Here is a 57671-nt window from a genome sequence, read left to right as displayed (position 1 = left end):
TCTGCGTTCACCGCGCTTATATCCGACAGTTTGAGTGATATATCTGCGCTCGCAACACTTATATCCGACAGTTTGAGTGATATATCCGCGCTCACAACACATATATCGGCAAATCAGGACTTTACGCTCACACCATCAAGTGTCGTTCCAAACAAAAAAAATAAACTTCCATGGTTGAATGGTTTGATTCCGCATAATACTAACAAAAATAACTATTTTGTCATCAATAATGAAGTGGGAGAGTATATTGATTCAAAAGGAGGGCTTTTAATGGGGAATATATTACTGGACATTGAGAACCTCCGCACATCGTTTCGGATTAAAGGTGAATACTATGCAGCGGTTGATGATGTCACTTTGCAAATCCATGAGAATGAAGTGCTCGCCATCGTAGGGGAATCGGGTTGTGGAAAAAGTGCGCTTGCTTTATCTATTATGGGATTACATGAAGAAGGGTTCACTGAATTAGAAGGACAAGTCTATTTTCAAAGGGAAAACCTACTGGAATTGTCACGTAGAAGATTGAACAAAATACGCGGATCTGACATCGGGATGATATTCCAAGATCCGATGACCGCGCTAAACCCACTTTCTACGATTGGTTCACAAATTGAAGAATCGATGAAATATCATATGAAAATTTCAGCAACAGATAGAAAAGAACGGACACTGATGTTGCTGCAACGAGTTGGGATTAAAAATGAAGCGCGCATTTATTCGCAGTATCCTCACGAATTATCTGGTGGCATGAGGCAACGAGTTGTTATTGCGATTGCGCTTGCTTGTGATCCGGTTCTTCTTATTGCAGATGAACCGACGACTGCATTGGATGTAACGATTCAAGCGCAAATTATGGGCTTGCTGAAAAAGTTACAATCTGAAATGCTGACCGGTATTCTTCTGATTACACATGACCTCGGTGTTGTAGCAGAGATGGCGGACCGTGTTGCGGTTATGTATGCCGGGGAAATCGTTGAACTAGCCGAGGTGAATAAAATATTTGCTAATCCAACGCATCCCTATACTCGTTCACTTTTTAATTCCATTCCAGCAAATATGCCGGACAAGGGGAGACTTCACGTGATTGAGGGAACAGTACCTCCGATTCAGGAACTGGATCGTAATGGATGTCGTTTTGCACCGAGGATTCCGTGGATTTCAGCGAATCAACATGAACAAACACCGACTTTACATGAAGTGGCGCCGAATCATTTTGTTAGGTGTACATGCTATAAACACTTTCATTTCAAGAAGAATGAATAGGAGGACCACAATGCCTTTACTTAATGTGACTAATCTTAAAGTACATTTTCCAATTCATGGGGGATTTTTACAAGGTGTTGTGAACGATGTTCGTGCAATCGATGGCGTGAGCTTCGAGATTCAGCGAGGCGAGACGTATGGACTTGTTGGCGAGTCTGGCTGTGGTAAAACGACGACGGGACGAGCCATTATTGGATTAAATAAAAAAACGTCTGGTGAAATTTTATTTGAAGGTAAAAATCTAGCGAAACTTCGTGGAAAATCAAAACGGCAACAGATGCGGGATATACAAATGATTTTCCAAGATCCTTATTCATCATTAAATGTACGAAAAAGAGTGCTTGATATCGTTGCGGAACCACTGCGAAATTTTGAGCGTATGTCGCCGGGTGAAGAAAAAGCGAGGGTACAAGCTTTAATTGAGCGAGTAGGCCTAAACCCGGAAGCAATTTATCGTTATCCACATCAATTTTCTGGTGGACAGCGTCAGCGGATTGGCATTGCACGAGCACTAACGTTAAAACCGAAGTTAATTATTGCGGACGAGCCTGTTTCAGCACTTGATGTATCTGTACAAGCCCAAGTGTTAAATTTCATGCAAGATATTCAAAAGGAATATAATCTTTCGTATTTATTTATTAGTCATGACCTCGGTGTTATTAAGCATTTATGTGATCGAATTGGCATTATGTATCGTGGGCGATTAGTGGAAGAAGGGTTGGCTGATGATATTTACAGTCGTCCGCAGCATCTTTATACGAAGCGACTCATTTCTGCGATACCTGAAATTAATCCGAAGAAAAGACTTGAAAAAGCGAATTTACGTCAAGCAGTTGAAGAAGAATATCAAAACAATTATGAGCAGTACTTTGATGAAAATGGAAGACTATTTGATTTAAAGAAAGTCTCTGACACGCATTCTGTTGCGCTGCAGTAAATTCAGAAAGTGAGGGGGAGGGAAGTTTGTTACTTTTCATAGTACGGCGCGTTTTAGTTATGATTCCACAATTACTTCTTTTGAGTATCGTCATTTTTTTTCTTGCGAAAGCGATGCCGGGTGATGCGGTGACTGGTGCTTTTATGGGGAATCCAGATGCAACGCCCGAGCAAGCTGAAAAAATTCGAGAAAGTTACGGCTTAAATGATCCATTGTTTGTTCAATACGGGCGTTGGATAATAGGTTTTGTTCAAGGCGATATGGGGATGTCTTTTATTCATCAACAACCCGTGACATCCATTTTAGCTGGAAAGTTAAGTAACACTTTATTATTAGGATTATTTACGTTCATTGTGAGTTATTTAATAGCGCTGCCGCTTGGTATTATTGCGGGGCGATGGACTGAGTCATGGGCGGATAAGTCGATAGTTGGCTATAATTATTTGGCGATTGCGACTCCAGGTTTTATTTTTGCGATCATCATGTTGTTTGTTTTTAGTTTTGTTCTAGGTTGGTTTCCGAGCGGTGGAAGTATAGATATAAGTGTGGAGACTGGCACATGGGAATACGTGGTGAGCAAGGCGCGACATCTTGTATTGCCTACTTTGTCAGGTGCAGTTTTAGCGACTGCTGGTACGATTCAGTATTTACGCAACGAAATTATTGATGTGAAGGGAAAAGATTTTGTAAAGACGGCACGAGCTAAAGGTGTGCCAGAAGGTAAAGTGTACACACGGCATATATTGAGAAATTCTTTGTTACCGATTGCTGCGTTTTTAGGGCTTGAAATTACAGGGTTAATTGGAGGTTCAATTTTTATTGAAACGATTTTTAGTTATCCAGGGCTAGGTCAGCTTTTTATGCAATCAATTTCGAGTAGGGATTTTACTGTTGTTTCGGCGCTTGTTATGATTTCGGGTGCTGCAGTTATTGTGGGTACGATGTTGTCGGATATTATTTTAAGTATGATTGATCCCCGCATTCGAATTGACTAATAGATGTGAATGGAGGTGAATGGGGTGAACAAGCCTGATGATGTGAATCAAATTGAAATGGAGGTGTCGCTTTCTAAAACGATTTGGCGTGAGATACAGCATGATAAATTGGCGAAGCTTGCGCTTATTATATTTACTTCCATATTAGTATTCGCTTATTTTATACCAGCTTTTCTTGATCAATCACAAATTATCCGTATTAATTTCTCGAAAATTTATAGCGCACCTTCCTTTGAACATTGGCTTGGTACTGATTACGGTGGACGTGATGTGTTTGGGCAACTGATAATAGGCGCGAGAAATTCAATTACCATTGGTATTATGATTACGATTTTTGCAGGCTTTTTAGGTTTAATGATTGGTTTGATTGCTGGTTATTTTGGTGGTCGGATAGATTTTGTAATTATGCGCTGTCTTGACTTTTTTATGATTCTTCCTGTAACGATGATGATTATTGTTTTTGTAGTTGTTGTTCCAAAGTTTAATGTGTGGTCGTTTATAGGCATTATGAGTATTCTTCTTTGGTTTGGGAAAGCAAGGTTAATTCGCTCGAGAACGCTGGCAGAGAGGGAACTTGATTATGTAAATGCTTCTAAGACATTAGGTACGCCTCATTGGAAAATCATGCTTTTTGAAGTTTTTCCAAATTTAAGCTCTCTCGTTATTGTCAATATGACACTTACGCTTGCCAGTAATATTGGTATAGAAACGGGTTTGACATACTTAGGATTTGGATTGCCGGAAAGCACGCCGTCACTTGGGACATTAATTAGTTATGCGAAAAACCCTGATGTAATTCAAAATAAGTGGTGGGTATGGTTACCTGCATCACTGCTCATATTAATCTTAATGCTTTGTATAAATTTCATCGGACAAGCGATAAAACGCGCATCTGATGCGAGGCAAAGATTAGTTTGATGTAAGGGAGGTAACCTAATTGGCAAAGAAGCGAATTTTGCTTCTCGCTAGCCTATTGCTATTGAGTTGTGTTTTACTGGCTGTCTCTATGGAGAAAGTTAAAAATGGCGGCGAGTCTGTAGCTGTTTTCAAGCTTGATGTGCAGAATAAAGATGAAATACTTGAAAATGGTGAACTCGTTTATGGACTTGTTTCTAAAGGTCCGTTTGAAGGGACGCTAAACAAAGTTTTTTATTCAGGTGCACCAGATGCTGAAGTCATGGGCTTTTTTGATGAAAGTCTGTTAGCTATTGATGGGAATTACCTCATTACTAATGACGGTGCTGCAAATTATAAAATGTCAGAGGACAATAAGACTATTACGCTTACAATTAAGGACGATGTGAAGTGGCATGATGGGGAACGGGTAAAAGCGTCTGATCTTCTTTACGCTTATGAGTTGCTTGGTCATCCTGATTACGAAGGGACACGTTATACGTTCACCATTTCAAATGTAGCGGGCATGGTTGATTACAACGAAGGTAAAGCAGAAACAATTTCGGGAATTACGGTTTCTGAAGATGATCGAACAATCGAGATTACGTATGTTGAGGCAACCCCTTCTTACATGTCAGGTATTTGGACTGCGCCTGTGCCTAGACATCATGTGGGTGATGTAACGACAGGCGAAGTGACTATTAAAGATATTTTAGTATCAGATAAAATTCGTACAAAACCAATTGGCTTCGGTCCTTATAAAGTGGCGAAAATCGTACCTGGTGAATCGGTCAAGTATGAAAGGTATAACGAATATTGGCGAGGGAAGCCGAATCTCCAAACGGTGATTTTGAAAGTCATTACACCTGAATCAATTTTAGGTGCGCTGAAAAAAGGTGAAATTGATATCGCGTCCATACCACCCGATCAGTATGAGAATGCCAAGGAGATAGGCAATATAGAATTACTAGCTAAAGTAGATCCAGCTTACACATATATTGGCTTTAAACTCGGCAAATGGGATGAAACGAAGAAAGAAAATGTCATGGATCCAGAAGCTAAATTGGCGAATAAACTGGTACGCCAAGCGATGTGGCATGCAATGGATAATATTGCAGTTGGTAGAGATGTTTATCACGGTTTACGATTCCCAGCAACGACTCTAATACCGCCAACTTTTGAACAATTTCATGATACATCGAATAAAGGACGTTCTTATGATCCGGAAAAAGCGAAAGCACTTCTAGATGAAGCCGGGTATATTGATATTAATAACGACGGATTTCGTGAAGATCCAGATGGCAATGAGTTTGTGTTGAACTTTGCTTCAATGGAAAGCGATGAAACATCTGAACCAATTGCTAGGTATTATATGCAAAATTGGGGCGACGTTGGGCTGAACGTTCAATTTTTAGATGGCCGCTTACATGAGTTTAATTCATTTTACAAAATGATTGAGTCAGATAGCTCCAGGGTCGATGTATATCAAGCAGCTTGGAGTACTGGGAGTGATCCTGATCCAGGGGGACTTTACGGTCGAACTGCGTTGTACAATTATTCTCGTTATGTGAGCGCTAAAAATGATGAGCTTCTTGCAGCGGGGACATCTGAAAAGGCGTTTGATTCTGCTTATCGAAAGCAGATTTATAATGAATGGCAGGCGCTTATGGTTGAAGATGTTCCGATTGCACCAACTGTTTATCGTTACGGAATAACGGCTGTGCATAAACGTGTGACAAATTACTCGATTGATCCTTCGTCTGAATTGTCGTTATATGAAGTGGGTGTTACGAAAAAGTAATCATCAAACCGTTGTCCTTAATTGGGTGACGGTTTTTGTGATTGATGTATATGTGCATGGTTGAAGTTCATAAGTATGGTAGATTAGAGATAATAAATAAGTTGAAATAAAGAATTTTACTAAGTGTTGATTTCCGTTTCGGATAGGGCTTCGGTACTTTCGAAGTAACGCTTAGGCGGATGCTTTTCACTCAAATTAAAAGCTAACATATATAGTAGATTACTTTTTATGAAAAGGGAGACGTTTGTTTTGAAAATTAGACCACAACGATTGCAAATAGGGGATACGATTGGGATTATTGCACCATCTAGTCCTCCAAATCAGGAGAGTTTAACGAAATCTCTTGCGTTTCTTGAAGGGCTTGGCTTGAAGTGGAAGTTTGGTAAGTATGTGCAAACGAAAGATGGTTATTTGGCAGGTACGGATGCTGAACGGTTACAGGATTTACATGATATGTTCGCAGATCCAGAAGTGAAGGGCATTATTTGTGCAGGCGGCGGATATGGGTCTGCGCGGTTTACGGATCAGATTGATTTGCAATTAATGAAGGAGCGTCCGAAAATATTTTGGGGCTTTAGCGATATTACATTTTTGCACACGGCAATTGGCCTTTATTCGAATATAGTTACATTTCATGGGCCGATGCTGGCGTCTTGTGTAGGTAAAGAGACGTTTCATGAGCTTTCTTCGAAGATGTTCCAGCAGTTGTTCGAGCCGATGGAACTTCATTATACAGATGCAATATCACCGCTTGAAACAATTGCAGGCGGTGTTGGACAAGGAGAGCTTGTTGGTGGAAATTTATCACTTCTAGTGAGTGGTATTGGTACGAAGTTTGAAATTGATACGAAGGGTAAGTTGTTATTAATAGAAGATGTTGGTGAAGAGCCATATCGTGTGGATAGCATGTTGAACCAACTTCGGATGGCGGGGAAATTTAAAGATGTAGCGGGTATAGTTGTGGGTGATTTTGCGAAGGCGGAGCCGAAGAAACCAGATGAATCTTTAACATTGAATGAGGTACTACATCATTACTTAGGAAATCTCGGTAAACCTGTCGTGAAAGGTTTTAAAATCGGTCATTGTGAACCACATTTTGCTGTGCCGCTTGGCGTTGGAGCGAAACTTGACGGGGATAATCGTACGCTTACGATTTTACCAGGAGTTGAATAAGAGGAGGAAAGTTGTTGACGTTGATTCGTTCAATTGAAACGATGACTGTTGCTATTCCGCTATTAAAGCCATTTAAGACGGCGCTTAGGACGGTTCATACCGCAAATGTCGTCTATATAGGGATTACTTGTGAAGATGGGTGTGTTGGGCGCGGAGAGGCTGTACCGACACATGTTATTACGGGAGATTCGACAGGGAGCATTCTTTATGCGATAAAAGGAGTCATTGCCCCCCAACTCATCGGACTGGACATTAGAAATCGTGAAAGGTTATTTAAGAAATTAAATGAATCAATTGCGGGCAATACAAGTGCGAAAGCAGCAATTGATATGGCAATTTACGATTTGATAGGGCAACGAGCAGAACTACCAATTTTTGAGTTTCTTGGTGGTTATCGAAGTGAACTGGAGACTGACTTCACAGTAAGTGTGAATGAACCAAGTGAAATGGCATCCGACGCAGCGACATATCTTGTAAATGGATTTAACGTGCTTAAAGTGAAGGTTGGCATTGGTTCGATTGATGAAGACATAGCCCGTATCAAGGCTATTAGAAAAAGGATTGGTATGGAGCCGAAAATTCGATTGGATGCGAATCAAGGTTGGAAAGCGAAAGAAGCTGTTCGTGCAATTGGACTTATGGAAGACGCGGGGTTAGGGATTGAATTGATTGAACAACCGGTCCGGGCAGCTGATATTAACGGCTTAAAATATGTAACAGACAATACACTTACACCGATTATGGCGGATGAAAGTGTTTTTTCTGCTAGGGATGCTTTGTTAATTTTACAAAACCGATCCGCTGATTTAATTAATATTAAATTGATGAAATCAGGTGGAATTCATGAGGCGTTGAAAATTAATACGCTCGCACAATCATACGGCGTAGAATGTATGGTGGGCAGCATGATTGAGACAAAGCTTGGCATTACGGCAGCTGCTCATTTTGCTGCGAGTCAGCCGAATGTAACGCGATTTGATTTCGATGCACCGCTTATGCTTCAGGAAGATATTGTTTCAGGCGGCATTGTTTACGACGGAAGATTGATTTATCTTCCTGGAAAACCAGGGTTGGGGTTGGATTGTGAACAAAAGTGGGTGAGCAAATGACGTGGTATTGTGCGGTGTCAGTTGCTACGGTTTGGACTTCGCCAGATAGTGTACGCGATATCGACCGGGGAGCGGCAATAAATCCTGTTCGATTGATGAAGTGGCTTGAACAATTATCATATGAATCACGATTGGATCTTTGTGATAGCAATCGTATTCAAACGCAACTTTTATATGGTGAGCCGGTTATCGTGGAAGAAGTTATAGGTGTTTGGGCGAAAGTAATCGCGGTCTGGCAGTCGAGTAGAAAGGATGAACGAGGTTATCCAGGCTGGGTGCCACTTGTTCAGTTGAAGAAGGCGGAGCCAATAAGTGCCGAAGGATTTGCTAAAGTAATAGCGACTAAAGCGCAGTTGTGGAAGTTGGATGGTACGCCTTCAATTGTCATTCCTTTTAATTCAATTTTACCGTATACAGAAGAATCAGGTGAGTGCTTGAAAGTTTGTACGCCTGATGGGGGTGCGCTCATTTTAAAAAATGACGTGTCGTGTGCGCCGTCCATTTTCCAATTCGATAAAAGGCCGATGTCGGATGTAGTGGAAAAGGGACTTAGTTTTCTTAATCTCCCATATTTATGGGCCGGCATGTCTTCTTACGGCTTTGATTGTTCGGGTTTTACGTACAATATGCTGAAGGCTTGCGGCTATTTCATTCCGCGTGACGCAAGTGACCAGGCGCTTGGTGGGAAGGGAATTGCTGTTGGTGACATGGAATCTTGGGCAAAAGGTGATTTGTTGTTTTTTGCCTATGAAGAAGGATGTGGTTTAATCCATCATGTTGGGTTTTATTTTGGAAATGGAATGATGCTTCATTCGCCGTATACGGGCCGATCTGTTGAGCTGTTAAAATTAAAAGGATCGAAATATGAACGTGAACTTTATGGAGTTAGACGTTACGGCGAGGTAGAAAAGTGAGGCATCATATTTTAATTAAATTAAAGATGCTGTGACTGTTATCATGCCCTCAAAATAGGTATACTTGTCCTAACGTTTTATTTTGAAAAGGGGCTTTTTAGATGATAGAAGCAGTACCAATGAGTAAATCACGCACAATCCAGTCAAAACTGGTATTACCGCCAGATACAAATCATTTACAAACTATTTTCGGGGGGAAAGTGCTCGCTTATATAGATGAGATTGCAGCAATTGCAGCGATGAAGCATAGTAATAAAGCTGTCGTGACGGCGTCAATTGACTCAGTAGATTTTCTTTCACCAGCCTTTTTGGGTGATGTACTTGAATTGGAAGCGGTCGTCAGTTCAACTGGACGTACGTCGATGGAAATATATATTGTTGTACATTCAACAGATTTACTAACAGGTAAAACAAGGTTGACGACAAAATCGTTCGTGACGATGGTGGCGATGAATGATGTGAATAAACCGACGGCTGTTCCAGCTGTTTATCCAGAAACTGATGCGGAAAAGTGTATTTTCGAGTCAGGTCCGGCACGTTTAGCACATCGCAAACAACGAAATGATATGAAAATCTAAAGTCTGGGAAGTCCGCATTTAATTGTGGACTTTTTTATTGAAAAAAGTGAATTCTTTTGTTCAATCATAAACCCCCTGCAGCAACCATATATAAATAGAAACATGAAAGTCCAGAGGGATGGGTTTCTATGACGCATGCATGGTTAATTGGATTTTTAGCAACTTTTGTTGGTTTAAGTATCGGTGGGATTATCGCTTACTTTATAAACGGTTTTAGTAGAAGTATAGGGACAATCTATGCAGTCTGTACTGGCTTAATTTTAGGCTTAATTAGTTTCGAAATAGCACCCGAGGCCATCGAAATGGGTAACTGGACCATTTTTTTTATTGGATTTATTTTAGGAGTCGTACTCTTTAAGTTTATACATGCGGGAATTCATCATAATACTATGGATGAAAAAAAACCACAGAAATCCGTATTCTTTTTGGCCATTATTCTTTCGTTTCACAATTTCCCTATGGGTGTGGTCATTGGTACGATGGAGCAATCGGATGTGGGGGGATCGTTATTAAAAGCAATTATTCTACATAATATCCCTGAAGGCATGATACTTTTTGCACCACTTTTTTTTGTAGGTTCCAGTATTATTACGATGCTACTTATTTCATTTATTGTCTCTGCTCCCGTAGCGATTGGTGCACTTATCGGCGAGGCGATTCATTTGAACAATGATTTTATCTGGTCATTTTTAATGAGTTTGATTGTCGGGACGATTTATATGGTAACGATTAAAGAAATTTTACCAGAATCAATTCGGCATTCTTCAAACATTTATAGTGTTGTCGTTGCAGTGATAACTTTTTTGTTGTTGGGAGGTTATATGATTTATATATGATTAGCTGGAGAACTACCATTGATTTAATTAGAATCAACCCTGTTTTATATCGCGTTATTTATATCGATTAAGATTTGTCGGACTTTTTGAAAGGAAAAGAAACGCGGATTAGACGAAATGATAGTGTTACACATGGAACATTGTTAAAAATTGCGATATGCGGGAGATTATTGAGGTTTGATTGAAACAATATATTGTTAATGCTTTAGTAAAAAATTATTCATTGATCTAAATGCTTTTTCCGCAGAAATTTTAATATAATCTTTGGAGAATGGGTCACTAAATCCGTGTTGTCCATTAAGTTTACATATTTCAATATTATTTGGCGCAAGCTCTGAGATTAATTTATCAACATTAAAAGACTTTTCTTGTTGTGGGAATATTAAAAGTGATGGACATTGAGGTTCAATTTTTGTATAGTCCCTAATCCTTGAGCCATAAAAGCCTACTATTCCATTCACCATTTTTTCTTCACTGCAAAGCCAAGCAACTGTAGCACCTACACTAAATCCGACTATAAATACTTTGTTGTAGCGCTTTTTTAAGTCTACTACCAAGTCCAACACTTTTTTGGCAGCATTTATGAAGCCGATATTCTCCACAAAATTATGATAAGCAACGTCATCCAGGTTGTAAGGATATGGCGTTTTTTGAGTGATTAGATTTGGACAAAAAACATCAAAACTTAAATCCGATAATGCATTACAAACCCCAGTTATATGCTGGTTGATACCGTAAATTTCATGAACAACAATAATTACTTTATCATTGTTGTTTTTTAAATAAATCATGTAAATCGACCTCCGTTACTCCACTTAGAATAATTGCTATTGGAAGGGAAGTCCATAATTAAATGCAATAAACGAAGGATTGTAGATATTCTACAGTCTTTTTTTGATTAAAATAAGTTTTTTGTGTAATCACTTTACATCCAACTCGTATATAGTGTACTATGTAACTAATACGCCAGTACGGAGGGGGAACACCATTGAAACAGTGGAATGGTTTATTGAAAAAAGAGTGGTCACTTATGCGGGAGTGGATATACGGGACAGTAATTATGACGATTGTTCTAATAGGTGCCGCAACACTCGTATTGTCTTTGTTAGCTGGAAATACGATTAATCCTTTACCTATAGCTGGAGTCGCAATTGTCCTATATATAATCATAAGTTTGTTTTTACCTGTCGCATTATTACTAAATAGTTTGTGGAAAGAATGGAAGCGTTCGGATGTATGGCTTCATTCAACAAGTTCTGCTTATAAACTGTTTGGTGCAAAGGCAGTTTTTGCTGCGGTTCTGGGTGCGGTGATTATGTTTGTACCAACTATGCTATTTTTAATTTATGTAGGGATTATGGGTTCACCTTTTGTTGAGTTAACATCTATAGATCTAACAACTTTTATAGTAATTCTTAGTTCCTCATTTTACACAGTTTCAATCATGATTATGAGCGTAGGTTTATTTTTAGGGGTGTTTAATCAATTAATCAAACCTTTCGTAAAAGGTTTTGCAATGCCAATTACAATCCTATTTTTTGGTTTGATGTCATGGGTGTACCAGCTAGTAGAGGAGTTACCTTTCTATCAGAAGATAGTTTCATTCGGTCCAATAGGAGATTTATCAAAAGAAGCGTTTTATATTGAAAGAGAAGGTTTCTTTTTAGGACCAACTGAACCTGTCGTTTATATAGGAGATATCTTTATAAGTTTGTTATTTATAGGCGTTTTGTTTGTAGTGTCTTCTGCTTTGTTCGAGAAGAAAGTGAGGTTATGACATGAACTCGATTCATAAAAAAGGAAGTTGGAAAGGTTTATTCCTAAAAGAATGGATGATTTCTAAAGCTGAAGTAATCACTTTGCTTATTCTAAACCTGGTGATCGGGTTGGGGTTACCTACAATTATTAACAAGATCTTTTATATTCCAGCAGATGTTTCTGACGGAATGCATGCTCTTGTGGGACTTTGGTTGATTGCACATATGTTTATCGGCTTAAAGTTATTGTTTACAAGTCTTAGATATGAAATGAGACATCCAACTATTTGGTTGCATTCACCGAAACCAATATTTCAACTAGTAGGTGTCAAAGCGATGTTTGCGGCATTTATTACAAGCGTGTTATTAATAGTCGGGAGCATCATGTTGGCCATGTCTTTAACCCTTAATAATGTGAAATCAATGCCTTTATTAACAGATGATGTGCTCGTTCCTTTAAGTATTTTGGTTGCGACATTTTTACTTTCAATCTACATCATGGGAATTGGCTTTATCTTCTGGTCAATCTATCAAGTGTTGCGTTCTCGGATTGGAAGCGTCTCTGTAGTTATTGTCATTATGATTTTCTTTGGATGTACGTACTTGTTGGAGAAAATAAGCTTTCCTAGCATTTTCGATACAATTAAAACATTTGGTCCCGTACGATTTACAGACACTAAATTTTATGATGAAACAAATCATAATTTGATTTCAATAATTGTTCCAGACGGTGTTGTTTTTTCGGTTGGTGGTCTTTTATTATACGGCGGAATTACAGCAATCTTATTCATAGTAGGTTCTACGTTATTTGAGAAGAAAGTGAGGTTTTAGCGATGGGCATTGATTTTTTACCAGATAAGCCAATTTACCAGCAGCTCATCGAAAGAATTACAGGGAATATTATACGCGGCACGTTAAGTCCAGGTGAGAAGCTACCGTCTGTCCGAGATTATGCCGTTGAAGCAGGTGTCAATGCAAATACGATGCAGCGCGTCTATAAGGAGCTGGAGCAGATGGAGATTACGGAGACGAAAAGGGGGCAGGGATCTTTCGTGACTGAAGATATTAGAAAGATTTCTAAACTTCGGAATGAAATGAAAGAGCAGCTTGTTACGTCTTTTATTCAAAATGTGGAGGCACTTGGCTTTACGACTTCTGAAATGGTGGATTATTTACAGGGACGGGGTGGAGCAAATGATTGAGCTGAAAAATATATCAAAAAAGTATGGTGGACGACGAGCACTTGATGATTTGACGTTGACAATACCGCAGGGGAAGATTATTGGTTTGGTCGGGGAAAATGGTAGTGGGAAGACGACACTCTTGAAATTAATTGCGGGATTACTTACACCTGATAAGGGAACTGCGACATTTAGTGGGCGTCCAATTACGCGTAGAGTGGCGACGGATATTGCGTACATGCCAGATGCCGATTTGTTCTATCCGTATTTCACTGTGGAGCAGTTATTTAATTTCTATGATTCACAGTTTGAGGACTTTGATTTGATTAAGGCGAAGGAAATTGCGCAATTTTTGAACATTTCACTTGATGAAAAAATAAAAAACTTGTCTAAAGGGAATCGTGGACGGGTAAAGATTGCTGTGACACTTGGACGCGAGGCGCATTATTATTTGTTGGATGAACCGTTCTCAGGATTGGATCCAATGGTAAGAGATGATATCGCAAAAGGGTTAATCCGGTATACAGATACGGAAAGGCAAACGGTTTTGATGTCAACGCACGAATTAAAAGAAGTGGAACCTTTGCTAGATGAAATCGTAGTACTAAGAGGTGGACGAATTATTGCGCAAGAAGCGGTAGATGTGATTCGTGATATGCACGGGAAAGATGCGACGAGTTGGATGGTGTCGTTGTTTAGAGAGGAGCAGTAATATGGATATTAAACCAGTAGTGGAATTAAAGAATTTATCGAAAACGATTGGACGTAAAAAGATTATTGATAACTTGAATTTATCATTGTATCCGGGACAGATTACCGGATTTCTAGGGCCAAATGGGGCTGGGAAAACAACAACAATTCGCATGATGGTTGGGCTTATGACGCCTACAAGTGGCGATGTATTGATTGAAGGCAAGTCGCTTTCTGATGATTTTGAGGGGGGACTTTCTAAAGTCGGAGTCATCGTGGAAAATCCCGAAATGTATAAGTATATGTCAGGGTATAAAAATCTTGTCCATTTTGCGCGGATGCATGAAGGTGTGACGAAAGAACGTATTGATGAAGTGATTGCACAAGTAGGAATGGGAAATCGAATTAAAGAAAAGGTCTCGACTTATTCACTCGGAATGCGTCAACGCCTTGGTCTCGCACAAGCTTTATTGCATCGTCCAAAGTTTTTAATTCTTGATGAACCGACGAATGGATTGGACCCAGCAGGTATCAGGGAGTTTCGTATGTATTTACGGAGTATTGCCGAAAAAGAAGGCGTTTCTGTATTCGTTTCAAGTCATATGTTGTCGGAGATAGAGCTTATGTGTGACCGGATTGCAATCATTCAAAATGGGAAATTAATTGATTTAGAAGATACGAAAATAGTAAAAGAATCTCATTATTATATTGAAGCGGCGCCGGCTGATTTGGCTGAACAGCTAGTTATTGCAAATGGATTTGCTGTGGAGGCTCATGATGAAGGTTTTATTATTAAAGCGGAAAAAGAGCAGATACCTGCATTGATTGAACAGTTTGCGGCGCAGCAGCTTCAAGTTTTCGCTGTTCAACCACATCGTAAAACTCTTGAAGATCAATTCCTAGAAATGACAGGAGGTGGCCAAATTGCTGAAGCTCATACAAAATGAATGGATGAAATTGTGGAGTAAAAAAGGAACTTGGGCCATGGTTATCTTGCTAGCAGTTTTGATTATTGGGTTGTCAGGACTTAGTCGATACATGGATGTTCAGAATGATAATACAGCTTGGACAACAACGTTGGAAGAAGAGAAGACCCAGATAGAAGCTGAACTTAGTACGCCTGATTTAACTGAAGATAAAAAAGTTGATTTGATTCAGAGGCAGGAAGATATTCAGCAAGAAATTTTAATTAGCATCGAACAGAGCATACCGGTAAGCCGTGAGAAAGTGATAGTAGACACATACGGTATGATGTCGCTTGTGTTGCTGCTAACGATTATAGCGTCGGCGGGAATTGTTGCATCAGAGTTTTCACAAGGAACGATCAAAATGCTATTATCCCGTCCGGTTAAACGTTGGAAAATACTCACTTCCAAATATGTGACAGTCTTATTATTTGGTTTGACGTTAACCGCGATTACCTATTTATTTAGCGTGGTAAGTGCATATATATTCTACCCAGCAGCAGAAGGGAATTCGATTTTATTAAATTCATCAGAAATAGCCATTACGTCTGTATTTGGTAAATCTGTTCAATTGATGCTTCTTACATTTGTTTTTGTTGCTGTCATGGCGACATTGGCATTCATGATTGGTACGGTTTTTAAATCATCTGCACTTGCAATTGGCGTATCGCTATTCTTATACTTCACAGGAACGCTAATTGTAATGTTCCTTCAGGAGTACGCTGTTGCGAAGTATATTTTATTTGCACATGATTTGGCGCAATATGAAATGGGCTTTAAAATACTGGAAACTAATACGATGCCATTTTCGATTGCCGTCATTGTGTGTTATTTCGTTGTTTTCTTAGTGATTAGTTACACAACTTTTATTAAAAGAGATATAACAGCTTAGTAGTGGTGTTTTAGAGAAGGTTCCTCCGCGGATGTTGCTGCGGAGGAGTTTTTTTTATGGGGGGGAAGTCCCGATTTACGGATATAATGTGTGGAGTGTCGGATATAAGTGCGCTGAGCGTGGATATATCATGTTATGTGTCGGATATAAGTGCTGGGAGCGCGGATATATCCCGTTAAGTGTCGGATAAACGTAAAGGGAGCGGCGATATCACTCACCCATACGTCGATATCCCTAACAAATAAAAAAACACCAAGCAGATAAGCCATCTGCTTGGTGTTTTTTTATTTGTTACTGCTAAACGTACGAACAAGGCCAGCAGTTGTGCCAACGATGACGAATGCAAATAGTGCGAACATAATATACAAGAACCACATAAGCATTTCACTCCTTTTTTCCGATCAATTCATTACATAAATTGATAAATTCTAAACTTAGTATAGCACCTATCGAAGTGGTGGGCAATGTAATCAAAGTTTACTGCGCGACAACTATGTCAAAAAAATTAACGGTGGGAAATGTTTAATCAAACCATAGTAGTGGAATGATTAAAGTATTACCAAAAAGGGAGTTAATTTAAATGGCGAAAACAGCAAAAGAAACAGCACTTAAGATTTTGAAAAATGACTTTGTAGGAACAATGGCTACAGTACGCGGGAATAAACCGCATTCGCGTTATATGACATTTCTTAACGATGAATTTATACTGTACACTGCGACAGATGCAGAATCTCATAAAGTAGATGAAATCCAGGAAAATCCGAACACACATATTTTGATTGGCTATGATGGAAAAGGCTTTGGGGATGCTTACCTTGAGATTGAAGGAACAGTTGAAGAATCAGATGAACAGTCATTGAAGGAGAAAGTGATGGATAAGGTGACGAAATCCTTCTTTAAAGGGCCAAATGATCCCGACCTTATCATATTGAAAATTACCCCATCGCAAATTAGAGTTATGAATAAAAAAGGCGAAGCACCAGAAATTATTACGTTTTAAGAAAAAGGACAACCTCGTTTAGTTTAGAGGTTGTCCTTTTCCATCCTATTATAATGACTTTCCTTCTTTTAACAAATCACGTATTTCAGTAAGAAGTGCTTCTTGAGGGTCGACTTTTATTTCTTCCACGACGACTTCTTCTTTTTTCTTGAATTTTGATAATAAACGAATGACCATGAAAATGACAAATGCAACGATTAGGAAATCAATGATTGATTCAATAAATGCGCCGTATGTAATTTCCGCGTTCCCGATTTTTATGTGTAAGCCTTCAAAATTGATGCCGCCTGAAAGTGCTCCGATAATTGGTGTAATAATATTTTCAACGAGTGATGAAACGATTTTACTAAAAGCTGCACCAATTACGACAGCGACAGCAAGATCAAATACGTTTCCTTTAAACGCGAATTTCTTGAAATCTTTCCACATACTAAACAACTCCTTTTAATTAGGTTATTAATACTAAATAACAATACCGGATTTGTCATTATTTAACCTTCTTCAATATCTATTGGAAACCAGCGATAGATAGCTAAATCTATTTTTTCATTCACCCCGAATATGACACCTTCATCCTCGAGTAATGACCTTTGAAGATTTCCTTTACTATCATCTGTAGCAGGTGCAGAAATTCCTCCTTGTGCATTTATAATACGATGCCAAGGAAGCTCGTATTTTTTACTCATGGAATGAAGTATCCGAACGACTTGTCTTGCAGCGCGTGGACTCCCGGCAGCAGCGGCAACTTGCCCATAAGTCATGACTTTACCTGAGGGAATTCCTTGAATAATAGTAATGACTCGTTCTGTAAAAATATTCACATGATACACCTCCTTATCATGAAGATAGCATAATGATTAATCTGATGAAACTATATCAAAATATAGTACGTATAGTATACTGAATAGTAAATCATGAGAGGGGGTTATTGGTTATGAATGAAATATTTGAGCGTTATAGTTTGATGGGTTTTATCATAAAAGTAACAGGAGTTGTTGTCATTGCTTGGGGGTTCATTGCTGGATTTATATTGATGGGACAATTTTCAAGTGGATATGGTGAAGTTCCTTTAACTGCTTTAGGAATTTTTGGTACACCAATTGTCGCTGGTATATTAATTATTGGTTTTGGAGAAGTAGTTGATTTATTGCATAGAATACTCAATGGAGATAAACAAAAAGTTAAATCCAAAGAAGGCAGTACAATTACAAATATCCCTTTTTTCGCTGAACAAGAAATTAAAGGATTATATCCAAATAAAGAATTAGTAATCACCCCTACTAACGATAGAGCTATATTCAAAGTCGAAGTAGATGGCCGTAAAAAGTATATTGAGGTTGGTGGGAATTCACCAAGGATTCTAACGGATACTGAAGCAGAAAAGTATGTTGAATAGAGGTAAACTATATAATCTTTAACGAGGGATTACCGTGAAATTAAAAAAAGCTACGTTAAAAAGTATTGTAGACCGGTTAATTTAAAGTAAAAGCCCACCCCAACATTACATATTGTTGGGAGACGGACTTTTTTGCTTCTTACGATTTTGATAAAATGCATACACAGTTACAGCGATTGTACCCCAAAGTCCACTTGCAGCAATGCCGCCAGCAACGTCACTTGGATAATGTACACCGAGATAAATCCGACTCAATCCGATCATTAAAATCATAAATGCTGCGAATATGATCAGAAGCATCCGACTTAGGATCGTTTTCGTATTGCGCCAAGCAATGTATGAAATTATCGTATATAGACTAAAGGCCATCATTGTATGACCACTTGGAAAACTGAACCCACCAATGTCCAAAATCCGGTAAATTTCAGGTCTTTCTCGCTTGAAATAGTTCTTTAGTAAAAAATTAAATAAAACACTACCAACTACGACAGATACGAGCAGAAAGGCTTGTTGCCGATAATGGAAGAAGAAAAATAATAGTGTGAATGTAATAATAGTAATTGCAATCACGACTACTGCTGAACCTATCCAAGTGAATGTTTTCATGATTGTTGTTAGCCAGGGAGTTTCGAGTCCTTGTACAAATCCAATAATGGACAGGTCGAAGTGTTCAATTGTTTCATTATTAATTGCCGCAGCAATATAACCAAATAACACGCCAAAACCGATACACATAACAAAGGCGATAAATAAGCGGAGCGAAAGATTCTTCATTTTGCGGAAACCTCCAAAATTTACTAGATTGTTTTATACTTCCCTAATCATAGGGTAAATAACCACTATTTGCATGCTGGGTAATCAAAATTTATAAAAGTTGTACGGTATGAAATGTTAAACTTTGAATGAATCTATCACAGTTATAAAAGGATTGATTATGAAACTATTCTTATTGTTATTCGTCTCGTATTTAATTGGTAATATACTAACAGGTTCTGTAATAAGTAAGTTATTCTATAAAAAAGAAATTGGTGCTGAAGGAAGCGGCAATCCAGGTGCGCGTAATTTGGGGCGACTTTTCGGAAAGCGGGCATTTATTGCAACGTTTCTAGGAGATGCGATGAAAGGTGCAGTTGTCGTATTTGCTGCTAGCTGGTTCGGTTTTAATTTCAGTATTGAACTGCTTGCATTGCTTGCGGTAACTCTTGGTCACATATATCCAGTGCTAGTAAAGTTTCGCGGTGGGAAAGGTGTCTCGACATTTATCGGTGGCATACTTGCTCTCAATCCAGTTCTTATTTTATTACTATTAAGTATTTTTCTGGTTTTTTATCCTTTTAATAAGAGTTTCACAAAGGCAGGAATAATTGCAGTCATGCTCCTGCCAGTTGGTATATTAATTACTTATGGGCTTATTTCCTTTATCATTTCTGTTTTAACATCCGGACTTATTTTGTTTGCGCATCGTGAAGATTTCAAATGGAAAAGAGTTGAATAAATGGGTTTCGTTTATAAGATTGCAGATTCTGCTTTGGAAATTGAACAAATTCATCAATTAAATTACCGTACATTCGCTGAAGAAATTCCGCAGCATGAAAAGGACGAGTCAAAGCTGTTGAAGGACAAGTTTCATGATGAAAACACGTATATTATTTGTTTGAATGATGAACGGGTCATTGGCATGATTGCTGTTCGAAGTAATCGACCATTTTCGTTAGACGGGAAGATTGGTCGTGTAGAGGATCACTTACCTTTTAAAGCTGATAATCTCGTTGAAATCCGACTTTTGGCGATTGAAAAGGCATATAGAAATGGGCGTGCATTCCTGGGACTTGCGCAAGCACTCGTTCGATATTGTTTAAAAGCTGGGTACGATGCGGCACTAATTTCAGGTACGACACGCGAGCAAAAATTATATAGTCAACTTGGGTTTCAGCCATTTGCTTCATTAACAGGAACTGATGAAGCTGCATTCCAACCGATGTATTTGACGAAAAAGACCTTTAATGATGGCGTTGCAAGTAGACTTGCTAAAGCACCTATTAATTTTCTCCCAGGACCTGCAACGGTATCTTCGGAAGTAAAATCGGCCATGTCTGCAGATCCGATTTCACATCGGTCAAATGAGTTTGAAAATATACTGATTAACGTGAAAAGTAGTTTGACAGCATTAACGGGTGCAAACTTTGTCCAATTGTTTCAAGGAACAGGAACACTAGCAAATGATGTAGTCGCTGCACAACTTAGTTTACGAGAAGGAAAAGGCTTAATTTTAATAAATGGGGAATTCGGGAATCGATTAAAGGATCATGCATCACGATTCGGATTAGAATTTGATGTGCTTGAAATCGCTTGGGGCGAGCAATTTAATGAAGCGGATATTGCCAAAGCTTTGCAGGCTGACGAGTATGAGTGGCTATGGGCAGTGCATTGCGAGACTTCAACTGGGATTTTAAATGATCTAGGGATGTTAAAGCGACTATGTAAGCTTAATGAAATATCACTTTCAATTGATAGTGTGAGCAGTATTGGTTCAGTTCCAGTGGATTTATCTGATGTTACCTTTGCATCAGGCGTTAGTGGTAAAGGTTTATTGAGCTATACAGGATTGGCATTTGTTTTTCATAATGAATTAATTAACAAAAGCCGGAAGATTCCTCGCTATCTTGACTTGGGTACATACGCTGAATCAAATGGCATTCCATATACACAATCTACAAATCTTGTTTCTGCACTAGAAGTTACACTTCGGAAATATGAAAATGTAGAAGAAGTATTTTCTCGTGTTGCTAAACGTATTGAATCAGTAAAAAAGGGTATAGAAGAAATAGGTTTATCTGTTTTGGGTTCCGAGCATAGGAATCCTACTTCGATTATTACAATTGCGATGCCAAATAGTGCATCTGCAAACAGGCTTGGGGACAATTTATATTTAAACGGGTATAATGTACATTATGAAAGCGATTATTTGAAATCGCGCAACTGGCTCCAAATTTCTTGCATGAATGAAGTACCGAGCAAAGATGTAAATAATATGCTTGATGTACTTCGAATGGTGAGTCCAGAATAAAAGGAGATGGCTACTTTGAAAGAATTACTAACAATTGAAGAGTGGAACGAAGTATTGGAACATTCTAAAGAAGAAACTGTTTTGGTTTTAAAGCATAGTACAACATGTCCAATTAGTACAAGCGCTTATAGCCGAGTCGATGGATATGAAACAGATATGCCGAAGTACTTTTTGAAAGTACGCGAAAGTCGTCCGGTTTCAAATGAAATCGAAAGCGTTTTAGGCGTCGTACATCAATCTCCGCAACTTTTCATTATTAAAGACGGGAAGGCGTTATGGAATGCCTCTCATACCGTCATTACCGAAAAAGAAATTAATCGTGGATTAAAAGAAAATAGTCTCGTTTAATTAAGCAAGCACTCTGAAATAGGGGTGCTTGTTTTTTTATTTGTGATAATAGGGGAATTAACTACTTAAAATCACCAACTCAACTACGTGAAAATTTCACAATACATGACACTTGTCATATCGAAGTCATGACAAATATGTCTAGTGCAAAGTAGCACTAGGTACTAATATTAGATACAAGAAGTAAATAAAACTTAAAAACAACTCGTTAGGGAGGATAACATTCACATGACTAAAGAAAAAACAATGAAGTTGCACAAAGATGTTGCCCCTTTTGCTAAAGCAGATAATAAAAAAAGTATATTTCAAATGATCAATACGATTTTACCGCTATTTGTTTTTTGGTTCCTTGCTTATCAAAGTTTGTCCGTATCAATTTGGTTGACACTAGGTTTCGCAGTTATTGCAGCCGGATTTGTTATTAGGACTTTCATTATATTTCACGATTGTACGCATGGTTCATTTTTCAAAAGTAGAAAAGCAAATGATGTAGTTGGTACGATCACTGGCGTACTTACGCTATTCGCTTATGCAAAATGGAAAAGAGAGCACGCAATTCATCATGCTTCAAGTTCGAATTTAGATAAGCGTGGTACAGGTGACATATGGGTTATGACAATTGAAGAATATCTAGATGCTTCGAAATGGACGCGTTTTACTTACCGTTTGTATAGAAATCCATTAGTTATGTTCGGATTTGGTCCACTTTATCTTGTACTAGTTACGAGCCGATTTAATAGAAAAGATGCACGTCAAAAAGAGCGTAACAATACGTATCTTACAAACGTAATACTTGTTGTACTATATACAGTAATGATTTTACTTGTTGGATGGCAGGCATTCTTGCTTATCCAAGGAACAATGATGTTCGTTGCTGGAGCACTTGGTATATGGTTATTTTATATCCAACACACTTATGAAGATTCGTATTTCGAAGAAGAATCTGAGTGGGATTATGTAAAAGCAGCGATTGAAGGTAGTTCTTTCTACAAGTTGCCTAAAGTTCTTCAGTGGGCAACAGGTAATATCGGTTTCCATCATGTTCATCATTTAGCACCACGTGTGCCGAACTATAATCTTGAACGCGCGCATGAGTCAACACCACCACTTCAAACGGCAACAACGATTACAATTAAATCAAGTTTAGCATCATTTAATTTCAAGTTATATAATCCTGAGGCAAAGAAATTCGTTAGCTTTGGCTATGTGAAAGAGATGTTGAAGATGCCACGTCCTTCTCTAGATTTAAAACCAAAACGCACGAGCCTTGATGTAAAATAAAATATAATGGCAACCATCTCAAATTAGAGGTGGTTGTTTTAATTTAAGCCGTGCTTCTTAGAGTTTTAGTTAATTTTTGGTATAGTTAATTGAACTGAATTAAATTAAGCTGGGCGTAATAGATTAGAGTGGACGGTGATAAAACGTTATGCAGAATTGGTTCAGTATTTTTCCGAAAAACCCTTGGCTTAGTATTTATGCGTGGGTGGCATTTTGTTTATTGCCTTTTTTCTTTATTTTCAGGTCATCCACCTACATTGGAGTCATAACTGGCATATCCTTATTGCTGTTATTTTTCCTGTCTTATCGCTTATCTTTTAAAGCGAAAAGTGGAAGGGTTTATTTTTGGATAAGCATCGAAATGATTATTAATATTGTCATGACTTTGATGTTCGGATTTGTTTATTTTTCACTATTTACAGCGTTTTTTATCGGGAACATTAGAAATACAGCAGGATTTTTTATTATGTACGGAATTCATATTGCAACGACGATTGGCGCAATTATCTTTGGTGCAGTCCTTAATATCCACCTATTTTCTTCTCAGTTCCCGTTCGTCTTAATTAGCGTGATAGGAACAATTATTTTACCGTTTAACTTATTCAACTGGAATAGGCGAGAAAATCTCCAAGGTCAGTTAGAAGTGGCAAAAGAACGGATATCAGAACTCATTATATTTGAGGAACGCCAACGAATTGCGCGTGACTTACACGATACGCTTGGACAAAAGTTATCACTTATAGGATTAAAGAGTGACCTTGCTGGCAAGCTGATTTCTCGTGATCCTGCTGCGGCAGAAAGAGAGTTGCATGATATTCGGCAAACAGCAAGCACGGCGTTGAAAGAAGTGCGTGAACTCGTATCAGACATGCGTTCAATGAAGTTGGAGGATGAATTAATTCGCATTCGCCAAATATTGAAAGCTGCTGAAATGGAGTTAACGGTTGAGGGGAATCCAAAGTTTACGAATATCCCACCGCTGACTGAAAATGTGTTAAGTATGTGTTTGAAAGAGGCTGTGACAAATGTTGTGAAGCATAGCTATGGTCGCACTTGCTTCATATCTTTTGAGCAGCTTCCTGATGATTTTATTGTTTGTATAAAAGACAACGGGATTGGTATTCCACGTGCTGGATCTAGTTTGCCGGGTAGTGGATTAGACGGAATCCGTGAGCGTCTTGAGTTTGTCAATGGTAGTTTGTCTGTTGAATCGAATGGAGGAACGGCGTTAACAATACGTGTTCCAATTATTATTAAATAAAGGACGGGGGGATTTAACTTGATACGTATTGTCATAGCGGAAGATCAGGGGATGATGCTCGGTGCATTAGGCTCTTTATTGAATATTGAAGAGGATATGGAAGTTGTTGGCATGGCGAAAAATGGTGAAGAAGCAGTTGCTTTAGTGAGAGAACATGAACCGGATGTATGTATTATGGATATTGAGATGCCTGTAATGACTGGTCTGGATGCTGCAGAAGAGTTGAAAAGTGAACCATGTAAAATTATTATTTTGACGACGTTCGCTAGGTCAGGTTACTTTGAACGTGCGCGGAAGTCCGGCGTACGTGGGTATTTGTTGAAAGATAGTCCAATTGAAGAGTTGGTAGCTTCGATTCGAACGATTATGGATGGTAGACGAATTTACGCGCCAGAGTTGGTCGATATTGCATTTGATGAAGGTGAAACGGAAAATCCTTTAACTGAACGTGAAAGCCAAGTTCTTGCCCTCATTTCGGAAGGTAAAACGACAAAGGAAATTGCTGGGCTTCTATTTTTATCCCCCGGTACAGTACGTAATTATATTTCTGCAATTCTTGAAAAGCTCGGGGTTGGGAATCGAATTGAGGCAATTTCTAGATTTAAGGAAAAAGGTTGGTTTAGGTGAATAATACAAACAGGTAGACTCGTATGGATACGGTTCTACCTATTTTTTTGTGGAAAAGGTTGAATCAATGAAAGTGTTTGTCTATATGTTATAATACTGGCAAAACATTCTGAAAGTGGGATTGAAAAATGATGGGTGAAACTGAATTAAACAAGTGGAAAAAGCAGCTTCCGCTAATCGAATACATGATGGAAAGACAAGAAACACTCTGGTTAAATCCTTTACTACAATCTGCAACAGCTGGCATTGTAAAAGCGGGGGTAACGTCAAAGGATGTGGAAGAAGCATCTAATCGACTCAAAAGATTTACTCCTTATATCGCATATGTTTTTCCGGAAACGAGGGATTTGAAAGGTGTAATTGAATCGCCGCTTACGCCTATACCGGAAATGAAAAAAGTACTGGAAACTAAATATGATTTAACAATTCCAGGCGAACTACTGCTTAAACAAGACAATGAATTACCGATTTCAGGATCAATAAAAGCTCGGGGTGGTATTTATGAAGTTTTAAAACATGCTGAAACACTTGCGATTCAGCATGGGTTAATTACGACAGAGGATGATTATGTGAAATTTGCCTCTTCTGAGTTCACATCGTTATTTGCAAAACATAAAATTGCGGTTGGTTCAACTGGAAACTTGGGACTAAGCATTGGTATAATGAGCGCAAAACTGGGCTTCAATGTAACGGTTCATATGTCAGCAGATGCTAAGCAGTGGAAGAAAGATTTGCTTCGTGAAAAAGGCGTTATTGTTGTTGAATACGCGGATGATTATAGTAAAGCGGTTGAAGAAGGTCGTCGTCAAGCGGATGCGGATCCAACATGTCACTTTATTGATGATGAAAATTCACTTGATTTATTTCTAGGCTATGCAGTTGCAGGACAACGTTTAGCAGCTCAAATGAAAGAGCGGGGTACAGTTGTGGATGCGGACAACCCTTTATTTGTCTATTTACCTTGCGGTGTAGGTGGTGGGCCGGGTGGTGTTGCTTTTGGCTTGAAGCTGATATTTGGTGATCACGTCCATTGTTTCTTTGCTGAACCAACACATTCTCCGTGTATGATGCTTGGCATGATGACGGGTCTTCACGACAAAGTGTCAGTTCATGATTTCGGACTGGATAATAAAACTGTTGCGGATGGACTTGCTGTAGGAACTGCATCTGGGTTTGTAGGGAAGACAATGGAGCCACTACTAACGGGTTGTTACACAATTGCGGATAAAACGATGTTCCAATTACTTAAGTTGCTTGTGGATACTGAAGGAATTCATCTTGAACCTTCTGCACTCGCAGGAATGACAGGCACTGTGCATACAATTCGTGAAAATGTAAAGCAAGCAAATGCAGAACATGCAACTCATCTTGTTTGGGCGACAGGTGGAAGTATGGTGCCTGAATCAGAAATGGCTCTTTATTATGAAATGGGGGAAGGGCAATAATTATATTTCCCGGGAAATCGACATTATTCGCTAAATAGATGAAAATAATGGGAGGGATTTTGTTTGAATAATGATTGGAAACCGAAAGAACCAAGTATCCAAGTACAGGAAGTTATTCAAGTAGGTGAAACTTTATGTGTACCTCTTTCTTTAGAAATGCTTGAGCATCTCCAAGTTTTAAATGGAGAAAATGTAGAAGTAGAAATGAAGAAGCATGAATTAGTAATCCGTAAAATAATCCCTTCTAGTTCAGATGAGCATTATTCTGAAAAGTTTTTTCAAACATTAAATGAAGAAGTTGAGAAGTACGGTGCAACGATGAAGTCATTAAAGAATCGATAATATGGGAACCTTTAAAAGCCGTCGCATGCGATGGCTTTTATTTCGCTGGTGCTAATAAAACTCAAGGTCAAATCCAGATAGAAAAAAGTTACTATTGCTTTAAATGAAATGATAAACTGTTTAATAACGCACACAGATGATGATTTGTGAAATGGGTTTAGAAGGAAGATGGATTAGATGAATAGGAAGGCTTTTCTACTTGCGGCATTCACAGTTATTTTGTGGGGCTCTGCATTTGCTGCAATTCGAGCAAGTTTGTTAGGGGGGTATTCGCCCGGACATTTAGTGTTAACTCGTTATTTAATCGCTTCAAGTGTTTTTATTGTATATGCTTTATGGCCAGGGACAAAATTTAGACTGCCTAAAAAAACCGATATGTTAAAGATTTGCCTCCTTGGTTGGACAGGGATTAGTGTTTACAACTTAGGTATTACATACGGGGAAGCGACAGTTTCGGCTGGGACAGCAGGGATGCTTATTGGTTCCGCACCCATTTTCACAGCAATTATTGCGATTGTATTTTTGAAAGAGCGTTTAAGTACGCTTGGATGGATTGGACTAGGCGTTGGTATTTTCGGTATCTTCCTCATTACAATTGGCTCTGAAGGAACAGCTTTTACACTTTCACCAGGTGCATTATTAGTATTAATTTCAGCAATCGCGACATCAATATTCTTTGTCTTTCAGAAATCACTACTTACCCGTTATGGTGCCATAGAATTGACGGCCTATTTCACATGGGCAGGGACTATTCCTTTTCTAATCTTTTCACCAGGTCTTATCGAAGGCATACAAAGTGCTACTTTGGAGGCAAACTTATCTGCTGTTTATCTAGGTATCTTTCCAGCAGCAATCGCTTATGCAGCTTGGGCTGTTGCGCTATCATTGGGCAATGTGAGTACTGTTACGAGTATGGTTTATATTGAGCCTGTTGTTGCAGTTATCGTCGCTTGGTTTTGGCTAAAGGAATTTCCAAGTGGGCTTTCGATTCTCGGTGGATTTATTGCGATTATAAGTGTGTTGATTGTCAACGGTGTCGGAAAGAAACACGGTTTAAAAGAAATAGCGCCATTATGAAAAGGATCACCAAGCACTTATACCAGTGTGCTTGGTGATCTTTTTTTCCATACTTTCCAAACATATAAAATACATAAAACGACAATGATGACAGCTGATATCAAATAGATCACTGGATAGCTTGTGTGGACAGCAATGAGTCCAAATACAAACGAACCAACTGCAATGCCTCCGTCAAAAAATGTGAAAAACGTAGCTGTTGCGTATCCGCTTCGCTCATGTTTCGTCGACTGCATCGCAAGTGCTTGTAAACTAGGTACAACACAACCATACCCGAACCCGAGAAAAGCTCCTGAAATCATAAAGACTGCAGCTGAATCCATATAAGCGAGTAATATATAGCCAATGATAAAAGAAATAAATCCCGGAATAATGATATGTTGAGGACCCTTTTCATCAAAAATACGCCCAGTAAATGGCCGTGTTAAAAGCATGATTGCTGCGTACATAAGGAAAAAGGTGCTCGTTAGTTCCAGTAGACCTTTCCCTTGCGAATAAATTGATAAATACGCTAATACGCTTGCATATGAAAATGCAACAACAAGTGCCATAGTCGCAATAGGCAATGCTTTTCTTTCGAATAAATCGCCTAATACCATCTTCGTAATCACTCGATTAGCATCTGGAGAATTTTTTTCTGGAATGGATAGAGAAATGAAAACGCCAACAGCCATGAGCCCGCTTATGACGATAAATAAGACATCATATGAATACTTTTGAATGAGGGAAAGTCCGATTAGTGGACCAAGAACAACGGCTAAATTCGTCGACATGGCAAAATAACCAAGACCTGCCCCACGTCGCGCCATCGGAACATTGTCGACAGCTAAAGAACCTGTTGCAGTCGACACAATACTGAAAAAGATCCCGTGAATAAATCGGAGCATTAAGAGTCCCGAAAAGGGTTCGATAAAATAATATAAGCCTGTACAAATCATATACAAAACAATGCTTATCCATAACATCTTGCGTTTGCCAAACACATCTAATACTTTCCCTGTAAATGGCCGTACTATTATGGCGGAAAGTAAGAAAATAGACATGAGAGAACCGGCTTCTTCATCTGATCGATTTAAAACGTCCTTTGCGTAAAGGGGAAGTGTGGAAATTAACCCGTAAAATATAATAAAAACGGATAAATTTGTGCAAAATAAACTTAGAAATGACTTTGTCCAAACGGGTTCTCTTTTTTTCAAATGATACGCAACCTTTATTTGCCGATTTTATTTAGTAATGATTTAAATAGTTCTTGCTCTTCCTCTTTCAAACCTATTAACATTTCATTTTCAAACTGAATGATAGAAGCTTCAATGACTGGAAACTTTACAAGGGCTTCTTCAGAAAGTCGTACAATCTTTTCCCTTCTATCCGCACCTTCATGAGAAGTTAACCAACCAAGTTTAACCAAGCGATTTACCGTTCTTGTAATCGTTGGTGCCTCCACATTTAAGTATTTCCAAATATCTGTCAGCGTCATCTCATGATGTTGGTGAATGCAAAAAACCACAGTCCACTGTGCTGCAAATAAGTTATGCTTCTTTAACACATAATTCAGCTCCCGACTGATATAACGTGTTTTTTGAAATAACTCATGAAATAAAGGATTCACACTCATCACTCCTATTTGTTTACCTAGGTAAGTATATTCTTAAAAAGAAAGCTTGTAAAGGGTTTTTAGTTACTATTTAATGACGCTATCAAATTTAGAATTGGTAATTTTGATGAAGTTATATTTGCGTGGATTGTACTAAAAATTAAGTTTCCTATAGTATTTAAAGTCAGGTTTTTATTAATATACCCGGAGTTTTGTTCTATTTTACGGTTTAAATCTTATGTTATTTATGTTAGTCTGTTAAGAACAGTAGTTATTATAATATTATAACTGGACTGATTATTGTAGAAATTTTAAGCAAGCTTTAAAGGAGCCGATAGACAGTATGATAGAGTTACAAAAAGTAAATAAAGTGTACGAAGATGGTTCTCATGTGTTGAAAGATATTGATTTAATCTTTGAAAGTGGCAAAATTAATGTTTTAATTGGACCGAGTGGTTGTGGTAAAACAACAACGATGAGGCTTTTAAATCGTTTAACAGACCATACTGAAGGCGATATCTTTATTGATAATCAGAGCATTTCAACGTTTAATCCAATTAAATTGCGTAGGGAAATGGGTTATGTAATCCAAAGTATTGGGCTTTTTCCTCATATGACAATTTACGACAATGTAGCGACTGTTCCTCGACTACTAAAATGGGATAAGGAAAAGATAAGTAAAAGGGTAACTGAGTTGTTGGAAATGGTAAATCTAAACCCAGAACAGTATAAAAAAAGATATCCGTCTGAACTTAGTGGAGGTCAGCAACAAAGAATTGGTGTTATTAGGGCCTTGGCAGCTGAGCCGTCTACAATTTTGATGGATGAACCTTTTAGTGCATTGGATCCGATAAGTAGAGAGCAATTGCAAGATGAGCTGATTCGTTTACAAAAAGAGATTAAAAAGACAATTATTTTTGTTACACATGATATGGACGAAGCTATTAAAATTGCCGATCAAATTATATTGATGAAAGACGGTGAGATAGTCCAAAAAGGTTCCCCTCAAGAACTTTTAACAAATCCTGTAAATGACTTTGTTAGAGAATTTATTGGAGAAGAGAGACTTAGAAATGCTCAACCGCTCCCATTACTTTCGAGCTTTATTAAACCACTACTCCAAGCTGTACAATTATCTGACTCAAAAGAATCAATAATTGAGAAAATGATGACAGAACAGTGCTTTATATACCCCGTTGTTGATAAAGAAAATTCCTTTTTAGGACAACTAAACTTAAAAGCTTTATTAAGCAAAGACTTTGTAAGTTTGGAAGATGTACTAGAAACATCTGTCCAGCCAATCGATGCAGCCACACCTATTAATGAAGTATTTCTTTACATAGATCAATTTGGTATTCAAAGTATGCCTGTTGTTGAGGATGGAAAGTTTATTGGCATGATAGATATGAAGAAACTTGTTCAATCGTTCGGATCTTTAAATGAAAAACGTGGTGAAATTTAAATGGAACTTATAACCGACTATCTTGAATTTTGGAGAGAAAGATATGTATCAATTTTAGAATACGCATTTCAACATATTGTTATGTCAGTTATTAGTTTAGCTCTAGGAATAGTTATTACGATTCCTTTAGCCATTTTATTAACGCGTTTGAAAAGTAATGTTTTTAAATCCATCGTCTTTAATATAGCTAATGTATTTCAAACAGTTCCAACGATTGCTATGTTGGCGCTTATGATTCCGATACTTGGAATTGGTATAAAGCCTGCGATTGCGGCTATGTTTTTATACTCACTTTTGCCTTTAATTAGAAATACATATACTGGTATACAATCGATAGATCCAGGTATTGTTGATTCAGCAAAAGGTATGGGCTTTAACACTTTTCAGAGATTATTTAAAGTAGAAATTCCTATTGCTATGCCTTACATTATGTCTGGAATTCGGGTGACCTCTGTTTATATTATTAGTTGGGTTACGATGGCTGCTGTTATCGGGGCCGGTGGACTAGGGGGCCTGATTATATCTGGTATAGGATTTAACGACAAATTCTTGATATTCACTGGAACAATTTTGGCTATCGCTATGGCGGTTATAACAGATTTAATGTTCGGTTTTATTGAAAGTTACGGAAAAAGAAAAAGAAAAAGGGGAGATACAAACTAATGAAAAAATACTTATTAATTTTTTCGTCACTAATATTATTATTGGTTGTAACAGGTTGTGGTAGTAAAGATAAGGAAACAGCGGATGGCGGTACATATTTTGAAATGGGTACTCAAGATTATACGGATCCTAAAATTATTGCTTATATGGTTAAAGAATTGGTGGAAGACCGTACGGATCATGAGGTAAATGTGACAGAAAATATCCAAGCATCACCATTAATTATTTCAGCAATGGATAAAGGTGACTTTGATTTAGCAACATTATATTCAGGGGAAGTGTACAATAACCATTTTGATGACGATAAAGTAGAATATACAACAGATCCAGAAAAAACATTAGCACAAGCGCAGAAACTGTTTAAAGAAAAATTTGATTTTACATGGTTTGATTCTTTAGGTTTTGAAAATAAATATACGATTGCTATAACAGATAAGTTTGCAAAGGAAAACAATATTGAGACAATGTCTGATTTGGGTAACTTTGCGCCAGAACTTACGATTGGTACGGATTCGGCTTGGATTGAGCGCGGGGATGACGGATACCGTGCATTCAAGGAACATTATGGCTATTCATTTAAAAAGGCAGCGGGTATGGAAATTTCACTAATGTATGAAGGATTAAAAATAGGTGAGCTTGATGCAATTACTGCATATTCTGTTGATCCAGAAATCAAGGAACTAAATTTAAAAGTACTAGAGGATGATAAAGGGTTTTTCCCACCATCTACTGCATCACTAGTTGCAAGAAATGATAAATTAGAAGAATATCCTGAAGTAAAAGAAGTACTTACTTCATTGGTTAATCAAATAAACGAAGAAGAAATGACGCAGTTAATCTATGATGTAGATTTTGGTAAGGAAAAGCCGAGTGATGTTGCCAAGAAGTTTTTAGTAGAAAAAGGTCTATTAAAATAAGGGGAATTTAAATGGAATTTTTGATTGAGTTACTGCATTATTTAATGGAAAACCAGGCCGAATTAATTTCCTTAACGATTGAGCATATTCTCATGGTTGTATACGGAATTTCACTTGCCTTTATCGTCGGCGTCCCTTTGGCAATTCTTGCTGTAAAAGTTGAGCGCTTGGCGCCAGTCATTTTATCGCTAGCAAATGTCCTACAAAACATTCCAAGTTTAGCCATGTTGGCAATTCTTATGCTTTACTTTGGGTTAGGAAATACAGCAGTTATCATCGGATTATTCTTTTACTCACTACTTCCAATTATACGTAATACATATGTTGGATTAAAAGAAGTTAGTGGAAGTGTGTTAGAGGCTGGTAAGGGTGTTGGAATGACTTCCTTCCAGTTGTTGACTAAAATACAACTGCCACTATCACTTCCGTTTTTAGTTGCTGGGTTAAGAGTTGCAGCAGTTATTGCAGTTGGGGTGGCTTCCATTGCGCCGTATATTGGTGGTGGAGGTCTTGGAAAGGAAATTGTTTCCGGAATCGCACAACGATCAGATATTAAGATTTTAGCGGGAGCAATCCCGGCCGCCCTGTTAGCTATTATTGCAGATTTCGTTCTCGGTTTTCTTGAAAAGTATGCTAAGAAAAGAACAACTTAATAGATAGGTGGTTTGAAAATTGAAACAAAAACTTTTTACACTGCTAGAAGATGGCTTCGAGGAAATGGTAGCACTGCGACGCGATTTCCATATGTATCCGGAGTTATCATTTAAAGAGGTTAACACTGCTAAAAAGATTGCGGATTATCAGAAAAATCTTGGGTTAGAAGTGCAAACAAATGTAGGTGGAAATGGTGTGGTGGCGACGCTTCGTGGGAAGTATCCTGGGAAGACAATTGCCATACGAGCTGACTTTGATGCGCTTCCGATACAAGAAGAGAATGACGTTTCTTATAAATCTAAGAATCCAGGTGTTATGCATGCTTGCGGACATGATGCCCATACTTCAATTGCCTTGGGTCTTGCGAAAGCAATGGTGGCAGTAAAAGATGAGTTAGTAGGTAATGTTGTATTTATCCATCAGCATGCTGAAGAAGAAGATCCAGGTGGGGCTAAATCAATGGTTGAGGCCGGTGCGCTAGATGGTGTCGACGTGATTTTTGCTACACATATGGAGAACTATATTCCCGTAGATCATATACTTTATAGCGAAGACTATATACTAGGTGCTTGTGATGACTTCACAATAGATATCATCGGTCGTGGGGGTCACGCAGCTTTTCCGCAAGATACGGTAGACGTAATTGCGATTGGTGCACAACTTATTAGTAATTTAAATCAAATTACAAGTAGGAAAGTTGATCCACTTAAATCAGCTGTTTTAACAATAGGCGCGTTTAATGCTGGAGATGCGGCTAATGTAATTCCTGATAAAGCGACGATAAAAGGTACGGTTAGAACATTTGATGAGGAAGTTCGTCAGGAGATTTATGAATGGTTGAAAAGTATTACGACACATACTTGTCTGGCATTTGGTGCAGAACATGAACTGGATTATATGTTTGGTTACCCAGCAACGAAAAATGATCCAGCTATTACAAAGCTTCTTGTTAATGCATCCAAAGATGTATTACCGACTGAGAATGTAGTGGAAATGAAGCCGAATATGGGTGCAGAGGACTTTTCGTACTTTTTACAAAAGAAACCAGGTACGTATTTTTTCACTGGTTCAGCAAATGAAGAAAAAGGATTCATTTATCCTTACCACCATCCAAAGTTCGATATTGATGAAAAAGCGTTGTTAAATGGTGGAAAAGTATTAGCTTCTAGTATGGTAGATTACTGGGAAAAGTTTAATAAGTAAAAAACAGGAATGGCTTTTAAGCTGTTCCTGTTTTTTTATTGTAGTATGTTAGTAATTATTGCTTCGCTGTGCTAGGTACTGACGAAGTACCTGACAAAGGCCACTGAAAAGTCTGGGTATTCTCCAAACGTCATTGATTTTCGTTCCAAGCGGACGCTTTCCGCGGGCACGGCTTCAGCCTCCTCGTCACTACGTTCCTGTGGGGTCTTCAGCTCGTGCTGTTCCCGCTGGAGTCGCCGCTTTTCACTACAATCAATGGTTAGAATAGGGTAGTTAACAATGAAGAGATTTAAGGGACAGCCCATCCCTCTATTGATTACAGCTATGACTAACAATTATTTCGCTGTGTAGTGTTTCATTTCAAAATAAATTAGTTGCTTATACTATCATTAAATTGCTACCTCATTCTTGTATTAGGTTTATTATTAATCAAATTCTAAGACTTAAACTAACTTCAATAGATCGTGGTATGATTAAAGAAAGTCAAAATACTTAGTGAAGTTGATAATGAATTCCGTGAATCCTTTAATAATGAGAACGAACTAATTTAAAGGGGGAAGATGATGCAAGTAAATCTGAAAGAAAAACCAATCCAATTGGTACATGATAATGGAGAGGTAGTTATAAGGAAGGCGCTCCTCGTTGAAGGTGATGGGTTATGTGCAATATATGATGTTGAAGAATCATACTTCAAATATGTAGCATCTTTAGATTTTGATTTAGATCATATACTTTCAACTGAATATCTGAATATAGTTGAAGTAGATAAAGAAGAGCGTCTTTGTTCAAATTGTAAAACGCCGATGAAAGAAGGATTTTATTTCGAATCTGATGGAACGCAATATTGTAGTGAGGTGTGCTTGAAGGAAGAAATCTCATGGGACGAGTATTTAAAAATAAATGATAATGGCAACGGGGATGCATATTGGACGAGCTGGGAAGATGATTGAAATAGGGTTGCTATAATGGATGTAGAATACATGGAAATCTGGGGGGATTTAAATGAGAGTACTTTCAATACCGGCTGGTGGAACAATTGATTTAATACAAAGGTGTCTGGTTCATGCTTTTCCAAGTCCAAGATCTTATGACTATTCTGGTTTAGTAACTTTTCGACGAACTGGCGGATATATGGAAGAGCTTTATAGTGTGAAGAAAACAATAGTAATTGATTTCAGAGAAGAAGACTGGGAAGAATCGTTGAATCATCTTAATGAAAGTGCTAAGAGATCTGTGCTAGATTATATTAGAGGTAGAAAAGCTGGTTTCGGCTTCGAGAAGCCAAGCTTTATGTTTTGGTTATTGCAAAAAGAAGAAGAACTATTACACGAACCAAGACCACCTGAAAACTACAATAGTCATGTGTATTTTAATTATGATGAGTTTAGCTCTGGAAAAGAAGTAGTAATAATTAATTCTAATAAGTAATGAAAAGGTGATTACCATTAAAGAAACAGTACATGTTGTTGGTGCAATTATTGAGAATGAAAAGAAAGAAATCTTATGTGCATTACGTGGTCCAGAGATGACGTTACCAAACTACTGGGAATTTCCAGGTGGAAAGATTGAAGCAGGAGAGTCCAAAGACGAGGCCTTAATAAGAGAAATCCATGAGGAATTAGGGTGTAAGATAAAAGTTTTAAAACATGTGGATGATACAACATACGAGTACGAGAAAGTTATTGTGAGATTAGAAACTTTCATGTCAAAGATTATATCAGGTACTCCACAAGCATCTGAACATGCAGAAATAAAATGGGTGCCTAGAAAAGAGCTTTCTGCACTTAACTGGGCATCCGCTGATATACCTGCTATTGAAAAGTTGTTATCTGATGAAATCGTGATATAAATCTTCTGGGACGGGCTTGTGTAACTTCCAGTTTATGTTCATAGGCTTGTCCCCGTTACTATCAATATAATCAATTTCGCCAAGATACATGAATGGTAAAGTCATTCCGTGCATTGTGGAAAACTTTCTAATAAATAAATGTACGTGAATACCTCGATTTTTGTGGTTAATGTATTCTTGACCTTGTCCTGATTCATGTGAAGTTTTATTTTGGCTTTGCCAATGGAAAGTAGTAGGATCTTTAAAGTAGTCTTTATAATGTAAATGGTCTTCTACATCTTCAGCTTTATTAAGGTTGATAAACAATAAATAATGGTTATCTACCCGGCTCACACCTTCACGCCAAGTTCCTTCAGCAACCTTTGCTTCAAAAATAAACATCAGTTCATTTCTTGTGTAGTTCCGATAAAGAGAAAGTTTTTTCTCTTGACCCAAAACAAGACCAGTGCGGAAGCTTCTACGGAAGTCAATTAGACCATATTCAAGTCTATCTTTCACATAACTAAAGTAAATGTCATTATCGAACAACGTTCTTATCTCTGTATTGACATAAAATACTTCATCGTTTAATTTGCCGAATGCCCAATTTTGTTTTTTGTGTTGTTTTGATAAACGATCCATAGCACGTATTATAAGTGTTTCGTGTTCAGATCGAATGATTTCCAGATCAAATCTTTTATTTAACCATGATACAACATCATCTACTGTTAACTTTTTATGATCTCTTGCCAAATAGATAATGCTGTATTCATAAGGCCACTTAATTGATAGCATACTCTCAATTCTTTCAACCATTTCATACTTAAAGTCATTTGCCAAAATCATTTCGTCAAATGTGTTTAGGTCTTTCATGTATTCCTTTGTATTAATCCACGATCTGAACTTAAATAGAAAAAAGGTTAAGCTGGGTGCTTCTTCAGCGTAAAGGAAATCAGTTATTTCTGGAGATCTGCCGAGATCATACTTAAATTGACTATACATTTCTTTAAGAACTGCTGTTGAACTAAGCTTAATATTATCGATTCTCTTTAGAATTTCACGTTGTGCAATAGGGTCTAATTGCACTACAGAGCCGCCGGGGGCATCAGCAAATTCATGTAGAACAGCCACCCTTAATGAATCTGTGTCGAAAGCTTTTGCATTATACTGGCCTGACAGGGCTAATGGAATGATAAAAGACTTTTTGTGATTTCCGATGAAATCCAGGACAGTAACATACTCTTTATTTTCTGTTTTACGTAAACCTCTTCCTAACTGTTGAATGAAAACAGTGGATGATTCGGTTGGCCTTAAAAACAGCATTAAATTAACTTTTGGTATGTCTATTCCTTCATTAAAAATATTTACGGTAAATATCATTGCTAATTCATCAGTAGGGTCTTCTAACCTTTTTATAATCAATTGTCTATATTCAACAGAATCTTCGCCCGTTAAGCGTTCAGTAACATATCCACGCTTGTTGAATTCTTGACTCATGTAATTTGCATGCTCAATATTCACACAAAACCCTAATCCGTGTAGAAAGTCTCCATCGTGCCCATAGGTTTTAATTTTATCAATTATAAATTCAACCCTTGTAAATGTCGAGAGTGCTAGTACAAGTGAGTTTTCTTCATAATGCCCATTTATTAGATCAACTTGGTTATAATCGACTGTTTGATCAGATACACCAAAATAATGGAATGGAGCTAGAAGTTCTGCCTCGAGTGCATCACGTAAACGAATTTCATAAACGATGTTATTATCGCATATTTCTAATACGTTTCTTCCGTCCATTCTTTCAGGAGTCGCTGTTAATCCTAAAAGAAACTTCGGTTTGAAGTAGTCAATTACTTTTCTGTAGGTAGGTGCTTCCGCATGATGGAATTCGTCAATTATAATATAGTCAAATTCATTCTGTTGAAACTTCTCTAGTGTATTATCTTTAGACAAAGATTGAATGGTGCTGAAAATAAAGCGTTTATCAAACTCTTTTTTTGTTCCTGTGATTTTTCCGCAAAGAAATTCATCCTGATATAGTGAGCTGTATGTTTTTATAGCGCTATCGAGAAGTTCTTCCCGATGTGCAATGAAGAGTAATCTTTTAGGGTTAAACTGGTGTACGTCAAATGCTGATAAGTATGTTTTTCCAGTTCCGGTTGCTGCTATAATTACACCTTTTGTATTTCCGTTTTTTCTAGTAAATAGTAAGTTCTTTAAAGCCTCTTTTTGCATTTCGTTTGGTTGAATATGTGTAGAATCTAAATATGGCGCCTTCTCTTCATAAGTAAAAGACGGTGATAATTTAACTTCATTTTTTTGATGTAGTTCATATTTTTCTAAAAACTCCTCAGTCGGAATAATAGCTTTTTCATGATTCCACATTTTATTAAAAAACTCGTTTGTCTGTGTGTAAGCAGGCATGTGTTGTGTATGGGGTATTTTGACATTTAGTTCATGCCCATTGATTAATGCTGAATGGGAAATGTTTGATGAACCAATGATGACAGTATTCTGCTCTGAGTTTCTTTTAAATAGATAGGCTTTTGTGTGGAATGACTCATTATTAAGAGGTAAAACTTTTAATTCTACATTTTTGAATTTCATGAAATGACGAAGTGCCTTTGCTTCGGTAATATTTAAATAAGTAGTTGTTAGAATCTTAATAGGCACATTTCTTTTTTCTAGAGAAATTAATTCTCTTGTTAGTAATTGGGCACCAGACATTCTCACAAAACTTACAAGGAATGCAATTTCATCTGCAGTTTGCATTTCATAGGCAAGTGTTTTAAAGAAGTTTTTTATTTTATGGGCGTCGTTATATAAAACATCAACACGCGTTAAAAATAAGTCCTCTTTAATCGGTATCATATCCAGATCATTGCTATATGTAATCATAGATAAAGGTTGGTTAAACTCTTTAACTTCTTTTCCAGCAATATTATGTACTTGATCAATCACTTTAAATATTTCATTAAACTTACTTTGGTCGGCTAATTCTTTTAGTTTATCACCAATAACTGTCGCTGCATGCATTGTCAATGTCTCTACGTACTCATCTATGGAGAGTTTTTGAATAAGGTTTTGATCGGGATAAGTTTTTTCTAACTCATAAATTTCTTCATGAATTCCACTAACTTTGTCTTTCATAACTACAACTCCTTTAGAATTGGAAATGCAAATAATTAAAAAAGTTTTAGAAGTATTCTAATAAGTTAAGTATAACAAACTATTAGTGCTAAATAGGACTTGCACTACACTTTGTGTTTAAATGCTAGTGCGATAAAAAGTATTTGTTATTAATTAGTAAAAATCTACACAAAAAAGGAGGATTTTGAATGGGAAGCATGTCAAGATTTTCAGCGCTTAAAAAAGTGTTGAGCGTTTTTGAAAATGAAATTTACAACTATTTTGGAAATGTTATTGGGCTAACTGTTGGAGAATTAATGGAAGATAGTATAGAGATAGGGTATTGGATTAGTGCTTACGTGCCCTTGATGGGTTCCGATAAAGTTGATGGTGTAGAAGTTCATTTTAGATGGGCAACGGAGGAAGAACTATATGCAGGTAAATTGATCGAAGATATATCAGTGTCTGATTTTAATTATTATGTAGCTGGACGTAAAATTACTTCAATTTCAACTTATTGTTCAGATCGGGATGATGAAGCTTACCTGTATGCTGAGATTGAAGGTAATAACTCACTGGAAATCCCAATAGGTTTTAATCCTGAAATGCTGGAATTCTATGGTCACTTTGAAAGTGTTTTATCAAAGGAAAAACAAAAATGGTTTGTTGATAATTATAATAGTATTATAATCTAACACGAAAATAATTAATGATTTTACTTTAGGATGGCGCGAAAGGTGGCTACTACAACGGGATTAGCGTGAAGGTCACTGAAAAAATTCCTTAACATAGCAGACCTAGTTGGTTGGAGTGGAAATCGGCGACTCCAGCGGGAACAGCACGAACCGAAGACCCCGCAGTTCACGCAGTGACGAGGAGGCTGAAGTCGTGCCCGCGGAAAGCGTCCGATTGAAACGGAAATCAATATGATTGAGGGAAACTTAGCTTTTCAATGGCTCACCGCACGCCCGGTAGAACGCGTCCACCTGTAGCGTAAATACTATGCGCAAAACTTTTCTTGTTCTTAATGGGTACGTATTTTAACAGTGGTTTTTCACCCAATTGTAAAGGAGGAACTAATCATGAAAAAGATTTTTTATCTAAGTTTCTTAATTTTGATAAGCAGTCTCCTTTTTGCATGTGGTAATTCGAACAAGGGTGCAAAGGAAATATTCACAGGTGAAATTATTGAAATCCATGGACAGTCAGCACTTGTGCTAATAGATGAAGGCGAAGCAATTCGTAAATCAGGTTCAGAGGTTTCGGTGAATCTTTCGGTAAATTCAGATGTACTTTTTGAGGTAGGTGCTCGTGTTGAGGTCGGGTATGATGGAGAAGTACGAGAATCTTATCCCCTTAGTATTAATACATTTTATGTGAAGTTACTTGAAAGTAATTGATGGCTAATCAGTCTCGTATTTTCACTTATAACTTGAATGGTATTTTGAGTACCTACTCTTATCCTCATGAATCGCTTCCCGAACTAATGGAAAGGTTGACACTGACATTTGATCTCTCAATTTAAATTCTTACTTTAGGCTTTAAAGAAAAATTAAGAAGCGAGGAGTTAGATAGATGAAAGTGAAAAAGGTTTCGAAAATATTTGGAGTTTGAAATCATGGATTACTATTCCAATTCATGTGTGGATCGTTGTGGATGCTGGTATTCCTATGATGGCAAAAGGCATTATGAGATTTATCAAGGAACTGAACAAAGGTCCATTAAAAAGAATACTTTTAACTCATATGCATACCCTTTATACTGTATAATAGGCGATAGATTGTATCGGAATTAACAGTTTGGGGATATTATAATGAAAAAGATTAAGAATAATTGGAAGAAGTTATTGCTAATCGCAATTGCCGTGTTTCTTGCAATCCAAGTAATCGGTAGTTTCTTTTTCTATGAGTTAGCTATTAAAAGAGGACCAAAAGACTTTTTGGAGAAAAATGCAGATTTAGAAGTGTCCGACGAGGCACTGGATTTATATATAAATGGACCTTGGATTGATTGGGTGAAATCGCAAGAGTTTGAGGAATTAAGCATTGTTTCACGTGACGGATTAACTTTGTCTGGCTACTATTTGTCCGCTGCTAAACCAACGGATAAAGTTGTTATTTTAACGCATGGTTATTTAGGGAATGCGAAGCAGATGGGGCTTTTCGGTATGTTTTATTACGAAGAGATGGGCTACAATATTTTCATGCCAGATGCGCGGGGTCACGGGAAAAGCGAAGGTAATTATTACGGCTTTGGTTGGCCTGATCGTCTGGACTTGATTGATTGGACAAATTTGCTAGTTACTAAACTTGGTGCTGACACGGAAGTCGTTTACCACGGTTTATCGATGGGTGCTGCAACAGTCTTAATGGCGAGTGGAGAAGCGGAAATTCCGAGTCAGGTCAAAGCAATTGTTGCAGATAGTCCGTATCAATCGGTCTATCAATTATTCTCCTATCAAATGACGCGCATGTTTTATTTACCGGCATTTCCCTTATTGGATAGCACAAGTTTACTTACGAAAATACGTGCAGGTTATTCATTTAGAGAAGCGAGTACTTTAAATGAAGTTGAGAAAACGGATATCCCTATTTTGTATATTCACGGCAAGGAAGATACTTTTGTTCCAGTGGAGATGGCGGAGGAATTGTATCGCCGTACTGCGAGCAATGCAGAATTATTTCTAGTGGATGATGCGAATCACGGTGAATCGTATGCGTTACAGACAGATGCCTATATAAAGAAGATTCAGCAGTTTGTTGGGAATTATGTTAAATAAAATGGTCAAATGCCTACTAAATATTGAATTCATCATTCAATATTTAGTAGGTATTTTTGCTATATTAAAATAAAGTGATCGATTTTGCAACATATTACGTTAGCTTAGTACATCATGTTCCTTTAAAAGTTATCCTTTTCCCAACTTATGTTATTCTTAAAGAAATGCTTGGAAAGGGGAACCATATGACTCTACTGGATGATGGGCATCTATATGAAAAGGTTGTGCAGCAAGATCGTCACGCCTTCGAAACATTATACGACAGATATGAAAAGTTAGTATTCTCATTTTCTTATCGGTTGGTAGGTGATAGGACAATTGCTGAAGAAGTTACACAGGATATATTCCTGAAATTATGGCATGGGACTTCAGTTTACCAGGTAGATAAAGGTAAGTTTTCATCATGGTTACTTACTATAACGCGTAACAAAGCGATTGATGAGATTAGAAGGCTGAAGCGTCATGACCATGAGCCGATGCTCGAGAAAGATGCTTTAATAGAAGAAGCAGGTTCAACTGAGTTAGAGGTAGAATGGAAAGAAAAGCGTGAAGAAATTCGTGAAGCAATTGGAGAATTAAGTGTAGAGCAGCAAGAAATTATTGAACTGTTCTATTTTAAAGGATATAGCCAACAGAAGATTGCGGACCATTGTAAATTGCCACTTGGCACAGTTAAAGGAAGAATCCGGTTGGCCTTAAAGCATTTGAAAGGCACAATCGGGCAGGAAGGAGGGGTTTTCGGATGACTAAACAGTGTAATATGCTGATTGACTATTTCAATCGTACCCTAACCGACGAAGAAATAACTAAATTTGAGGAACACTTAATAGAATGTGAATCATGCCAAGAGGAACTTATGGAATGGGAAACTTTGACGGAAGATTTACCCTTTTTATCCGAAGAGGTTGAAGTACCAACAGAAATGAAAGCGCGCGTGTTCGCTGCAATAGCTGAAACACCTGTGAAAAAGGATAATATTGAATCTTTCCCACCAGTACAAATTGAAACACAACCGAAAAAGCGTTTCAAATTCGCACTTCCGGCATTAGCTGCGGCACTATTTATTTCTTTATTGTTGAATTTCTATCTCGTCAATGAAAATAGTAAAACGCCAGAAATTGCGGCAAGCGATATTGAAGTTATTGGTCAAACCGTATTAGCTGCACAACCAGGCGTGGAAGACGCATCTGCAGTCGCTATGCTACTATCTGATAAAGGTGAGCAAGTATTAGTTGTCAATGCGGAAAACTTACCGACCATACAAGAAGATGAACTTTACCAGGTTTGGGTCATTGAAGGTGACCAGCCTTATCCAGCTGGAGTCATTGAACTTACCGAAACAGGTGGTGGGAAAGTAAGCCATCAGTTAGCTGATCTTGATGGGAAATGGGATACAATCGCCATTACTATTGAGAAAGAACCAAACTTACCATTACCACAAGGCTCAATTGTCTTGGCTGGTGGGATTTAAATAATTTAATATTAAAAGTCTCATTCGCCGATATTTATGGCTGAATGAGGCTTTTTTATGTGGAATGCCTAGCTTTTTTTGATAAAAAAAAGAAAGCTGAAAATTATAAATAAAATCTTTTTTAAGTAAAAGTGATCCATTCGGTTTTTCATTGCGTTAGCTTATTACAAAAACGAAAAGGAGCGATTCAAATGAAATTAAATAAAACATTGTTAGCCATTCCACTAAGCGTTTCACTATTACTTCCGATGGGGGCTTTAGCAAATGCAGCCGATCATGGTAGTCACGGGGCAGCACAGTCAGAAGCAGTATCGAATCCAGCAGTAGATTTAAGAGCCGCACTTGATAGTATTTTATCTGAACACGCTTACCTAGCAGTTATTACAATGCAAAAAGGATTAGACGGTTCGAAAGATTTTAAAGCCGCAGCTGGTCAACTTGGAGAAAACACAGATGAACTTTCAGCCGCAGTTGGTTCAGTATACGGAGAAGAAGCAGGAAAACAGTTCCAAATGATTTGGGGCAGCCACATTGGTTACTTTGTAGACTATGTAACAGCTACAGCAGAAAAGAATGAAGATGGACGTAAAAAAGCACTAGCTGATTTAGATACTTACCGTGTAGAACAAGCAGATTTTCTAGATAAAGCAACAGAAGGACGTTTGAAAGCAAAAGACCTTGAAGAAGGATTGAAAATGCACGTCGATCAACTAATTTGGGCATTCGATAGCTACGGAGCAGGCGATTATGAAAAAACGTATACGAGCTTAACTGAATCAATGCACCATATGTTTGGAACAGGAAAAGGGTTATCATGGGCAATTACAGAACAGTTCCCAGATAAATTTAATAACCTTTCAGTTGATACACCTGAAGCTGATCTTCGTGAAGCATTGAACAGCGAGTTCTCAGCGCACGCGGCACTTGCTATACTTGCAATGCAAAAAGGGATTGACGGAGCGAAGGATTTTGATGCAGTTGTAGCAGAATTGGATGCGAATACAGAAGACCTTACGAAATCTGTAGAATCTGTTTACGGCGCTGAAGGCGGTAAACAGTTTAATGAAATCTGGAACAGCCATATTGGTTACTTTGTAGATTATGTCAAAGCAACTGGTGCTAAAGATGAAGCAGCTAAAGAAAAAGCGATGAAGAATCTTGATGGATACCGTAAAGTACAGGCAGAATTTCTTGATACAGCTACAGAGGGAAGATTGAAAGCAGCAGATTTAGAAGAAAGTCTAAAAGGTCATGTCGATCAATTACTAGCTGCATTTGATAGCTATGTAGACGGAGATTATGATAAAGCATACGATAATATTCATGATGCTTATAGCCATATGTTCGGAGTGGGAACAGCTTTGGCTGGGGCGGTTGTTGATCAACACCCAGAAAAATTTGCAGCAGCAACACCAACTGATATGCCTAAAACAGGACTTGGCGGCATGAGTCAAGGAACTGATTATACACTTTGGGCAATCATTTCAAGTATCATCCTTGCAATTAGTGCAGGTGCAGTGTTTATGCGTAAGAAATTAATGAATAACTAATAAAAGAGGGGGAGACTCCTCTTTAAATTTTTAACCGATTACAATTGAAAGGAGGAGCACCTAGTATGAAAAAACTTTCACTAACAAGTGTCTTGTTGGCCGGTGTATTGCTTTCAGGTTGTGCACAGGAGAAATCTAGTGAAAAGCCAATTAGCGAAGCGGCTCAACAGGAACAAGTAAATCAACCGGAGCAACCAGCAGCTCCAGAGAAGCTGTCGCCACCATCTTCAGAAGGTCTCTCTTTAACAGATAAACGAATCGGGATAGAACCTGCTAGGCTGGAGATTCCTAAACTGAATGTAGATGCAGTCACTGAGGATGTTGGACGAATTGAGAATGGTCAAATGGGTGTTCCGCAAAATCCTGACAATGTCGGTTGGTTCGAACCAGGAATTAAACCTGGTGCGCAGGGGAATGCAGTAATGGCTGGTCATATTGATTCCCTTACAGGTCCCTCAGTTTTCTATGACTTAGAGAAGTTAGAAAAAGGCGATGAAATTATCGTGCACGGAAAAGGTGACGAAGCTATACGTTTTGTTGTTACCAAAACCGAAACATATCCACGTAACGATTCACCAGTAGATGATATTTTCGGCTTTAACTATAGCAGTGGCCTCACTTTAATAACATGTACTGGTGAATTTAATAAGAAAGCGAAAACACATGAAGAAAGATTCGTTGTTTATACAGAATTGATTCAAGAATAATAAAACAGCCCTCTAATCAGTTATTATGAACTGATTAGAGGGCTGTTTTTATAAGTTTTAGGTTTTCATTTGCGCCAAAACATTAAAGTCGTAACGACCAATATAGCTCCTGAAATAATCATTAGCTCGATATGCTCATCCCATATACCGAAAAAAAGAACAGCAAGTGACATGGTTGAGATGATACCAGTGAACATGCGTGATTGAAGATGTCTTCTTTCAATTTTCCTATCAATATTGTGACGTTCAACCGATTCCCGCATTCGTGTAGGCTCATCTAAGAAAGTAACAACCTTTTCCGGTAACGTTCGCAGTGTACCTGCAATATTTAAAGCGATACGCTGTGCATCTTTCTTTGAAAATGAACCCCCGTCAATGGTTTGTTTTTTAGCCCATTCCAAAATACGTGGACGTCCAATCGCGAGTAAATCTACGTCAGGATCCAATACATGTAAAACACCGACAAAAGTTGAAACTGCTCTTCCTAGAAAAGCGAATTCTGCAGGAAGTTGAACAGGCTGTGTACGTACAATTTCTTTTAAGTCATCTAATAATTGGTCAATCACTAAACTGTTCATTTCATTAAGGTCATTTGATTCGTAAGCCTTCACAACTCGCTCGATTGAGTCTGTTAATAACTTTCGATCTGCATTAGGCAAAAGAAAATTCAATTCCTCTAAACCATCTAGTACGCGTCCATATTGTTTGAAAATAATGCCCTCAACGACTTTGTAGATGGACTTTGCGTCATCAGCTGTGATATTCACAATCATTCCGAAATCAATTAACACAAGTGTGCCATCCGCTTTGACTAAAATATTACCACCATGTGGGTCAGCATGAAATTGTCCGCCTTCAAGTATTTGTTCAAGAAATAATTTGAAAAGCCTTTCGGACATCTTCCTTCTGTCAATGCCGTTCGATTCTAGAAACGCAAGATCTGTAATACGCGATCCTTCAATCCATTCCATGACGAGTACACGCCTTGTTGTATATTCTTCATAATAAAAAGGGAAATGAACACCGGGCATATTGCTAAAGCGTTCAGAAAAGCTTTGTCCGTTTTTCATTTCCTGTATAAAATTTAGTTCCGCACCAATTGTATCTGTCATTTCTCTGTATAATAAATTAAAGTCTATTTGTTTACCAAAAGTAGTAAAATGTTTAGCGAGCCAAATCACTATTTTCATCGCTCTAAAATCTACTCGCAGTATACGTTCTATATCAGGTCGTTGAATTTTAACAGCGACGGGCGTTCCATCTTTCAAGAAAGCTTTATATACTTCGCCTATAGAGGCTGAGGCAACGGGACCATCTGATAAATCATCTAGTAGTTCATTATGACTTTTATTCCATTCATCGTCTAATAATTCAATTGCTTTATGTTTGGCGACGGGTGTAACATGGTCGGTTAAACCTTCAAGTTCTGCGATGAAGGACGGCGGCATAATATCTGCACGTGTCGAAAGAAATTGTCCCATTTTAATCATTAATCCGCCTAAATTTAAAGCGGTTCTTTTATATTCTCGCGCTTGTTTTGTCACAAGTCTTTCCCATTTTTCATTAACTGAAGTTGTGAAACGACCTCTATAACGTCGGCGAAATAAGGTGACTTGTGTAAAGAACTTAACGGACATCCAGACAATGCGAAAAATCCGATACAAAGCAAAGTTTTTCATCTTAAACGCCTCCTGTATTCTGTATTATAAACATTAGTAGATTTAATTAGTTCTAAAAGGACTTAAAATCTTCCAGTGCTTATGAACAAATAAATTAATTATTTATTTCCTAAAAGGTATATACTAGAGTTAGTTAATCAATTATGACCAACATCCTTTTGACCCGCGACAAGAACGACCCCTATAGAATATGGCTGTTAGAGGGAATCAATCAGGCGAATTTGAAATACAATAAACATCTTCGGATATTATAGTGGTGAAGATATAAGTTTTGGGTATTGATTTATAGAGTGATAAAAAATTGGAAGAAGGTGAGATTGATGGAAGTGAAAAAACGATTTCAAAATAAGTTTGATGGCATTATAAAAGCTACAAACCGTTATCCTTTAACGATGCTGTTACTTTTAGCTGCCGCTGTTACTAGTGCGATCATAATCCAGCAAGATGTGGATCATTATGTACAGTATTTAGTAACCTTTTTAATTGGAGCGTTATTAAGCATAGTTGCACAACAGATCTATGAACGCTTCTTTACGAAGGAGAGCGAACGCCTACTGCTAATGGTCGGTGCTTTAGTTTTAGCAGCCGCATACTTTTTCGCAGTCTACCCAGATGATACTTTTAATTTGGAAACGAGTATAAAAACAGGGGTTTCGGTGTTTGCGCTACTCATGGCTTTTATATGGATACCCTCTATTAAAAGTAAAATAACCTTTAACGAAAGTTTTATGGCAACATTTAAAGCTGTTTTTATAACAGTCCTTTTCACTGGAATTATTGCTGGTGGCATTAGTTTAATCATTTTTGCAGTAGATAATCTATTGTTTTCTGTTGCTGGGAATACAATTCCGCATACATTAAATATTGTTTTAACTTTATTTGCACCAATCTTTTTTCTATCCTTTACACCACCATACTTTGGGAAAAGGGATAAAGATTTAACATTAACAACTGAGCAGTTGGCGCTGCGAGAGGGAAAAGTGCAACGAGCTGTCAGTTGTCCAAACTATTTAAGTATCTTGATTTCATATATTATTATTCCGTTGACTGCCTTGTATACTGTCATTCTTCTAGCTTATATTCTATTGAATATCGGTGGGGATTTCTGGACGAAGAACTTATTAGAACCACTTTTAGTGTCGTATGCTATTACGGTGATTCTCGTTTATATTCTTGCAAGTCATCTGGATAATAAATTCGCCCACTTTTTCAGGAAAATATTTCCTGAAGTATTGATACCCATTGTTTTATTCCAAACGATAGCCTCTATTGTTAAAATTAGTGAAACGGGTGTTACGTACGGAAGGTATTATGTTATTCTCTTTGGTGTATTTGCAATCATCGCGGGAATAATATTCAGCTTTATGCCAGTTAGGAAGAACGGCTTAATCGTTGCTGTCTTACTTGTTTTTTCAGTCATCTCAATTATGCCGCCAATCGATGCCTTTACGGTAAGTCGAACGAATCAAATTAGCTTGTTGAAAGAAACACTGTTAGAAAATAATATGCTTGAAAATGATACAATTTTGCCAAATTCAACGATATCTAATGAAGATAAGAAAGTAATTACGCAGACAATAAATTATTTAGAGAATATGGGTTATACAGATAAAATTGATTGGTTGCCTAAAAATATTAATTATAATAATAGCTTCGAGGAAAATTTTGGTTTTAAACAGATTTACGACCAAGTAGATGATGGCATGAATCAAAGTCAATCAGCATACTTGGATTGGGATAATAATCCTATTGCCAATATTACGGCTTATGATTATATGGCTCATTTGTATATTCATAGTTCGAACGCTGAAAATGATTCTGAACAAGTGATAAATATCAATCAAGATGGTTCTACCTACAAAGTAGTAAATGGTCATGATGAAAACGGTATTATCTCAATCCGTGTAATGAATGAAAATGAAGAAGAATTGATTCGAATAGATACTGAAGAAATCTTTACTAAAGTTTTCGACCAGTACGATGGAGAAGAAATGTCGGTAGAAGATGCCGCGATTACTCAAGAAAATGATAAAGTGAAAATGAGTATCTTAGCCAACTCCGCTGATCGATACGAAGATCAATATAATGCCGATGTTTACTTGTTCATCAAAATTAAATAGAGCTACATGCCTCGTTTAAAATGGTGTAATGCCATGTTGAACGAGGCTTTTTTATTAGCATGGATGATGATTGTTGGAGGTAAACACCGTAATGTAATGTGCTAAAGTGCTATCTCTGATTAGTACAGAAAGAAGAGATTTTATTCGGCTAAGTTTTTTGTTGGGAATTGCTCCATAGTAGTCATTGTATAAATGTCTTTAGTGATCTAGATCATGGATAGGTTTAATGATGTAAATATTGGCACCTAGACCGCTCATAATTGGGCGAATGAAATGAACACGTTCTATAATGCCAAGTCTTTCTAACTTTCGAATTGTACGTCTAACAGTTGCGTTTGATTTTCCGATGGCCTTTTGGATTGTATTGTGTTTCAGATGGGCAGCACCGTAATTCACGGAATAACGGCGAATCATGTCCAGGACAGCTCTATCGGTGTCGTTCATATTGTTCGAGTTTGCGGATATATGAAGTTTCGCAGCCTCGTCCATCAAGTCTGTATTTTTGAAGTTTGCATAGTCAGCTAAATAATTAGTCATCTAATCTTCCCCCTTTACTAGTTATATAGAGGGAAGTGGGGAAAAAGGATACAAGAGTGAAAAATAAAATAACCGTCAAGCCCATTTTGAGAGGTTGACGGTCATTTATTGTCTATCTTATACAAGTTAAATCGAAACCCCGTACCATATAACTTTAGCAATAACTTCTACATGATGAATCTCCTCAAACGGAACGACTACATCATAATATAAAGGATTAGTAGATTCTGATTTAAACAAAAAAACTTTCTCTGCTTCATTCTTTCTGAATCGTCCAATAGTGTAATCCTCTTTAAACAAGTAAATAATGATATCTTCATCAATTAAGTCTTCTCGCTCTATTTTTTTCACAACAATTGTGGAATATCTTGGGAAGATAAGATTCATGCTGTCTTCTGGAACTACAAATGCTTGAAGATTTTCTTCTGTTACATAAGAAGTTAAAAAAGAAGTTGGTAACTTAATATACTTACTATTTTCATCCGAAAAGTTATTAGTCATTGCCAACGTATTTTGAGAGATTTTTGTATGCAGTGGAATATTTACCATTTCAGCTACTAGAAAGACTTCATCCTTAAAGAAATATTCCATAGGTACATTGAAATAACGTGCTAATCCTTGTAAAGCACCTGCTCTAGGAAATTTGTTTCCCTTTTCCCATTCTGAAATTGTCGCCTGACTCATACCTAAAACTCCCGCAAGTTCAACCATCGTTATTCCGCTTTCTTCACGTAAATTCTTTAAACGTTTTGAAAACAAATTCCGAACAGAATTGACCAAGCACAAAACCTCCAATTAAACTCATACTTTATTTTAGCATGACTACTACATACTATACTTTCCAAATGCTGAAAGTATCATTCATATTTCGAGTAATTTATTACTATTAGTAATGAAAAGAATAATTCTAAAGATAAATCTTGTACGATGTTTACTTGGATGCCTTATAGGTAATGGTATTGCATTGATTTAATATGAAATATAATAACTATAAGTTTTAGCTATCAAAATTGAAGTATTACTATTAGTAATATATTATAGTGAAAGGCGGTGATTTTTTGAATTCTGAAAACGCAGTACCCTTTTACTTGCTCCAGACCATTTATTCTTTAAGATTAAAATATGGAATGACTCCTTCTGAACTTTCAACAAAGATAGGCATCAGCTTAGCGGAATATCAAGAATGGGAAAGAGATTCTTCAAATATCTCTTATGTTAATATTTTGAAATTAGAAGAGGTATTTCAAATGCCATCTCGATATATCTTTTTTGGCAGTGATATAACTTTATCCAATTCCAATAAGTATGAATCTTAAGTAATAGTAACCTTTAGTACGCCTACATTCTTAGCTTAACATATTTTAGTCACTTATATTCTAAGAAAATAAACCCAGTAAAAATATTTAGAGCTAGAACTTTACGTAATAGGAAAGAGCATTATTTGGAGGCGAAGCTATTTGAATCCTATGTATGAATTAAAAACAATTTTATCAAAGATAGTTGAAGGACAAACTATGACATTTGAAAACAGTTTAGCCGAGTCAGTAAAGTTACTTGAAGAAAGGGAGTTAAAGGTAGTTTTTATCAAAAACAGTATTTCACTCTTGAAGTCTTTGGAAATTATGCATAATGAAAAGATTATTAATTCGGAACAATTTAATAGTCGTGTTTCATCCTTATTAAACATATTTAATTTAGTTGAAGAAATTACTTCGCATGAGGTACAATATCCAACCTTTTTTAAAAAGACGTGCAATACTCGATAGTTAACAGATTGTGATCTAATAAGATTTTGAGGATATAGAAACTTGATACCATTCAGTTACTTAATACTCTTCACTACAGTATTTAGCAATTTCTTATTGATATAGAGATTGAAAAGGAACAGTCTAAATTACCATTGCTTTTAAGCGTGGAATTTGGACTTTTTGTCTTTAATTTATTTGGTTGGGCGATAATATATAAATTCTAATACTATTAGAAGCGTCAAGAAAAGTCTTTCGCCGCTTAACTCAAAGGGAGGCATGGATTGTAAAATATATGCTATTACTTTGTAAATGGCATTTTTTTTATTTGATTAGTAAATACGTTTTTTTGCAAACGAACGGCAAGTACTAAACCGATAAGTGCACCTGAAATACTAGATGCGAGGAACGGTGGCACGAAAAATAATGCTGTAAATGTTGTCCCCATTAAAACTTTTGCGTAGGGGACTGCTAGTAAAGAGGCGATTACCCCCGTACCAGTAATTTCGCCAACAGCTGCGAGCCATGTTTTGCCAAAACTTTTATAAAGAATACCTGCTAGAAAAGCACCAATCATACCTCCGGGGAAGGCGAGTAATGACCCTGTTCCTGTCAATAAACGAATGAGACCAGTCACAAAAGCTATGATAACTGCAGGGCCAGGGCCGAGAAGAATGGCCGCAATAACGTTTACTGCGTGTTGAATTGGATATGCGCGTGCAATTCCTGCTGGGAATGAAATGAACGCAGATCCAGCGACTGCGATAGCGACGAACATCGTCATGATCGTTAGTTTACGTAAATTCATTGTGAGACAGCTTCTTGTTTATCAATTGAATATAGCGCATTTATAAAGTTAACTTTAAAATCACCTGGTCCTGTAGAAACATTAGCGGCAGTATGGCCTGCTTTTTTGTAAAAAGTCAGTGCTATGGCGGCGGCTTTCATATGGTTTTGCTTGCCAACTGCTAGAAATGCACCAACGACACTACTAAGAAGACATCCAACTCCTGTAACACGGGTCATGAGTGGGTGTCCGCCTATAATTTTTATGAGTTCTGTCCCGTCTGTAAGTAGATCGATTTCCCCTGAAACGGCGACTAGACAGTTATGTGCTTCGGCTACTTGTTTAGCGATATCCGCTAGATTTCCTACTCCTTCACCCGCATCTACGCCCTTTGCTTGCCAACTTACACCAGCGATGGCCGCAAGTTCGCCCGCATTACAACGGATAAGTGTGACGTCTACTTCGTTTAGAATACGAAGGACTGATTCTTTCCGAAATATTGTTGCGCCTGCACCGACTGGGTCGAGAACGACAGGTTTACCGTGTTGCGTAGCGCTTTTTCCAGCAAGTATCATAGACTCAACGGATTGCTTTTTTAGTGTCCCGATATTGAGAACGGTACATGCAGAAACTGCTGCGATTTCTGCAGCTTCTTCCGGCGCATCCGCCATGACGGGGGAAGCGCCGAGTGCGAGTAGTCCGTTTGCTTGGAAATTGGCGACGACAATATTTGTGATGCAGTGGACGAGTGGTTGTTCATTTCTAAGTTTTTGTAATAAGTTTGTTGTCATGTTTTATTCCTCCTATTTTAATGAAATATAAAAAGCCGCCTCCTGAAATTCTCAGAAAGCGGCGCACATTTTGGGTTGGATAAATAAAGGTTGCGGCTCACTTCCCTACGCTGGTATGACCCAGATCAGGTTCTTAGAATCCGCATATGTATATGCATCTCAGCCTTTTTCAAAGGCACCTCTAGTGGCAAAATCCTATTCAGTTTTCATAGTAATGATAACATAACTTAGTTTATTGTAAAGGGGGCCTTGAGATTGTGTGGAAAGTATGCTTTTTCCAATTCTTTCTTCATTCAAATAAATCACTGGACAAATATCTCTCACCAGAATCAGGCGCAATACAGACTACTGTGTCCTCCGGTGTTAATCGTTTTGCTACGACAAGTGCCGCGTATATAGAGGCACCGCCTGAAGGGCCGATAAGAATACCTTCTTTCGCGGCCACGTTACGTACAGTTTCATATGCTTCTTCATCTTTAATTTGGAAGATTTCATCATAGACAGATGTATTTAACACTGGGGGAATGAAACCAGGGCTCGTCCCAACAAGTTTGTGTTTGCCAGGTTGCCCACCAGATAATACCGGCGAACCTGCAGGCTCTACAACGTGAACAGTCACGTTTTCATCATATGCTTTGAGTGCTTCCCCGGTGCCTGTAACCGTTCCGCCTGTGCCCGACGTACAAACAAAAGCGGTGAGCTTTCGATCAATTGATTCCAAAGCATCAATGATTTCAACTGCTGTTGTCGTTCGATGAATATCAGGATTTGCCGCGTTTTCAAATTGCATCGGGATAAAACTATTTTCGATACCCGCAGCAATTTCATTCGCCTTCGCAATTGCACCCGGCATCCTCTCTGCACTCGGCGTTAAAACAACGTCTGCACCGTAAGCTTTCATCAAGTTAATACGTTCAATCGTCGCATTATTAGGCATGACGAAAATTGCACGATACCCTCTTGCAGCTGCATTCATCGCAAGTCCAATGCCTGTATTTCCAGAGGTTGGCTCAATAATTGTGGCACCCTCTATTAAAGTCCCACTTTTTTCTGCCTGGACAATCATGTTATAAGCGGCACGATCCTTCACGCTTTTACTCGGATTAAAAGACTCGAGCTTCACATAAACCGCGGCCCCGTTCGCATCTGGCAATCGATTCAGCCTAACGAGCGGCGTATTTCCAATTAGCTCCGCAATATTATTCACAACACGCACAATAATCATCCTCTCAATTTCAACTTTTTTTCATTATAGCAAAATAAAACATATTATTCCTACCTTTTATGTCGAGTTAACGTGATAAACTCAAGTACGTCGCGTGGTTTCCTATAAAATTAGCATAGTAAGCAATGTTATGCTGAAAGTATGCAACGCAAACGGAACCTTGCAACGTCGGTGGGAAAGTATGCAACACTCATTTGAAAGTAAGCAACGTTATACGGAAAGTATGCAACGCAAATGAAACCTTGCAACGTCGGTGGGAAAGTATGCAACACTCGATTGAAAGTAAGCAACGTTATGCGGAAAGTATGCAACGCAAACGGAACCTTGCAACGTTAGTCAAGAAGTATGCAACACTCGTTTGAAAGTAAGCAACGTTATGCGGAAAGTATGCAACGCAAATGAAACCTTGCAACGCCAACCGAGAAGTATGCAACACTCGATTGAAAGTAAGCAACGTTATGCGGAAAGTATGCAACGCAAACGGAACCTTGCAACGTTAGTCAAGAAGTATGCAACACTCGATTGAAAGTAAGCAACGTTATGCGGAAAGTATGCAACGCAAACGAAACCTTGCAACGTTAGTCAAGAAGTATGCAACACTCATTTGAAAGTAAGCAACGTTATGCGGAAAGTATGCAACGCAAATGAAACCTTGCAACGCCAACCGAGAAGTATGCAACACTCGATTGAAAGTAAGCAACGTTATGCGAAAAGTATACAACGCAAACGAAACTTTGCAACGCCAACCGAGAAGTATGCAACACTCGATTGAAAGTAAGCAACGTTATGCGGAAAGTATGCAACGCAAACGAAACCTTGCAACGCCAGCCGAGAAGTATGCAACACTCGTTTGAAAGTAAGCAACGTTATGCGGAAAGTATGCAATGCAAACGGAACCTTGCAACGTCAGTCAAGAAGTATGCAACACTCATTTGAAAGTAAGCAACGTTATGCGAAAAGTAAGCAACGCTCAGCGAGAACCTTTCAACGCCAGCCGAAAAGTATGCAGCACGCAATCAATCCCATCCTTTAAATGTTTATTTAACTACCAAGGGGGTAAGTATATAAAATAGGAAACTATCCAGAGTATTTTAAAATGTGATATAGTCAGTTAATAGTCGAATAGTTTCAATCAACCACTAGGGGAGCCATTGTATAGGCCGAGATGTGCGATTTGCGCAGACCCTTGGAACCTGATCCGGATTATACCGGCGTAGGGAAGTGGGTATGCCCTTTACGAATAAAAGAGTGTAGCCGCTTCCCGATGTTGAGAGGAGGCGGCTTTTATTATAAGAAAAGGGCGTGGCATTAAATGGTTAACGTGGCATTAACGATTGCAGGTTCAGATAGTGGTGGCGGTGCTGGGATTCAAGCAGATTTAAAAACATTTCAAGAACTTGGCGTATTTGGAACGTCTGCTATAACAGCAGTTACGGCACAAAATACACATGGTGTAGCGGCAATTCAGCCCATTGATGTTCATATAATTACGGCGCAAATTAATGCCATAACTGAAGATTTCAAAGTAGGCGCAGTGAAGACAGGGATGTTATTCTCAACGGAAATTATTCAGGCCGTGGCGGATGCCATTCGTAATTACGGCATGCCACTTGTGATTGACCCGGTTATGATTGCAAAAGGTGGGGCATCCTTGTTAAAAGATGCTGCGGTTGAAGCGTTGAAGATGGAATTGATTCCATTGTCAACGATTGTGACACCTAACGTACCAGAAGCAGAAGTACTAACAGGAATTAAAATTATTACGGATTTAGACATGAAAAAAGCTGCTGAACATATAATAGCTCTTGGTGCAAATTCCGTTATTATTAAAGGCGGACATCGCACGGATGCACCTTTTGCAGAAGACTTTTTTATGTCGGCAAGCGGTGATCATTTTTCTGTACGCTCTCCTTGGATTGAAACGAAGGACACACATGGAACAGGGTGTACGTACGCCGCGGCTTTGACCGCATTTTTGGCAGATGGCAAAGAATTGAAAGAAGCCGTCATTTCCGCAAAACAATTTATCCATGCAGCAATCGAAGATGGACTCCATATTGGCGGAGGCCACGGCCCTACAAATCATTGGGCGTATGGAAGACGTATTGAGCATAAAAAACCATTAGAAGGAGTTGTTATTATTGACTAACCACAAACTAGAATTATATTTCATAATGGGTACGACAAACGTTGGGGAGAAAAATCCGCTAGAGGTTCTGGAATCTGCGTTAAAGGGTGGAATTACCACTTTTCAATTGCGTGAGAAAGGACCTGGAGCGTTAGTTGGAAGTGATTTAAAAGAATTTGCGATTCAATGCAAATCATTGTGCAACGAATATAAAGTACCATTTATCATAAATGACGATGTTGATTTGGCACTTGAAATTGATGCAGACGGTATTCATATTGGACAAGATGATGGTGTGATTGCAGATGTGCGTGAGAAGATTGGTCCAGATAAAGTGCTTGGTGTTTCTGCACATACTGTAACAGAAGCACTTGCGGCTGTTGATGCAGGCGCGAATTATATTGGTGTTGGACCTCTTTATGAAACGACTTCGAAAGACGATGCACAAGCCGTAGTGGGACCAGAAAGATTAAGAGAAATTAAGGAACAATTACCAGGCTTCCCGATGGTTGGAATTGGTGGTCTTTCGGAACGTAAAATTGGAGCCGTTATTCAAGCAGGTGCTTCAGGAGTCTCCTTAATATCTGCGATAACAAATGCGGATAATGTAGAAGAAGCGGCGCGTCGTTTGAAAGGTCAAGTCTTGCTTTCTTTAACAGGGATAGAAATTTAAAGGATCTGGTTAGCTAGTAGGTTTAGGACCAAACTTTCAAAAAATAAGGGGGCTTGTAAATGGTAGTCGGACAACCTTTTGAAGTGCAAATGGTTAATCATGAAGCACATATCATATTTTTTAAATGGAATGATATTGGTGGAACGTACAATGTTTACAGGGATGGAACCTTACTTTATGAAGGAACGGTGCCTGAGTTT

63 protein-coding genes and 2 riboswitches (1 of these 65 cut by a window edge) are annotated in these 57671 nt (G+C 37.9%); of the genes, 50 read left to right on the top strand and 13 right to left on the bottom strand.

What is annotated here, in order from left to right:
- Nucleotides 1–270: 270 nt before the first annotated feature.
- From AC3RV6_RS18275 to AC3RV6_RS18230, 10 genes are all read left to right on the top strand, one after another.
- Nucleotides 271–1263, top strand: a complete 993-nt coding sequence (locus AC3RV6_RS18275) for an ABC transporter ATP-binding protein (protein ID WP_489747380.1) — start codon at nt 271–273, stop codon at nt 1261–1263.
- A 10-nt stretch (nt 1264–1273) separates the two neighbouring features.
- A complete protein-coding gene (locus AC3RV6_RS18270; protein WP_489747379.1) occupies nt 1274–2200 on the top strand; it encodes an ABC transporter ATP-binding protein in 927 nt (308 codons plus the stop codon).
- 26 nt (nt 2201–2226) lie between these two features.
- Entirely contained in the window at nt 2227–3195 is a 969-nt protein-coding gene (gene opp4B, locus AC3RV6_RS18265; RefSeq protein ID WP_489747378.1) for an oligopeptide ABC transporter permease, read from the top strand.
- A gap of 9 nt (nt 3196–3204) precedes the next feature.
- Entirely contained in the window at nt 3205–4113 is a 909-nt protein-coding gene (locus AC3RV6_RS18260; protein ID WP_489747377.1) for an ABC transporter permease, read from the top strand.
- A 19-nt stretch (nt 4114–4132) separates the two neighbouring features.
- Nucleotides 4133–5890 carry an oligopeptide ABC transporter substrate-binding protein gene (gene opp4A, locus AC3RV6_RS18255; RefSeq protein WP_489747376.1) on the top strand — a complete coding sequence of 586 codons (1758 nt, stop codon included), beginning with the start codon at nt 4133–4135 and terminating at the stop codon, nt 5888–5890.
- Nucleotides 5891–6139: 249 nt separating this feature from the next.
- On the top strand, nt 6140–7063 hold the full coding sequence (locus tag AC3RV6_RS18250; protein ID WP_489747375.1) for a S66 peptidase family protein: 924 nt from the start codon (nt 6140–6142) through the stop codon (nt 7061–7063).
- Between the two features lie 41 nt (nt 7064–7104).
- Nucleotides 7105–8172 (top strand): dipeptide epimerase, encoded by a 1068-nt coding sequence (locus tag AC3RV6_RS18245; protein ID WP_489749306.1) that lies wholly within the window; start codon nt 7105–7107, stop codon nt 8170–8172.
- Nucleotides 8169–9086, top strand: a complete 918-nt coding sequence (locus AC3RV6_RS18240; RefSeq protein ID WP_489747374.1) for a C40 family peptidase — start codon at nt 8169–8171, stop codon at nt 9084–9086. The genes AC3RV6_RS18245 and AC3RV6_RS18240 overlap by 4 nt, the downstream gene beginning before the upstream one ends.
- A gap of 101 nt (nt 9087–9187) precedes the next feature.
- Nucleotides 9188–9664 carry an acyl-CoA thioesterase gene (locus AC3RV6_RS18235; protein ID WP_489747373.1) on the top strand — a complete coding sequence of 159 codons (477 nt, stop codon included), beginning with the start codon at nt 9188–9190 and terminating at the stop codon, nt 9662–9664.
- Nucleotides 9665–9792: 128 nt separating this feature from the next.
- The gene (locus AC3RV6_RS18230; RefSeq protein ID WP_489747372.1) at nt 9793–10500 is read left to right on the top strand and encodes a ZIP family metal transporter; all 708 of its coding nucleotides are present in this window, start codon (nt 9793–9795) and stop codon (nt 10498–10500) included.
- Nucleotides 10501–10697: 197 nt separating this feature from the next.
- Here the strand turns inward: AC3RV6_RS18230 and AC3RV6_RS18225 are convergent, their stop codons facing one another.
- Nucleotides 10698–11291 (bottom strand): dienelactone hydrolase family protein, encoded by a 594-nt coding sequence (locus AC3RV6_RS18225; RefSeq protein WP_489747371.1) that lies wholly within the window; start codon nt 11289–11291, stop codon nt 10698–10700.
- Nucleotides 11292–11488: 197 nt separating this feature from the next.
- Between AC3RV6_RS18225 and AC3RV6_RS18220 the strand changes: the two genes are divergently transcribed.
- The 7 genes from AC3RV6_RS18220 (at nt 11489) to AC3RV6_RS18190 (ending at nt 16985) form a co-directional block, all read left to right on the top strand.
- Nucleotides 11489–12277 carry a hypothetical protein gene (locus tag AC3RV6_RS18220; RefSeq protein WP_489747370.1) on the top strand — a complete coding sequence of 263 codons (789 nt, stop codon included), beginning with the start codon at nt 11489–11491 and terminating at the stop codon, nt 12275–12277.
- Nucleotide 12278: 1 nt separating this feature from the next.
- Complete coding sequence (locus AC3RV6_RS18215; RefSeq protein ID WP_489747369.1) at nt 12279–13088, top strand: hypothetical protein; 810 nt, start codon at nt 12279–12281, stop codon at nt 13086–13088.
- A 2-nt stretch (nt 13089–13090) separates the two neighbouring features.
- On the top strand, nt 13091–13459 hold the full coding sequence (locus AC3RV6_RS18210) for a GntR family transcriptional regulator (protein WP_489747368.1): 369 nt from the start codon (nt 13091–13093) through the stop codon (nt 13457–13459).
- Nucleotides 13452–14150, top strand: a complete 699-nt coding sequence (locus AC3RV6_RS18205) for an ABC transporter ATP-binding protein (RefSeq protein ID WP_489747367.1) — start codon at nt 13452–13454, stop codon at nt 14148–14150. Before AC3RV6_RS18210 ends, AC3RV6_RS18205 begins: the two co-directional genes overlap by 8 nt.
- Before the next feature lies 1 nt (nt 14151).
- Complete coding sequence (locus tag AC3RV6_RS18200) at nt 14152–15075, top strand: ABC transporter ATP-binding protein (protein WP_489747366.1); 924 nt, start codon at nt 14152–14154, stop codon at nt 15073–15075.
- A complete protein-coding gene (locus AC3RV6_RS18195) occupies nt 15053–15985 on the top strand; it encodes a DUF2705 family protein (protein WP_489747365.1) in 933 nt (310 codons plus the stop codon). The genes AC3RV6_RS18200 and AC3RV6_RS18195 overlap by 23 nt, the downstream gene beginning before the upstream one ends.
- A gap of 580 nt (nt 15986–16565) precedes the next feature.
- Nucleotides 16566–16985 carry a pyridoxamine 5'-phosphate oxidase family protein gene (locus AC3RV6_RS18190; RefSeq protein WP_489747364.1) on the top strand — a complete coding sequence of 140 codons (420 nt, stop codon included), beginning with the start codon at nt 16566–16568 and terminating at the stop codon, nt 16983–16985.
- Between the two features lie 48 nt (nt 16986–17033).
- On the opposite strand, the gene mscL is transcribed toward AC3RV6_RS18190, so the two are convergent.
- Nucleotides 17034–17414 (bottom strand): large conductance mechanosensitive channel protein MscL, encoded by a 381-nt coding sequence (mscL, locus tag AC3RV6_RS18185; protein WP_489747363.1) that lies wholly within the window; start codon nt 17412–17414, stop codon nt 17034–17036.
- A gap of 62 nt (nt 17415–17476) precedes the next feature.
- Nucleotides 17477–17806, bottom strand: coding sequence for an MGMT family protein (locus AC3RV6_RS18180; protein ID WP_489747362.1), 330 nt, complete (start codon nt 17804–17806; stop codon nt 17477–17479).
- 113 nt (nt 17807–17919) lie between these two features.
- On the opposite strand from AC3RV6_RS18180, the gene AC3RV6_RS18175 reads away from it, so the two are divergent.
- A complete protein-coding gene (locus tag AC3RV6_RS18175) occupies nt 17920–18381 on the top strand; it encodes a hypothetical protein (RefSeq protein WP_489747361.1) in 462 nt (153 codons plus the stop codon).
- A 105-nt stretch (nt 18382–18486) separates the two neighbouring features.
- Here the strand turns inward: AC3RV6_RS18175 and AC3RV6_RS18170 are convergent, their stop codons facing one another.
- Complete coding sequence (locus AC3RV6_RS18170; RefSeq protein WP_489747360.1) at nt 18487–19155, bottom strand: phosphatase PAP2 family protein; 669 nt, start codon at nt 19153–19155, stop codon at nt 18487–18489.
- A gap of 160 nt (nt 19156–19315) precedes the next feature.
- Between AC3RV6_RS18170 and AC3RV6_RS18165 the strand changes: the two genes are divergently transcribed.
- The 9 genes from AC3RV6_RS18165 to AC3RV6_RS18125 all read left to right on the top strand — a co-directional run bounded on the left by AC3RV6_RS18165 (nt 19316) and on the right by AC3RV6_RS18125 (nt 27829).
- Complete coding sequence (locus AC3RV6_RS18165; protein ID WP_489747359.1) at nt 19316–19876, top strand: glycerol-3-phosphate acyltransferase; 561 nt, start codon at nt 19316–19318, stop codon at nt 19874–19876.
- Nucleotides 19877–21448, top strand: a complete 1572-nt coding sequence (locus tag AC3RV6_RS18160; protein WP_489747358.1) for an aminotransferase class V-fold PLP-dependent enzyme — start codon at nt 19877–19879, stop codon at nt 21446–21448.
- 6 nt (nt 21449–21454) lie between these two features.
- Nucleotides 21455–21796 carry a bacillithiol system redox-active protein YtxJ gene (ytxJ, locus tag AC3RV6_RS18155; RefSeq protein ID WP_489747357.1) on the top strand — a complete coding sequence of 114 codons (342 nt, stop codon included), beginning with the start codon at nt 21455–21457 and terminating at the stop codon, nt 21794–21796.
- A gap of 228 nt (nt 21797–22024) precedes the next feature.
- Complete coding sequence (desA, locus tag AC3RV6_RS18150; protein WP_489747356.1) at nt 22025–23077, top strand: Delta(5) desaturase DesA; 1053 nt, start codon at nt 22025–22027, stop codon at nt 23075–23077.
- A gap of 148 nt (nt 23078–23225) precedes the next feature.
- Nucleotides 23226–24338 (top strand): sensor histidine kinase, encoded by a 1113-nt coding sequence (locus AC3RV6_RS18145; RefSeq protein WP_489747355.1) that lies wholly within the window; start codon nt 23226–23228, stop codon nt 24336–24338.
- A gap of 18 nt (nt 24339–24356) precedes the next feature.
- Nucleotides 24357–24965: a response regulator gene (locus AC3RV6_RS18140; RefSeq protein ID WP_489747354.1), complete on the top strand. Its 609-nt coding sequence runs from the start codon at nt 24357–24359 to the stop codon at nt 24963–24965.
- A 131-nt stretch (nt 24966–25096) separates the two neighbouring features.
- Nucleotides 25097–26410: a D-serine ammonia-lyase gene (dsdA, locus tag AC3RV6_RS18135; RefSeq protein ID WP_489749305.1), complete on the top strand. Its 1314-nt coding sequence runs from the start codon at nt 25097–25099 to the stop codon at nt 26408–26410.
- A 63-nt stretch (nt 26411–26473) separates the two neighbouring features.
- The gene (locus AC3RV6_RS18130) at nt 26474–26752 is read left to right on the top strand and encodes a hypothetical protein (RefSeq protein ID WP_489747353.1); all 279 of its coding nucleotides are present in this window, start codon (nt 26474–26476) and stop codon (nt 26750–26752) included.
- Between the two features lie 177 nt (nt 26753–26929).
- Nucleotides 26930–27829, top strand: a complete 900-nt coding sequence (locus AC3RV6_RS18125; protein ID WP_489747352.1) for a DMT family transporter — start codon at nt 26930–26932, stop codon at nt 27827–27829.
- Nucleotides 27830–27846: 17 nt separating this feature from the next.
- On the opposite strand, the gene AC3RV6_RS18120 is transcribed toward AC3RV6_RS18125, so the two are convergent.
- Together AC3RV6_RS18120 and AC3RV6_RS18115 are read right to left on the bottom strand one after the other, a co-directional pair.
- Nucleotides 27847–29025, bottom strand: a complete 1179-nt coding sequence (locus AC3RV6_RS18120) for an MFS transporter (protein WP_489747351.1) — start codon at nt 29023–29025, stop codon at nt 27847–27849.
- A 14-nt stretch (nt 29026–29039) separates the two neighbouring features.
- Nucleotides 29040–29438, bottom strand: coding sequence for a MarR family winged helix-turn-helix transcriptional regulator (locus AC3RV6_RS18115; protein ID WP_489747350.1), 399 nt, complete (start codon nt 29436–29438; stop codon nt 29040–29042).
- A gap of 328 nt (nt 29439–29766) precedes the next feature.
- Between AC3RV6_RS18115 and AC3RV6_RS18110 the strand changes: the two genes are divergently transcribed.
- The 8 genes from AC3RV6_RS18110 (at nt 29767) to AC3RV6_RS18075 (ending at nt 36171) form a co-directional block, all read left to right on the top strand.
- On the top strand, nt 29767–30885 hold the full coding sequence (locus AC3RV6_RS18110) for a betaine/proline/choline family ABC transporter ATP-binding protein (protein ID WP_489747349.1): 1119 nt from the start codon (nt 29767–29769) through the stop codon (nt 30883–30885).
- A complete protein-coding gene (locus AC3RV6_RS18105) occupies nt 30886–31548 on the top strand; it encodes an ABC transporter permease (protein ID WP_489747348.1) in 663 nt (220 codons plus the stop codon).
- A complete protein-coding gene (locus AC3RV6_RS18100; RefSeq protein WP_489747347.1) occupies nt 31548–32465 on the top strand; it encodes a glycine betaine ABC transporter substrate-binding protein in 918 nt (305 codons plus the stop codon). Before AC3RV6_RS18105 ends, AC3RV6_RS18100 begins: the two co-directional genes overlap by 1 nt.
- Before the next feature lie 11 nt (nt 32466–32476).
- Complete coding sequence (locus AC3RV6_RS18095) at nt 32477–33118, top strand: ABC transporter permease (protein WP_489747346.1); 642 nt, start codon at nt 32477–32479, stop codon at nt 33116–33118.
- Between the two features lie 19 nt (nt 33119–33137).
- On the top strand, nt 33138–34322 hold the full coding sequence (locus tag AC3RV6_RS18090; protein WP_489747345.1) for a M20 family metallopeptidase: 1185 nt from the start codon (nt 33138–33140) through the stop codon (nt 34320–34322).
- 560 nt (nt 34323–34882) lie between these two features.
- Nucleotides 34883–35272, top strand: a complete 390-nt coding sequence (locus AC3RV6_RS18085; protein ID WP_489747344.1) for a hypothetical protein — start codon at nt 34883–34885, stop codon at nt 35270–35272.
- Nucleotides 35273–35324: 52 nt separating this feature from the next.
- The gene (locus AC3RV6_RS18080; protein WP_489747343.1) at nt 35325–35750 is read left to right on the top strand and encodes a hypothetical protein; all 426 of its coding nucleotides are present in this window, start codon (nt 35325–35327) and stop codon (nt 35748–35750) included.
- 16 nt (nt 35751–35766) lie between these two features.
- Nucleotides 35767–36171: a (deoxy)nucleoside triphosphate pyrophosphohydrolase gene (locus AC3RV6_RS18075; RefSeq protein WP_489749304.1), complete on the top strand. Its 405-nt coding sequence runs from the start codon at nt 35767–35769 to the stop codon at nt 36169–36171.
- Here the strand turns inward: AC3RV6_RS18075 and AC3RV6_RS18070 are convergent.
- Nucleotides 36148–39300 (bottom strand): DUF3427 domain-containing protein, encoded by a 3153-nt coding sequence (locus AC3RV6_RS18070; protein WP_489747342.1) that lies wholly within the window; start codon nt 39298–39300, stop codon nt 36148–36150. The genes AC3RV6_RS18075 and AC3RV6_RS18070 overlap by 24 nt on opposite strands.
- 188 nt (nt 39301–39488) lie before the next feature.
- Here AC3RV6_RS18070 and AC3RV6_RS18065 point away from each other — a divergent pair, with 188 nt between their 5' ends.
- From AC3RV6_RS18065 to AC3RV6_RS18035, 7 genes are all read left to right on the top strand, one after another.
- Nucleotides 39489–39974: a hypothetical protein gene (locus AC3RV6_RS18065; protein WP_489747341.1), complete on the top strand. Its 486-nt coding sequence runs from the start codon at nt 39489–39491 to the stop codon at nt 39972–39974.
- Nucleotides 39975–40361: 387 nt separating this feature from the next.
- Nucleotides 40362–40679 (top strand): hypothetical protein, encoded by a 318-nt coding sequence (locus tag AC3RV6_RS18060; protein ID WP_489747340.1) that lies wholly within the window; start codon nt 40362–40364, stop codon nt 40677–40679.
- A gap of 413 nt (nt 40680–41092) precedes the next feature.
- Entirely contained in the window at nt 41093–42058 is a 966-nt protein-coding gene (locus AC3RV6_RS18055) for an alpha/beta hydrolase (RefSeq protein ID WP_489747339.1), read from the top strand.
- Nucleotides 42059–42243: 185 nt separating this feature from the next.
- Nucleotides 42244–42804 (top strand): RNA polymerase sigma factor, encoded by a 561-nt coding sequence (locus tag AC3RV6_RS18050; protein WP_489747338.1) that lies wholly within the window; start codon nt 42244–42246, stop codon nt 42802–42804.
- Nucleotides 42801–43529 carry an anti-sigma factor domain-containing protein gene (locus AC3RV6_RS18045; RefSeq protein ID WP_489747337.1) on the top strand — a complete coding sequence of 243 codons (729 nt, stop codon included), beginning with the start codon at nt 42801–42803 and terminating at the stop codon, nt 43527–43529. Before AC3RV6_RS18050 ends, AC3RV6_RS18045 begins: the two co-directional genes overlap by 4 nt.
- A gap of 191 nt (nt 43530–43720) precedes the next feature.
- Complete coding sequence (locus AC3RV6_RS18040) at nt 43721–45079, top strand: copper amine oxidase (protein WP_489747336.1); 1359 nt, start codon at nt 43721–43723, stop codon at nt 45077–45079.
- A gap of 65 nt (nt 45080–45144) precedes the next feature.
- Nucleotides 45145–45786, top strand: a complete 642-nt coding sequence (locus AC3RV6_RS18035) for a class F sortase (protein ID WP_489747335.1) — start codon at nt 45145–45147, stop codon at nt 45784–45786.
- A gap of 65 nt (nt 45787–45851) precedes the next feature.
- Here the strand turns inward: AC3RV6_RS18035 and AC3RV6_RS18030 are convergent, their stop codons facing one another.
- Entirely contained in the window at nt 45852–47465 is a 1614-nt protein-coding gene (locus AC3RV6_RS18030) for an ABC1 kinase family protein (protein WP_489747334.1), read from the bottom strand.
- Nucleotides 47466–47785: 320 nt separating this feature from the next.
- Here AC3RV6_RS18030 and AC3RV6_RS18025 point away from each other — a divergent pair, with 320 nt between their 5' ends.
- The gene (locus AC3RV6_RS18025) at nt 47786–49585 is read left to right on the top strand and encodes a DUF4153 domain-containing protein (RefSeq protein WP_489747333.1); all 1800 of its coding nucleotides are present in this window, start codon (nt 47786–47788) and stop codon (nt 49583–49585) included.
- A gap of 198 nt (nt 49586–49783) precedes the next feature.
- On the opposite strand, the gene AC3RV6_RS18020 is transcribed toward AC3RV6_RS18025, so the two are convergent.
- Complete coding sequence (locus AC3RV6_RS18020) at nt 49784–50122, bottom strand: helix-turn-helix transcriptional regulator (protein WP_489747332.1); 339 nt, start codon at nt 50120–50122, stop codon at nt 49784–49786.
- A 126-nt stretch (nt 50123–50248) separates the two neighbouring features.
- Nucleotides 50249–50902: an XRE family transcriptional regulator gene (locus AC3RV6_RS18015; RefSeq protein WP_489747331.1), complete on the bottom strand. Its 654-nt coding sequence runs from the start codon at nt 50900–50902 to the stop codon at nt 50249–50251.
- A 278-nt stretch (nt 50903–51180) separates the two neighbouring features.
- On the opposite strand from AC3RV6_RS18015, the gene AC3RV6_RS18010 reads away from it, so the two are divergent.
- Nucleotides 51181–51438, top strand: coding sequence for a helix-turn-helix domain-containing protein (locus AC3RV6_RS18010; protein ID WP_489747330.1), 258 nt, complete (start codon nt 51181–51183; stop codon nt 51436–51438).
- Between the two features lie 141 nt (nt 51439–51579).
- A complete protein-coding gene (locus AC3RV6_RS18005) occupies nt 51580–51888 on the top strand; it encodes a hypothetical protein (RefSeq protein WP_489747329.1) in 309 nt (102 codons plus the stop codon).
- 280 nt (nt 51889–52168) lie between these two features.
- Here AC3RV6_RS18005 and thiW read toward each other — a convergent pair whose 3' ends face one another.
- The 3 genes from thiW to cysK all read right to left on the bottom strand — a co-directional run bounded on the left by thiW (nt 52169) and on the right by cysK (nt 54661).
- Nucleotides 52169–52675 (bottom strand): energy coupling factor transporter S component ThiW, encoded by a 507-nt coding sequence (thiW, locus tag AC3RV6_RS18000; RefSeq protein ID WP_489747328.1) that lies wholly within the window; start codon nt 52673–52675, stop codon nt 52169–52171.
- Nucleotides 52672–53445: a hydroxyethylthiazole kinase gene (gene thiM / locus AC3RV6_RS17995; protein WP_489747327.1), complete on the bottom strand. Its 774-nt coding sequence runs from the start codon at nt 53443–53445 to the stop codon at nt 52672–52674. Before thiM ends, thiW begins: the two co-directional genes overlap by 4 nt.
- Before the next feature lie 85 nt (nt 53446–53530).
- Nucleotides 53531–53638, bottom strand: a riboswitch (TPP riboswitch).
- Nucleotides 53639–53734: 96 nt separating this feature from the next.
- Nucleotides 53735–54661, bottom strand: a complete 927-nt coding sequence (gene cysK, locus AC3RV6_RS17990) for a cysteine synthase A (RefSeq protein WP_489747326.1) — start codon at nt 54659–54661, stop codon at nt 53735–53737.
- 385 nt (nt 54662–55046) lie between these two features.
- Between cysK and AC3RV6_RS17985 the strand changes: the two genes are divergently transcribed.
- The 5 genes from AC3RV6_RS17985 to AC3RV6_RS17965 all read left to right on the top strand — a co-directional run.
- A complete protein-coding gene (locus tag AC3RV6_RS17985; RefSeq protein WP_489747325.1) occupies nt 55047–55196 on the top strand; it encodes a hypothetical protein in 150 nt (49 codons plus the stop codon).
- 178 nt (nt 55197–55374) lie between these two features.
- A complete protein-coding gene (locus tag AC3RV6_RS17980) occupies nt 55375–55524 on the top strand; it encodes a hypothetical protein (RefSeq protein ID WP_489747324.1) in 150 nt (49 codons plus the stop codon).
- Between the two features lie 277 nt (nt 55525–55801).
- A riboswitch (TPP riboswitch) is annotated at nt 55802–55907 on the top strand.
- A gap of 75 nt (nt 55908–55982) precedes the next feature.
- Nucleotides 55983–56819, top strand: coding sequence for a bifunctional hydroxymethylpyrimidine kinase/phosphomethylpyrimidine kinase (gene thiD / locus AC3RV6_RS17975; RefSeq protein WP_489747323.1), 837 nt, complete (start codon nt 55983–55985; stop codon nt 56817–56819).
- Nucleotides 56820–56844: 25 nt separating this feature from the next.
- Nucleotides 56845–57471 carry a thiamine phosphate synthase gene (thiE, locus tag AC3RV6_RS17970; protein WP_489749303.1) on the top strand — a complete coding sequence of 209 codons (627 nt, stop codon included), beginning with the start codon at nt 56845–56847 and terminating at the stop codon, nt 57469–57471.
- 59 nt (nt 57472–57530) lie between these two features.
- A protein-coding gene (locus AC3RV6_RS17965; protein ID WP_489747322.1) for a DUF3238 domain-containing protein crosses the window boundary here: on the top strand, nt 57531–57671 show its 5' portion. The gene runs 1065 nt beyond the window's last position; the window shows 141 of its 1206 coding nt (coding positions 1–141); its start codon is at nt 57531–57533; the stop codon falls past the right edge of the window.

Source organism: Sporosarcina sp. So3-204, assembly GCF_058068165.1.
Note: the sequence above shows the minus strand (reverse complement) of the source record. Positions and strands in the feature narration are given on the sequence as shown.

Coding starts and splice junctions, on each gene's coding strand:
- AC3RV6_RS18275 (WP_489747380.1), top strand. CDS start 271: ATGGGGAATATATTACTGGACATTGAGAACCTCCGCACATCGTTTCGG.
- AC3RV6_RS18270 (WP_489747379.1), top strand. CDS start 1,274: ATGCCTTTACTTAATGTGACTAATCTTAAAGTACATTTTCCAATTCAT.
- AC3RV6_RS18260 (WP_489747377.1), top strand. CDS start 3,205: ATGGAGGTGAATGGGGTGAACAAGCCTGATGATGTGAATCAAATTGAA.
- AC3RV6_RS18245 (WP_489749306.1), top strand. CDS start 7,105: ATGACTGTTGCTATTCCGCTATTAAAGCCATTTAAGACGGCGCTTAGG.
- AC3RV6_RS18240 (WP_489747374.1), top strand. CDS start 8,169: ATGACGTGGTATTGTGCGGTGTCAGTTGCTACGGTTTGGACTTCGCCA.
- AC3RV6_RS18235 (WP_489747373.1), top strand. CDS start 9,188: ATGATAGAAGCAGTACCAATGAGTAAATCACGCACAATCCAGTCAAAA.
- AC3RV6_RS18230 (WP_489747372.1), top strand. CDS start 9,793: ATGACGCATGCATGGTTAATTGGATTTTTAGCAACTTTTGTTGGTTTA.
- AC3RV6_RS18225 (WP_489747371.1), bottom strand. CDS start 11,291: ATGATTTATTTAAAAAACAACAATGATAAAGTAATTATTGTTGTTCAT.
- AC3RV6_RS18215 (WP_489747369.1), top strand. CDS start 12,279: ATGAACTCGATTCATAAAAAAGGAAGTTGGAAAGGTTTATTCCTAAAA.
- AC3RV6_RS18210 (WP_489747368.1), top strand. CDS start 13,091: ATGGGCATTGATTTTTTACCAGATAAGCCAATTTACCAGCAGCTCATC.
- AC3RV6_RS18205 (WP_489747367.1), top strand. CDS start 13,452: ATGATTGAGCTGAAAAATATATCAAAAAAGTATGGTGGACGACGAGCA.
- AC3RV6_RS18200 (WP_489747366.1), top strand. CDS start 14,152: ATGGATATTAAACCAGTAGTGGAATTAAAGAATTTATCGAAAACGATT.
- AC3RV6_RS18190 (WP_489747364.1), top strand. CDS start 16,566: ATGGCGAAAACAGCAAAAGAAACAGCACTTAAGATTTTGAAAAATGAC.
- mscL (WP_489747363.1), bottom strand. CDS start 17,414: ATGTGGAAAGATTTCAAGAAATTCGCGTTTAAAGGAAACGTATTTGAT.
- AC3RV6_RS18175 (WP_489747361.1), top strand. CDS start 17,920: ATGAATGAAATATTTGAGCGTTATAGTTTGATGGGTTTTATCATAAAA.
- AC3RV6_RS18170 (WP_489747360.1), bottom strand. CDS start 19,155: ATGAAGAATCTTTCGCTCCGCTTATTTATCGCCTTTGTTATGTGTATC.
- AC3RV6_RS18165 (WP_489747359.1), top strand. CDS start 19,316: ATGAAACTATTCTTATTGTTATTCGTCTCGTATTTAATTGGTAATATA.
- AC3RV6_RS18160 (WP_489747358.1), top strand. CDS start 19,877: ATGGGTTTCGTTTATAAGATTGCAGATTCTGCTTTGGAAATTGAACAA.
- ytxJ (WP_489747357.1), top strand. CDS start 21,455: ATGGCTACTTTGAAAGAATTACTAACAATTGAAGAGTGGAACGAAGTA.
- desA (WP_489747356.1), top strand. CDS start 22,025: ATGACTAAAGAAAAAACAATGAAGTTGCACAAAGATGTTGCCCCTTTT.
- AC3RV6_RS18145 (WP_489747355.1), top strand. CDS start 23,226: ATGCAGAATTGGTTCAGTATTTTTCCGAAAAACCCTTGGCTTAGTATT.
- dsdA (WP_489749305.1), top strand. CDS start 25,097: ATGGGTGAAACTGAATTAAACAAGTGGAAAAAGCAGCTTCCGCTAATC.
- AC3RV6_RS18125 (WP_489747352.1), top strand. CDS start 26,930: ATGAATAGGAAGGCTTTTCTACTTGCGGCATTCACAGTTATTTTGTGG.
- AC3RV6_RS18110 (WP_489747349.1), top strand. CDS start 29,767: ATGATAGAGTTACAAAAAGTAAATAAAGTGTACGAAGATGGTTCTCAT.
- AC3RV6_RS18105 (WP_489747348.1), top strand. CDS start 30,886: ATGGAACTTATAACCGACTATCTTGAATTTTGGAGAGAAAGATATGTA.
- AC3RV6_RS18100 (WP_489747347.1), top strand. CDS start 31,548: ATGAAAAAATACTTATTAATTTTTTCGTCACTAATATTATTATTGGTT.
- AC3RV6_RS18095 (WP_489747346.1), top strand. CDS start 32,477: ATGGAATTTTTGATTGAGTTACTGCATTATTTAATGGAAAACCAGGCC.
- AC3RV6_RS18085 (WP_489747344.1), top strand. CDS start 34,883: ATGATGCAAGTAAATCTGAAAGAAAAACCAATCCAATTGGTACATGAT.
- AC3RV6_RS18080 (WP_489747343.1), top strand. CDS start 35,325: ATGAGAGTACTTTCAATACCGGCTGGTGGAACAATTGATTTAATACAA.
- AC3RV6_RS18070 (WP_489747342.1), bottom strand. CDS start 39,300: ATGAAAGACAAAGTTAGTGGAATTCATGAAGAAATTTATGAGTTAGAA.
- AC3RV6_RS18065 (WP_489747341.1), top strand. CDS start 39,489: ATGGGAAGCATGTCAAGATTTTCAGCGCTTAAAAAAGTGTTGAGCGTT.
- AC3RV6_RS18060 (WP_489747340.1), top strand. CDS start 40,362: ATGAAAAAGATTTTTTATCTAAGTTTCTTAATTTTGATAAGCAGTCTC.
- AC3RV6_RS18055 (WP_489747339.1), top strand. CDS start 41,093: ATGAAAAAGATTAAGAATAATTGGAAGAAGTTATTGCTAATCGCAATT.
- AC3RV6_RS18050 (WP_489747338.1), top strand. CDS start 42,244: ATGACTCTACTGGATGATGGGCATCTATATGAAAAGGTTGTGCAGCAA.
- AC3RV6_RS18045 (WP_489747337.1), top strand. CDS start 42,801: ATGACTAAACAGTGTAATATGCTGATTGACTATTTCAATCGTACCCTA.
- AC3RV6_RS18040 (WP_489747336.1), top strand. CDS start 43,721: ATGAAATTAAATAAAACATTGTTAGCCATTCCACTAAGCGTTTCACTA.
- AC3RV6_RS18035 (WP_489747335.1), top strand. CDS start 45,145: ATGAAAAAACTTTCACTAACAAGTGTCTTGTTGGCCGGTGTATTGCTT.
- AC3RV6_RS18030 (WP_489747334.1), bottom strand. CDS start 47,465: ATGAAAAACTTTGCTTTGTATCGGATTTTTCGCATTGTCTGGATGTCC.
- AC3RV6_RS18025 (WP_489747333.1), top strand. CDS start 47,786: ATGGAAGTGAAAAAACGATTTCAAAATAAGTTTGATGGCATTATAAAA.
- AC3RV6_RS18020 (WP_489747332.1), bottom strand. CDS start 50,122: ATGACTAATTATTTAGCTGACTATGCAAACTTCAAAAATACAGACTTG.
- thiW (WP_489747328.1), bottom strand. CDS start 52,675: ATGAATTTACGTAAACTAACGATCATGACGATGTTCGTCGCTATCGCA.
- thiM (WP_489747327.1), bottom strand. CDS start 53,445: ATGACAACAAACTTATTACAAAAACTTAGAAATGAACAACCACTCGTC.
- AC3RV6_RS17985 (WP_489747325.1), top strand. CDS start 55,047: ATGCGGAAAGTATGCAACGCAAATGAAACCTTGCAACGCCAACCGAGA.
- AC3RV6_RS17980 (WP_489747324.1), top strand. CDS start 55,375: ATGCGAAAAGTATACAACGCAAACGAAACTTTGCAACGCCAACCGAGA.
- thiD (WP_489747323.1), top strand. CDS start 55,983: ATGGTTAACGTGGCATTAACGATTGCAGGTTCAGATAGTGGTGGCGGT.
- thiE (WP_489749303.1), top strand. CDS start 56,845: ATGGGTACGACAAACGTTGGGGAGAAAAATCCGCTAGAGGTTCTGGAA.